Source organism: Mesorhizobium sp. AD1-1, assembly GCF_020164655.1.
Taxonomy (GTDB): Bacteria; Pseudomonadota; Alphaproteobacteria; order Rhizobiales; family Rhizobiaceae; genus Mesorhizobium; species Mesorhizobium ciceri.
In genome coordinates this window covers 226,957-284,151 of record NZ_JAIUGP010000003.1, presented here as the reverse complement: position 1 = coordinate 284,151, position 57,195 = coordinate 226,957, and the positions used below count along the sequence as shown (strand labels likewise).

Below are 57,195 nucleotides of genomic sequence, written 5' to 3'. Positions count from 1 at the left end.
AACAATCTCGGCACCACCGGGATTGCGCTGTTCGATGAGAAAAAGCAGCTTGTCGGCACCGTCGACATCGAGGTGACGCTCGACACCGACCAACTGGCCAGCACCATTCGCGCCAGCGTGCCGGATGCCAGGATCAAGGTCGGATCGGCCAATGGCCGTGTCGTGCTGTCGGGCGAGGCCGACGATGCCGTCGCCGCCGAAAAGGCAAACAAGATCGCGACGCGCTTTTCCGGTGCCGAGGAGGTGATCAACTCGGTCAACATCTCATCTTCGCAGCAGGTCCAGCTCAACGTCCGCTTTGTCGAGATCAACCGCCAGGCGGGCCAGGATCTGGGTGCCAAATACGCCGCCAATTTCGCCTATGGCCTTGGCGGCCGCGACGTCTCGATCGATCCGGGCACAGTGCCGACGGCCGGTACTGGCGAGATCATCGGTCGTCTCCTATCGAACGGCGTATCGATCGATATTGCCATCAAGGCGCTGGAGGAGCGCGGCTTGGCGCGGCGACTGGCCGAGCCGAACCTGATCGCCCGGTCCGGTCAGACGGCGAGCTTCCTCGCCGGCGGCGAGTTCCCGATCCCGGTCTCGGAGGACAACGGCAAGATCTCGGTCAGCTACAAGAAATACGGCGTCAGCCTGGATTTCACGCCGACGGTTCTGAAAGACGGGCTGGTCAGCCTTGATATCGCGCCGGAAGTCTCCTCGATCGATGCGTCGGCCTCCTACAATATCGGGACGATCTCGGTTCCTGGCTTCATCGTGCGGCGTGCCAGGACGTCAGTCGACCTGAAGAACGGCCAGAGCTTCATGATCGCTGGACTGCTGCAGTCGCAAAACGACATCACCACGTCGCGCATTCCGGGCCTCGGCAAGATGCCGGTGCTTGGGGCGCTGTTCTCGTCGAAATCCTATCAGCGGCGCGAGACCGACCTCGTCATCATCGTAACGCCCTATCTGGTCAAGCCGGTCGATCCGTCGAAGAAGCTCGTCGAGCCGACAGATGGCACGCAGCCGGCCAGCAATGCCGACTATTTTCTCAACAACACCGAGGAAGTGAAGGATTCCGATGCCGGTCGCACCGTGGCGCTGGCAGACGGCCGCGTCACTCAACCTGCAGCGGCCGCTTCGGCTGGGCATTTCCTCGACCTGCCGAAGGATTGAAGCCATGCGTCTGGTCTTTGGATCGAGCGTCGCCTTGCTGCTGGCCGGCTTTGCCGCTGGCTGCACCAGCGACGACTATGTGCGCAGCGAAGGGCCAACGGCCGGCGCCGGCAATGCGCAGGCCGCCAACACCGTCATGCAGATGGTCGATCCCTGGAAATACGGGGTCCAGAACACCAGGCTCCTGGTGCCGGCCCAACGAGGCAGTGCCGCGGCTGTCACACCCGATCAGGCGGCCGGTGCCAAGGCGTCGCAGTCGACCACAGGCAACTGATTCAACGGGCAACTGGTCAACGGGCGACCTGACAGGCTGACAGAATGGCAAACGGCATCAAGACCAGGAACATCCTGCTCGTATCGACCGACAGGACGTTTGCGCAGGACACGCGCACCGCATTTTCCGCCTCCGAGATCATACAGCTCTCGACGGTGGAGAAGAACGTTACCGAGTTGCGCGGCGAGATCCAGGAAGCCGACTTCGGCGCCATCATCGTCGACATGGATGCGGCAAGGCTGGAGGAGGTCGAGTCGCTGCAGCGCATCATGCGTCGGCTGGAGGACAAGGTTCCGGTCGTCGTCGTCACCCAGGAGTTCAATGCGGCCGCGGTGCGTATTCTCGTGCAGCTCAAGGTCGCGGATTTCCTGGTCAAGCCGATCACCACGGCCGATCTGGTGCGCTCCGTGGTACGGGCGCTGCAAGGGCCCGGGCGCGAGGAAAACACCGAGTCGCAAATCTATACCTTCATGCCTGCGGCGGGCGGCGTCGGCACCACGACGCTGGCGCTGCAGACCGCCTTCCAGCTGCATCACTCGGTGACGCGCGGAGCCTCGACCTGCGTCGTCGATCTCAACTTCCAGCAGGGCGCCTGTGCCGAATATCTCGACCTCGAACCGCGTTTCGACATCACCGAGATCGAGAACCAGCCCGAGCGTCTCGACCGCCAACTGCTCGACGTGATGCTGTCCAAGCATGCCAGCGGGCTTTGCGTGCTGGCGGCGCCGGCGCATCCAGCCGAGATGCGCTCGTTCAAGACCGATGTCGTGGTGCGCATGCTGGATCTCGTTTCGGCCTATTTCGACAATGTCGTCATCGACATGCCCCGCACCTGGTTTCCATGGACGGAGACCGTGTTGCTCGGTTCCAACAAGCTCTACATCGTCGCGGAAATGACGGTGCCGTGCCTGCGCCACACCCAGCGGCTGATCCAGGCGGTCTACGAGACGGCCGGCAAGGAAGTGAAGCCGAACGTCATCGTCAACCGTTTCGAACAGAAGATGTTCGATAACGGCATCAAGCAGGCGGACGTCCAGGAAATCCTTGGCGAGCATTTCGTCGGCGGCATCGCCAACAACTACCGGCTGGTGCGCGAAGCAGTCGATCGCGGCGTACCGCTGCACGAGATCGATCCGAACGCCAATGTCGTCAACGATCTGAAGAAGATCATCCTGCCGGAAGAAGCGGTCCCGACCCGGGCGAAATCGCGCTCGCTGTTTGGCATGGGCCGTGGATTGCTGAAGAGGAAAGCCGGATGACCAGCCGCTTCTCCACCCTGCAGAACCGCGATGCGCGTCCGCAGCGCGCGCCTGAGACGACGCCGGTCGCCCATCATGCCGTCGTCATACCAACCAGCCGAAAGGCTTTGCCGGCAAAGCCGGAAGCAGCGCTGGCAAAGAATGCCAACAAGGTGCTCGATGCGCGCGTGCGTATCCACCGGCTGCTGCTCGAAGAGATCAATCTTGTCGCGCTGGAGCGTTTGCCGAAGGATGAGATGCGCCGGCAAGTGCATGACTTCGTTTCGGAAAAGACCAAGCAGGAGCGGATGGCGATCAACACCGTCGAGCTTGACGCTCTGGTCGACGACATCGTCGACGAGATGGTCGGCCTCGGTCCGCTCGAGCCGCTGCTCAAGGACCCCGACATCAACGATATCCTGATCAACGGCCACATGAACTGCTTTGTCGAAAAGAAGGGAAAGCTGCAGCCGGTCCACATTCCGTTCAAGGACGAGGCGCATCTCCTGCGCATCGTCAACAAGATCGTCGCCGCGGTCGGTCGCCGCGTCGACGAATCGCAGCCGATGGTCGATGCCCGCATGCTGGACGGCTCGCGTTTCAACGCGGCCATCCGTCCGGTTGCGGTCGACGGCCCGCTGGTGTCGATCCGCAAATTCTCCAAGAACAAGCTCGGCCTGCATAAACTGGTCGAATTCGGCGCCATCACCCAGAACATGGCCGAAGTGCTGGCGGCGGCCGTGCATGCCCGCAAGACGACGATCATTTCGGGCGGCACCGGCACCGGCAAGACGACCATGCTCAATGCACTGTCGGCCTTCATTCCGGAAGACGAGCGGCTGATCACCATCGAGGACGCGGCCGAGCTCCAGCTGCAGCAGCCGCATGTCGCGCGCATGGAAACGCGGCCGGCCAACATCGAAGGCCATGGCGAGCTGAAGCAGCGCGACCTGGTCAAGAACGCACTGCGCATGCGCCCCGACCGCGTCATCCTCGGCGAGTGCCGCGGCGAGGAGGCTTTCGACATGCTGCAGGCAATGAACACCGGCCACGAAGGGTCGATGGCGACCATCCATGCCAACACGCCGCGCGACGCCATTTCGCGGCTCGAGCAGATGCTTGGCATGACCGGCATGCCGATGACGGTGCAGTCGATCCGCAGCCAGATCGCCAGCGCGCTCGACCTGATCGTCCAACTGACGCGCCTGTCCGACGGCAAGCGCAAGGTGACCAGTGTCGCCGAAGTGACCGGCATGGAAGGCGATGTCATCCAGATGCAGGAGATCTTCCGCTTCGTGCGCACCGGCATGGAGGCCGACGGCAAGATTCTGGGCCACTACGAGGCGACCGGCATCCGGCCGCGCTTCCTCGAGGACCTGCGCGCCATGGGCATCGAGTTTCCCGGACGATATTTCGAACCCGGCCGGCCGCAGGAGTAGCCAAGTGTTCGATGGAATGAGCGCGATCTATGTCGTCTATGCCGCGGCCGCGCTGACCGGCATCCTGATCGCCGAGGCCTGTTACCTGCTTTATGCCGGCCGCAGCGACAAGCGCACCGCCATCAACCGGCGCATGAGGCTGCAGGAAAACAAGATCAGCCAGGAGCAGGTGCTCGTCCAACTGCGCAAGGAGCGCGGCCTTGACGCGGGCACGCCGCTGTTTTCGGCGGACCGGTTTCGCGCTCTGCGAACCCAGTCGGGCATGATCATGCCGCTGTCGAAATTCCTCATGATCACCTGCGGCGTGGCGATGGCGATGGCCTTGGTCGCCATCTGGTACGGCTTGCCGCCGCTGATGGGGTTCGTCCTGTTCGTGGTGCTCATGCCGCTGTTGCCGGTGCTGGCGCTGCGTTTCAAGCGCAAGCGCCGGCTGAAGCGGTTCGGCATGCAGTTGCCGGAGGCGCTGGAACTGATCACGCGTGGCCTGAAGGCCGGCCATCCGGTGCCGGTGGCGATCGCCATGGTGGCGCGCGAGATGCCCGACCCGATCGGCAGCGAGTTCGGCGTCATCGCCGACGAAGTGACCTACGGATCCGATCTGGTTTCGGCGTTGAACTCGCTGTTCGACCGGGTCGGCCAGGAGGATCTGCCGTTGTTCGTCACCGCCGTCTCGATCCAGACCAGTTCGGGCGGCAATCTGCGCGAGATCCTCGACGGCCTGGCGACGACGATTCGCGAGCGCGGCAAGCTGCGCCGCAAGGTGCGCGCCATTGCGACAGAAGGCCGGATGTCGGCCTACATTCTGACGGCCGTGCCGGCGTTGCTGTTTGCCGCCATCATGGCACTGATGCCGGGCTTCTACAGCGACGTCTGGGGCGAGCCGAAGACCTGGTATCTGCTTGGCGCGTCGATCACCTGGCTGATGCTGGGCAATCTGATGATGTTCAAGATGTCGAATTTCAAGTTCTGACATGCAGGGTTTCATCGGATTCCTCGCCTCGCTTGCGCCGACCTCATTGATGCCGGTGGCCATCCTGCTGCTGGCGGTGGGTGCTGCCGCTGTTGCCTGGCCTGTTGTCATGGCGAAGGGCGATCGCAACGAGGTCATGCGCCGGCTCAGGGTCGACAACGGTCCCGTGGCCGCCAAACCGGAGCCGGTGCAAAAGAAGAATACCGGCATCGTGCGCGAGAAGGCGGTGAAGCGGGCGCAGGAATTCTACGCCAGGAGCGATCCGGAAAATGTCGCCCGGCTGCGCATGAAGCTTATCCAGGCGGGCTACATGGAGCCGCGCGCTGTCGGTACGTTCTTCCTGATCCGGTTCACCGCGATGATCGGCACGGCAATCGGTGTGTTTGTGCTCAACCGCTGGATGGCCAGTCCGGACGCAACGATGGCCAGCCGCTGGACATTCGTCATCCTGTCGGGTGCGGCCGGTTATTTCCTGCCCGGCCTGGTGCTGAGCCAGAAAGTGCGGGAACGCAGGCGTGAGTACCGCAACGGGTTTCCCGATTTCATGGACCTGATGATTGTCTGCTCGGATGCCGGCATGAGCATGGAGGCAGGCATAGAGCGCGTCTCCAAGGAACTCGCCAAGACTTATCCCGCGCTCAGCCAGAACCTGCAGCTGGTGTCGCTGGAGCTGAGGGCCGGGCGCAGCCTCGACGATGCGCTGAAGGCGCTCGCCGATCGCCTCAGCCTGGACGAGGTGCGTTCCTTCGCCACGCTGCTGCAGCAGTCCAAGGAACTCGGCACCAGCCTGTCGGGGGCGCTGCGCGTCTTCTCCGACGACATGCGCCATAAGCGTATGTCGTTGGCCGAGGAAAAGGCGCACGCTCTGCCTGCCAAGATGTCGGTGCCCGTGGTTGTGTGCATCCTGCCGGTGGTGCTGATGATCGCGGCCATTCCAGTCATCGTCAAAATGACGGCGCACTAGCGAGCGCTCCACAAAAGCCCTAGCAAGGGGCTGACAAACCATTGTTCTCGACCGAACCCGGCTTTGCAGGTGAGAAAGTCCATGCTGCTGCGCACCCTCTTCTTTGGCCTTGCCGCGGCCAGCCTGTCGCCCGCCTGGGCCGTGGCCGGCGATTGCGGCGATGCCGCCGCCTTGGTGCAGCAGGCCTATCCCAAAGCTCGAAAGAGCGCCGACGGCACCTCGTTCACGCTCGAACCCCACACCAGCATTGCCCTGACATTCGCGTATGGCGATCCGCCAGGGCTGGTTTGCAAGATCTGGCCCGCCCATGACGACCTGCTGTTGGTCGCAGTGCCGCTGATGGACGGGTCCCAACCCAGCGACTACGCGCATGCCGGCGATATCGAGCTTTTGATTGTCGACAGGAAGAGCCGGCAGGTGCGCCAGCGCCTGCTCCAGCCCGGGCTGATGAATGATGATGCCATCGCCATCCGCCAGGTGGAACTTGATACCGGCCGCTATGCGCTGGCGCCCGATGTTACTGCCTTTGGCCTGCGCATCGAAATGGCAAACAATTCGCTGCCTAATCCGTTCAGTGAAACCGACCTGCGGCTCTATGCCGTCGATGGCGATTCCCTGAGGATGGTGCTCGATGGTCTGGTCGTGGCCGGCAATGGCGGCGAGGGTGATACCAATTGCGCCGGATCCTTCCATACCAGTCGGGTTAGCCTGGCGATGAGCCCGGCCAAACATCATGGCTACCACGACATAACGGTGGTCGAGCGAATGGATACCGACAATCCGTTGCCCGACAAGGATGGCGAGTGCCAGTCCCATCCCGGCAAGTCCGTGAGCCAAACCTACCGGCTGCGCTATGACGGCAGCCGGTATACGGCTCCTGCGGGGCTCAAAGCCCTGGAGCCGTGAGGACGCCGCTGGCTGCGACTGAAGCACCGCGGCCTGGTGGTTAATGGCTGGTGTGCCCGAAGCCGAATTTTGGCGGCGTTTCGGCACCGAAGTTTAATCGCCGCTGATATATTGTGTTTCCTGAAGAACGACCCGGCAAATCGGGCGATGAGGCAGGGGCATGCGTCACAATAATTTCCCGGCAATGGCCACGATGGCGGCCGTCTTGATGATGTCTGGCTGTTCGACGAGTGGCGTCGACACCACCAAGACCACCGCCATCCAACCGGCGGCTAAAGACACCGAAACCTCCGATCTGGCGCAAGGCAAGGCGCAGTTTCGCGACGCCAATTACGGCCTCGCCGAAAAGCACTTCCGCAAGGCCGTCGAGTTGAAGGCCGACAATGCGGAGGCCTGGATGGGGCTCGCGGCTTCCTATGATGAACTCGGCCGCTTCGACTTCGCCGACCGTGCCTACGGCCAGCTTCTGAAAGTCGCCGGTCGCAGGCCGCAGATCGTCAACAATATGGGTTATTCGCAACTGCTGCGCGGCAATCGCAAGAAGGCCAAGGCGCTGCTGCTCGAAGCGAAGGCCGGCATGGCCGATCCCACCGTCGTCAACGCCAACCTCGCTCTCCTGAACAAGGGTTGATCTCGCGTCCAATGGTCCGGTTTCGGGACGCGTGCCATCGACGCTTTGTAAACCCTATCTGCAGGTTGCATCGATGGATCGCCTGAAAATCCGTATCTGGGGGCAACCGCTGACCTAGAATGCAGCGCAACCGCCGACGCTCGAGAGGCCCTTGCCCGATATGCTGGACTTCAGTTCGCTCCTGCTCGCAGCCGCGCTGTCGGGCATATGCCTCAGCGTCACCATGTTTGCGATCTGGTTCACCGCACCCAAGGCAGGTTTCGTGTTGACGGTGGCGTGCGGAATTCTGGTGCTCGTCGCGCATGTGATCCTGTTCTGGCGGTACACCAAGGATCCCGATCCGCTGCTTTGCCAGATCGTGCTTGCGCTGCTCAGCCTGGGGTTCCTGATCCTCTGCTTGTCGGCCATGCAATATCTCGGCGTGCCCGGCTACAGGCGCGCCGTTGCACCGGCGCTTGCTGCCATGACTATCTGTGCCGCTGTCACTTTCCTTGGCTTTGACGGCGTTGGTTTCATCATCACCTACACCACGGTGACGGCGCTGCTGTCGGCGATCGGCGCCATGTTCTGGATCAACGGCAGTCACGATCGCCGCATCCTTCTGGTGGTTTCGTTTCTGAGCGGCACCTGCGCGATGTCGTTTGCGCTTTGCGGCGTGGTTCTGCTGACCAAGGGGCAATGGACGCTCGCGATTGCGCCCGACAATTGGGCCGAACGATTGAATTCCGTCGTGGCGGTGGCCTGCATGACCGGGCTCGGAGCATTGACGCTCTCCCTCCATCATCTGCAGGCGCAGATCGAGCTCAAGGCCGAGACCATGACCGACCCGCTGACAGGGTTGCTGAACCGCCGGGCATTGACGTCGCTTTACGGCGAGCGGAGTTTCGGTCCATTCATGTCTATCGTCATGTTCGACCTCGACCACTTCAAGCGGACGAACGATGTCTACGGTCACCCGGTTGGGGATCAGGTCTTGTGCCGTTTTGCCGCCGTCATCAAGAAATATGCCCGGCCCGGCGTCGACGCTTTTCGCCTTGGCGGCGAGGAGTTCGCAGTCGTCATGTCGCGGATGACGGACGAAAAGGCCTACGATCTCGCCAGCAAGATCGGCGTGGCTTTCGGCGCCGAAATCGTCCCCACCCAGCTCGGCAAATTGCGCAGCACGGTCAGCGGCGGCATCGGCTTTGGCGAGGCAAGCGGCAGCAGCCTCGACAACGTGCTCACCGAGGCAGACGCGGCGCTCTATGCCGCCAAACGCGCCGGACGAAATTGCGTCATCAGCCGCAAGAGGATGGGCAAGGCCGAGCCGATCAAGCCGGCCTTGCGCTCAGCGTAAATTACTCCGCGGCCCCCAGATAGTCGGACAGCGGCGGGCACGAGCAGACCAGGTTGCGGTCGCCGGCGACATTGTCGATGCGTGACACCGGAGGCCAGTACTTGGCTGCCGTGTCGGCGTCGCCGGCCGGATAGGCCGCTTCCAGGCGCGAGTAGGGATGGTTCCACTGGCCGGCCAGCGCCTCGGCGGCGGTGTGCGGCGCGTTGACCAGCGGATTGTCGGCCAAAGGCCATTCGCCCCTGGCGACTTTTGCTGCCTCTGCCGATATCGCGATCATGGCCTCGCAGAAGCGGTCGATTTCCCGCTTGGGCTCGGACTCGGTCGGCTCCACCATCAGCGTGCCGGCGACCGGGAAGGACATGGTCGGCGCGTGAAAACCATAATCGATCAGCCGCTTGGCGACATCGTCGACACTGATGCCTGCACTCTCCTTGAGCACACGGGTGTCGAGGATGCATTCATGCGCGACGCGTCCCTGCCTGCCCTTGTAGAGCACCGGGAAATGCGCACCGAGCCGCGTTGCGATGTAGTTGGCGGAAAGGATCGCTGTTTCGGTCGCCTGCTTCAGGCCCGAGGCGCCCATCATGCGGATATACATCCAGGTGATCGGCAGGATCGAGGCGCTGCCGAAGGGGGCGGCGGAGACGGCGTGCGCCGAGCCTTCGGTGACATGGCCGGGCAAATACGGCTTCAAATGCGCCTTGACGCCGATCGGCCCGATGCCGGGTCCGCCGCCGCCATGCGGAATGCAGAAGGTCTTGTGCAGGTTCATGTGGCAGACATCGGCGCCGATGTCGCCGGGACGGGCAAGCCCGACCAGCGCGTTGAGGTTGGCACCGTCGAAATAGACCTGGCCGCCATGCTCATGGATCAGCGCGCAGAGATCGCGTGCGCCTTCCTCGAACACGCCATGCGTCGAGGGATAGGTGAACATCAGCGCTGCGAGATTTTGCGCATGCTCAGTCGCCTTGGCCTTCATGTCGTCCATGTCGATGTTGCCGTCTTCGGTGCAGCGCACGACGACGACGTTCATGCCAGCCATCGCCGCGCTCGCGGGATTGGTGCCATGCGCCGAGGAGGGGATCAGGCAGACGGTGCGGTGGTTGTCGCCGCGAGAGCGGTGATAGCCGCGGATGGCGAGCAGTCCGGCATATTCGCCCTGGCTGCCGGCATTGGGCTGCAATGTGACGGCGTCGAAGCCGGTGATCTCCGACAGCCAGCCCTCCAGCTCGCCGATCATGGCGCGGTAGCCTACCGAGTGCGCGGCCGGGGCGAAAGGGTGCAGATTGGCAATGCTCGGCCAGCTCACCGGCATCATCTCGGCGGCGGCGTTGAGCTTCATGGTGCAGGATCCCAGCGGGATCATGGCGCGGTCGAGCGCCAGGTCCTTGTCGGCCAGCCGGCGCAGGAAGCGCATCATCTCGGTTTCCGACTTGTTTTCGTGGAAAACAGGCTGGGTCAGGAACTCCTTGCCGCGCGGCTTGCCGGGCACCGTGCTGTCGGCGGAGGCGCCAGCCTTGGCGCCGAACAGGGCCGCGATTGCGTCGAGATCGGCCTCGGTGGAGGTTTCGTCGAAGGCGATGCCGATGTGGTCGGCATCGACGGCACGCAGCAATCTGCCGCCCTTTTCAGCGGCGGCGGCGATCGAAGCTGCCTTGCCCTTCACCTCGGCCGTCACCGTGTCGAAGCGGCTTGAACCGAGCACGGAGATGTTTGCTGCTTTGAGCCCGGCGGCAAGACGATTGGCCAGCGCATGGATGCGCCCGGCAATCGCCTGCAGCCCGGCGGGGCCGTGCCAGATGGCATAGGCGGTCGCCATATTGGCGAGCAGCGCCTGCGCGGTGCAGATGTTGGAGGTCGCCTTGTCGCGGCGGATATGCTGCTCACGCGTCTGCAAGGCAAGCCGGTATCCGGGCCGGCCCTTGCTGTCGGTGGACTGGCCGACCAGGCGGCCAGGCATCAGCCGCGTCAGCCTGTCGGAGACGGCGCAATAGGCCGCGTGCGGGCCGCCAAAGCCCATCGGCACGCCAAAGCGCTGCATCGGGCCGACGGCGATGTCGGCGCCAAGCTTGGCCGGCGCGTCGGTCAGCGTCAGGCCGAGCGGGTCGGCGATGAAGACGACGAGGGCGCCGGTCGCGTGTGCCTTGTCGATCGCTGCCTTGTGGTCGCCATAGACACCAAAAGTATCCGGCCAGGAGACAAGCAGGGCGGCGGTGTTGTCGTCGATCGTCTCGCCATCGATCTCGATGCCGAGCGGCTCGGCGCGGGTGCGCACCACGTCCAGCGTCTGCGGGTGCGGCGTGCCGGCAAGTGCTACTTTGGTGCGCTTGTCGCGGTGATGGCGCAGTGCAATGCCGACCGCCTCGGCCACGGCGGTTGCTTCATCCAGCAGCGACGCCGATGCCACCGGCAGGCCGGTCAGTTCGGTGACCAGGGTCTGGAAGTTGAACAGCATTTCCAGCCGGCCCTGGCTGATCTCGGCCTGATAGGGCGTGTAGGCCGTATACCAGGCCGGGTTCTCGAACAGATTGCGCTGGATAACCGGCGGCACATGGACGCCGTGATAACCGGCGCCGATGAAGCTCTTCAGCACCGTATTCCCGGCCATGACAGCCGAAAGCTCAGCCAGCGCTTCCGCCTCGCTCGCTGGTGCCGGCAGGGCAAGCGGCCGATCGAGCCGGATCGACTTCGGGACGGACTGGCTGATCAGCGTCTCGATCGAGGGCACGCCGATGGCGGCCAGCATGGCTCTGGTATCGTTGAGGCCGGGACCGATATGGCGGGCCGAGAAGGGGTAGGGTGCTGCGGTCATCTCAATAAGTCCTGATATCAACCGATATGGGCTTTGTAGGCGGCCTCATCCATGAGACCGGCGAGCTGGCTTTCGTTGGCAAGCTTCATCTTCCACAGCCAGCCGGCCCCTGTTGCGGCCGAATTGACCAGTGACGGATCCGACGACAGCGTGCCGTTGGCCTCGGTGATCTCGCCGTCGACTGGTGCATAGACATCGGATGCCGCCTTGACGGATTCGACCACGACGGCGGTGTCGCCCTTGGTCAATTTCTTTCCCGTCTCCGGCAGTTCGACGAAGACGAGGTCGCCGAGCTGCTCCTGCGCGTAATCAGTGATGCCGACCGTGGCGATGCCGCCCTCGACGCGGAGCCACTCGTGATCTGATGTGAAATAGGTCGTTGCCATTGAGATCATCCTTTTCGGTAGCGATGCGGTGTGAAGGGCAGGGAGCTGATATCGACTGGGATTCTCGTGCCGCGCACATCGGCGAAAACCCGTATTCCGGGCTTTGCCAGAGGTGTCGAGACATAGCCCATGGCGACCGGATGGCCGGCCGAGGGGCCGAAGCCGCCCGATGTGACATGGCCGGCCGAATTGCCGTCGGCGTCGAAGAGCGCGGCACCGCCACGCACGGGCTGGCGGCCTTCCGGCTTCAAACCGACGCGCTTTTGCGCGGGTCCTCGTTCCACCGCGGCGCGGAGCGCATCGGCGCCGATGAAAGTGCCGGAAGCGCGGATGTCCTTTGGAATTGCCCACATCAAGGCGGCGCTGGCCGGGTCGGTTTCCGGTGTGATGTCCTGGCCATGCAGGCAGAGACCGGCCTCCAGGCGCAGGCTGTCGCGCGCGGCCAGGCCGATCCACAGCGCGCGCTCGTCTCCGAGCAGCTTCGCGACGAGGTCGCGTGCATCGGCCTCCGGCAAGCCGATCTCGAACCCGTCCTCGCCGGTATAGCCCGACCGGCTCATGAACCAGTTCTTGCGCGGTTCGACCCCATGCATGAACAGCAGCGAGCCGGTCTCGATGCCGGCGCGGGAAAGGGCGGCCCAGGCTTCAGGACCCTGGATGGCCAGGAAGACGCGGTCGAGCGGCTCGATCCTGGCGTCGAAATCCGCGGCAAGTGCACGCAAATGCTTTTCGTCGGCTACGGCGTTGCCGGCATTGGCGACCACCATGAACCTGGCATCGCCAAGCCTGGTGACGATCAGGTCGTCGAGGATGCCGCCTGCTTCGTTGAGGAAAAAGGACAGTTTGGATTGCGAGATTTCGAGCGCGCCGGCATCCAGTGGGCAGGCACGGTTGAGCAGTGCCGCCGCTTCCGGTCCGCTGACCTCGAACAGCTTCATGTGCGAGATGTCGAACAGGCCGGCCTGCTCGCGGGTGTGAAGGTGTTCCTTCATGACGCCGGCCGGATAGGTCAGCGGCATCGACCAGCCGGCAAAGGCGCCGAAGCGCGCACCGGCGGCCATATGGATATCTTCAAGGGGAAGGTGTTTTGTGTCGTCGCCCGTCATGTCGTCTCCAGAGTCGCACGCAATCGGTCGCGAATGGCGACCAGTCCGTGCCCCTCTGTCTGAAGCCTGAGAGACTCGCGCAGCCGGAACTCTGTCAGCGGCGCTTACACCTTCGGCGCGGGGGCAAGCCCCGACTTTCCAGAGTGTCTTTCCCGTCTACGGTTCTTTTGCCTGAGAGATTTCGGGCGATTTCCCCTTCGGCGACAGCTCTCGCTGTTCTCTCCCGCAAACAGGTAGGACTCAAGACCCTGAGTCCTCGACGCGCCATCCATAGCTTGCGCGCGACGGCTTGTCACCTGTCAGCAACATCTAAAGCGCGTGCATGTCGTTCTTCAAACCGCGGCACGCTGTCAGGCGACATGCGTTGGCGACAAGTCTTCACTAACCACGCCGTTTGCCGGTTTTTCAAGACACTGCTGATATGTTGGCTTGTGTGACGCTATGGGGCCGGCGCTTGGCGACGGCGGACGGGGACGACAAATGGGCGAATTGATCATGAGCGCGCCGGTGGCCGGGCTGACCTCGAAAAGCCGCATCGCCGCGGAGGACGTGGCGATGTTGCGCCATGAAGTGTTCGGCGACGGCGTCGTGACGCGTGGCGAGGCCGAGGCGCTGTTCGCGCTCGATGCCACGGCGAAGGACAAATGCCAGGAATGGCCGCCCTTCTTCATTGAGGCGGTCACCGACTATATCGTCCACCAGGAAAAGCCGTCGGGCTATATCTCGCAGGACAATGCCGACTGGCTGATCCGCACGATCTCGCGCGACGGCATGGTCGACAGCCGGACCGAACTCGAATTGCTGGTGCATGTGCTGGAACAGGCGAAATCGTCGCCGGCCCAGCTTTGTGTGTACGCGCTGGAGCAGGTGGCGCATGCCGTCATTGACGGCAAGGGGCCGCTGATGCTCGGCGGCGCGCTGGCTCCGGGCCTCGTCGCGCAGGCGGAGGTCGAGCTTTTGCGCCGGATCCTCCATGCCCATGGCGGCGACGGCAACATCGCCATCACGCGCGCCGAGGCCGAGGTGCTGCTCAAGATCAACGAGCGGACTGCTCAAGGACAAAACGATCCGTCCTGGAACGAGCTGTTCGTCAAGGCGATCGCCAATTTCGTCATGTGCTCGGCCGGCTACGAAGCACCGACGCGCGACGTGGCGCTGCGCCATGACGCCTTCCTCGAACATGCCGATCCGGAAATCGGCGGCTTCTTCAGCCGCATGATCTCCGGCGGGCTTGCCGGCATCATGGAGGCCTACCGATCTCCTGGCGACATCGAAGCCGAATGGGAAGCCAAGAACAGGGCGGCCGAGGCCCTGGCCCGCCGTGCCGAGACGATCGATGCCGGCGAAGCCGGCTGGCTGATCGAACATATCGGCGTCGACAGGCCTCTTTACGAGAACGAACGCGCGCTGCTGACCCTGATCAAGCACGCCTCGCCGGAAATTCACCCGGCGCTCAGGCCGCTGCTCGACAAGGTTGCCTGACCGGCCAGGGATTGCTTAATCGGATCCGGGATGCTGGTCAGATCTGATCGACGTCGACGTATATCCGGGCCAGGCCTTCCCGGACGGTCGACATGGCATCGGCGACACTGATGTCGATGTGGTCATGCATGAGCCTTGCGGCCGTGTCGGCATCGCGGGCTACCATGGCTCGGGCGATTTCGCTGTGTTCGGTGTAGGTCGTCGACAGTCGCCGGTGCTTCTCCACTTCGATCTTGCGAACGAAATGGATGCGCGTGTTGATGCCTTCGAGCATGCGCGCCAGTTCGGGATTGCCTGACAGCCTGGCGATGCGGATGTGAAACTCCTCGTCCCTGGCGGTCAGCTCGGCGCTGGAAAACGAGTCGGCGCGCGCCATGGTGAGCGTCCACCAGTCGACGAGCGCGGCGAGCTCTTCATTGGTCGCGCGCTGGATCGCCAGCCTGACGGAGCGCTCCTCGAGAACCGCCCGCACGTCGGAAAGATTGACGACCTCGTCGACATCGAAGCCGCGGCAAAAGAAGCCGCGATTGGTCTGGAAGGTGATGAGTTCCTCCGTGACCAGCCGCTGGAGGGCCTCCCTGATCGGGCTGCGGCTGACATTCAGCCTCGCGGCAAGCGCCACTTCGTTGATGCGCTCGTTCGGCTTGAAGCGATAGTCCATCGCCATGCGACGGATCTCTTCATAGACGCGCGGGCCGGTCTTGATCGGCTTGGATGCCAACGCCGCGCAGTCGTCCTGGTTGCTGTGCCTGGCGGGTCGGAGCATGGCGTCGGTCAAGCCTTTGCGGCGCTTGGTTCGGCGAACCGCGCATGTGTGGGAAGGATACCGTCGAGGGCGATCGGCGCAGCCCGGCCGGCGATCAGTTCGGCGACGATGCGGGCCGATCCATGCGCCATCGTCCAGCCGATATGGCCGTGGCCGGTGTTCAGCCAGAGGTTCTTGATGTTGCGCAGGCCGAGGATCGGCAGATTGTCGGGCGTCATGGGTCTCAGGCAGGCCCGCATTTCGGCGCGATCATAGGCGATACCGCGCGGGAACAGGTCCTGCGTGACGCGCTTCATGAAGGCGAAATCCGAAGGCTTGTGGCTGCGATCATAGCCCGCGAATTCCGCGGTGGCGGTGACGCGGATGCGATCGCCCATCGGCGTGATGGCAACGAGATTGTGCTCATCGATGACGGGGAGTTTTGGAGCCAGCGCCGGGTCGACGATGGGAATGGTCAAGGAATATCCTTTGACCGGATAGATCGGCAAACCAAGGCCGATCTTGCGGGCGAGGATCGGGCTTTCGGCGCCGAGACACAGAACGTAGGTGTCGGCCAGAAATTCTCCCTTGTCGGTGACGACCCGGATGATCGCGTCATTCCTGCGTTCGATCCCGACGATCCTCGTGCTTGTCAGGATCTTGCCGCCCCTCGTTTCGACGATGGCCGCCAGCGCGCGCGTGAACTTGGCGGCGTCGCCGGTTTCATCGGTTGGACACATTATGCCGCCGGCAATGCTGCCGCGCGACGAAGCCAGCGCCGGCTCGCGGTCAATGATTTCCTGTGCGTCGACAATGCGGATCTCCTGGCCGTCGGCCTCCAGCAGGCGCATGTTGGCGACGCCCTTGTCGAGCGCCTGACGGCTGCGGTGGAAGTAAAGGATGCCGGCCGAGGTCCTGTCGTATTGGATCGATTCTTCCCTGACGACCGCCTGCAGGACCGATTGGGAATGGACCGCAAGCCGATGTTTGAGGAGGGTGTTGCGACGCGCTTTGGCGGCCGTGCATTCCCTGAGGAAGCGCAGCGACCAGCTGTAGAGATGCGGGTCGGCGGAAAGTTTGAAGCGAAGCGCCTGGTCTTTCAGGAACAGCGACTTCAGCAGGATTTTTGGCGCGGCTGGCGATGACCAGACGAAGGAGTGACCGGGCGCGATCATGCCTGCATTTGCCCAGCTCGCGCCCTCGGCCACCTGCGGTGCCTGCTCGAGAACAGTGACCGCGTGGCCGTCCTTTTGCAACTGATAGGCGGTGGTGATCCCGACCACGCCGCCGCCCAAGATCAATACGCGCATTGCTGTCCCGAAGGGCTGTGTTCCTATTGTCGACAATTCAATAGGAAGACGCCGATCCCTGTCAACGGTGAATGGGTCGGCGACGGACAAGCGGTCCGCGCAAGCGCAAAATTCAGGCGTTTACCGGTTCCCAGGATCTGCACAGAGCCCTTGACAGTTTCGGCAATATCGCCGTTTCTATTGTCGACAATTCTGATTGGCATCAGGAAGGGGACTGCGCCATGGACGCCCCGGTTAGCCGCGCCGACGACACGCTCGTCCTCGATAAGGAACACATTCCCTTCAAGACCGATGACGGTATCGGCACGCGCGCCAATCTCGGCCTGCTCGTGCTGCGGACCGACCAGACCATCGAGGATGAATTCCGCTATGCGCTGCCCGCGCGCGACATCGCGCTGTACGAGGCGCGGCTCTACAGCGATGTCGAGATCACACCGGAAAACCTGATGAAAATGTCGGCGGTAATCCCGGCAACGGTGGGACTCTTGCCCGACGTCAAGTTCGATGTGATCGGCTTTGCCTGCACGTCGGGAGCGCTGGTCATCGGCGAGGATAAGGTTGCCGAGCGCGTTCACGAGGTGCTGCCTGGTGTGCAGGTGACCAATCCGGTGACCGCGGCATGCGCCGCGCTGAAGGCCCTGGGGGTCTCGAGGATCGCGCTGCTCACCCCTTACTTGGCGAAAATCAATCATTCGCTGCGGGCATCGCTGATGGCGCGGGGGATGGATATTCCGGTCATGGGCTCCTTCAACGAGGCGGACGACAATGTCGTTGCACGCATCACGCCGGCATCGGTCAAGCAGGCCATCTTGGAAATCGGTGCGTCGAGCGACTGTGATGCGGTGTTCGTTTCCTGCACCAGCATGCGCGTTGCCCGCATCATCGAGGAGGTCGAGAAGGAGTTGGGGAAACCGGTCACCTCCAGCAACCATGCACTTGCCTGGCATATGCTGCGGCTTGGCGGCATTGGCGAGCAGATTGCCGGAAAAGGCGAGCTGTTTCGCCGCTCGCTAGGCTAGCATCTTCAGCGCCGGATTTGCGGTGTGCAGCTCAGATCCCGCCGTACCAGTCATAGCCATTGTCTTCCCAATAGCCGCCCCTGCCACCGCCGACATCGGCAAAGCCGTCGACCAGTTCGATCTTGTAGAGATATTTCGGCATCTTGTAGCCGAGCTGGCGCTCGACGCGAACCCGCAGCGGCGCGCCGTTCTCGACCGGCAGCGGCTTGCCGTTCAGGCCGTAGGCGAGGATCGTCTGCGGGTGACGGGCATCGATGAGGTCGATGGTGCCGTAATATTTGATGTCGCCCGACAGGCTGCGGTCGATCGTGTCGAGGCAATGGAACATGACATAGCGCGCCTGCGGTTTGACCACCGCCTGGTCCAGCACCAGCGACAGCGGCGTGCCGGTCCATTTGGCTATGCAGCTCCAGCCTTCGACGCAGTCATGGCGGGTGATCTGGGTGCGGCTTGGCATGTTCTGGAGCTGCTCGCGGCTGAGCGACAGCGGCTTTTCGACAAGACCCGTCACTTCCAGACGCCAGTCGGCGAAATTGTTGGCGAGCAGGCCCTTGTAGACGTCGTCATCGGGAGCGGTGACACCATTCGGCCGCTGCGGCTGGCGGATATCGGCCTCGGTGAATTCCGGCGCCAGCGCGTCGCGTCCGGCCAGCAGGCGCTGTGCGCGGTAGGTCAGGCCATTGGCGTTTTCGAGGAAACTGCGCAGGCCGCTGCCGACGCTTAGCTGGCTGTCGAAGGCGTCGCAGCCCGACAGCATGATACCGGAAGCGCCAAGGCCGGCAGCGGTCAGGAATTTGCGGCGGCTGATCTCAAACTTCGCCATGTCAGGCACTCCTCTCGGCTGTATTGTCGTCCTGTGCGGGAGGATCGGTGCGGTACCAGCCGGTGATGATCGAGCGCAGCTCGTTGATCGGGCCGGCGGCCAGGATCATCAGGATATGGACGACGAAGAAGGCGACCAGCAGCACCATGACGGTGAAATGGATGGTGCGTGCCGTCTGCCGGCCACCGAGCAGATCGTTGAGGAAAGGCAGCACCGAGTTCATGCTTGGCGACATCGCCAGGCCGGTGACGATCATCAGCGGCAGCAGCACGAACAGAACGCCGCCATAGGCCATCTTCTGCAGCGTGTTGTATTCGCGCGTGTGGTGGAATTTGAGCTTGGCGTGGTCGACGATGTCTTGCGGCAACCGCTTCAAATCGTCGAGGCGTGGCGCGAGATCGCGGCGGATGTGACCGTTGACGATGCTGGCGACCAGCCAGACGATCAACGTCGTGGTGAGTATCCAGGCAAAGAAGAAATGGATGACGCGCGCAGTGCCGAGATCATAGTAGGACGGGATGGTCGCCCAGGACGGGAAGGCGCGGGACGTCTCCTGGCCGGCCGGACCCGACCAGCCGAGCACCCCAGTGGTGTTGAAGCGTTTGCCGAAGATCTCCGTGTAGCCGCGCGGACCCGCATCGGAGTTCTCGGCGCCGATGGCGAAGATGGTGTTGTTGTAATCGAAGCCCGATTGCTTGCCGATATAGAGCTGCGGACGGGCATTGAAGATCTGCAGGCCTGAGAGCAGCATGAAGAACAGCGAGATGGCCCACAGCCAATGCGTCAGCCGCGTCCAGCGCGACTGCCGGTAAATCAGCGTTTTGTCGTTCGACGCCGAAGCGCCTGGATCGGCGGCGGATTGGCTTCTGGCAACGGATTCCATCGTGTTTCGTCTCCCGGCCTCGCGGCATGGCCTGCGCGCTCATTGTCCTCCTGATACGTCGCGATCCAAACCGATGTTTCATCCGATCACGGATTTATTACGGACCGCCCAGGCTGACGGCGAGATTGACGGCAGCGGCGACGATGACCGTGTTGAAGAAAAACGACAGGATCGAGTGGACAAGCACGACACGACGCATATGCGTCGTCGAGATGTTGGTGTCGGCGGTCTGCGCCGTCATGCCGATCACCGTCGAGAAATAGAGGAAGTCCCAACCCTCCGGCCGTTTGTCGCCCGGAAACAGCAGTCCGCCGACCGGGATTTTCTTCCTGGTCTCGGCATCCATCGCATCGCCATCCATCCAGTAGACATGGGCATAATGGAGCGCTGCCATGGCATGGATGGTGAACCAGCCGAGCGGGATCGACAGCAGCGCGAAGAAGAGCTCGATGGGATGGCTTCTGTCCTTCTGATTGATCAGCAGGAACAATGCGACAACGGCAACGCCAACGACGACAAGCGTCACGGCGAAGATGACCAGCACCGGCTGGTCGGTGGCGCGCGCATTCTTGCTCAGATACCTGCCGGTGAACTTCGGCATCTGGGCGACGACGAGAATGACATAGGCGGCAAAGAACGCGTTGGCGCCGATCGAATAGGCAAGCGGAGCGTGCAGCAGCAACGCCACCAGAAGCGCAAAGACGCCGAAGCAGGCAGACACAGCAAACAGCATGTGGCGCTGCATGGGTTTGTCTATCGGAGCTTCGGCGGCCATGGTGGTTCCAGCCCTGGATAGCGCTAATCCGGTGTGGCCGATTTCATGGCGCGCCGCAAGATGCGGTCGAGTTCGCCGAGAAACCGCGACCGGTCCTGCGGCGCAAAGCTGGCATTGTAGCCCTTGCTTTCGCCGGTCTCGCGCAGATGCTGCTTCAGGTCGCGCATCGCCACCGCCATGCCGATCGTTTCCGGCGTGAAGGGACGTCCGGTTGGCCCAAGCACATGGGCGCCGAGTGCAACCGCGCGGGCGGCCAGCGGAATGTCGGCGGTGATCACAATGTCGTTGGTGCGTGCATTGTCGACGATCCAGTCGTCGGCGGCATCAGCGCCCTTGGAGACCACGACATTGCGGACCATCGGATCGCGCGACGGCCGCAGGCCGCCATTGGAGACGTAGGTGACAAGGACGCCATGCCGGTCGGCCACTTTTTCGACCTCGGCCTTGACCGGGCAGGCATCTGCATCGACGAGAATGGCGGGGAGTTCGCTCATGTTTCTTTTCTCCTCCCATTGTGAACCACGGAGGCCGCGCGCCGGTTGGACCGCGGCCTGTGAGCTTCCTCAGTAAACCACGACGCTTCTGATCGATTTGCCCTCATGCATGAGATCGAAACCCTTGTTGATGTCCTCGAGCTTGAGCGTGTGGGTGATCATCGGGTCGATCTGGATCTTGCCGTCCATGTACCAGTCGACGATCTTCGGCACATCGGTGCGGCCGCGCGCGCCGCCGAAGGCGGTGCCCATCCAGGTGCGGCCGGTGACCAGCTGGAACGGCCTGGTCGAGATCTCCTGGCCGGCGCCGGCAACGCCGATGACCACCGACTTGCCCCAGCCGCGATGCGAGGCTTCCAGCGCCTGACGCATGACCTTGGTGCTGCCCGTGCAGTCGAATGTGTAGTCGGCGCCGCCGATCTGGTCGGCGCCACGCTTGGTCATGTTGACGAGGTAGGGCACGACATCGCCGTCGATCTCCTTCGGATTGACGAAATGCGTCATGCCGAAGCGCTCGCCCCACTCCTTCTTGTCGTTGTTCAAATCGACGCCGATGATCATGTCGGCGCCGGCAAGTTTCAGGCCCTGGATGACATTGAGGCCGATGCCGCCGAGGCCGAAGACGACCGCGGTGGCGCCGATCTCGACCTTGGCGGTGTTGATCACGGCACCGATGCCGGTGGTGACGCCGCAGCCGATGTAGCAGATCTTGTCAAAGGGCGCGTCCGGATTGACCTTGGCCAGTGCGATCTCGGGCAGCACGGTGAAGTTCGAGAAGGTCGAGCAGCCCATATAGTGAAAGATCTTGTCGTTGCCGATCGAGAAGCGCGACGAACCATCGGGCATCAGGCCCTGGCCCTGCGTGGCGCGGATCGCCGTGCAGAGGTTCGTCTTTCTCGACAGGCAGGACGGGCACTGCCGGCATTCGGGCGTATAGAGCGGGATGACGTGGTCGCCCTTCTTGAGCGAGGTGACACCCTTGCCGACATCGACCACCACGCCGGCGCCCTCATGGCCGAGGATGGCCGGAAACAGACCTTCCGGGTCGGCGCCCGACAATGTGAATTCGTCGGTGTGGCAAATGCCTGTCGCCTTGATCTCGACCAGCACTTCGCCCTCGCGCGGGCCCTCGAGGTCGACCTCCATGATCTCCAGCGGCTTTCCGGCGGCAACAGCGACAGCGGCGCGGGTTTTCATCAGGCGTCCTCCAATGCGAATTTTTTTCCAAGGTTTCAGGTTTTGCCGACACGATCAACTGGCAGCTGGCTCCCCGACTGGGCCACAGCGATGAATTGGAATCGCAAGTCGATTGAAAGGCAGTGAATTGCATGGTCGGCTTGACCCTGCAAGCACAGGCCATAAAAGGAACGGCCGACCCGAGGGATGACATTTCGCATGTTCACCAAGATCCTGATCGCCAATCGCGGCGAAATTGCCTGCCGCGTCATCAAGACGGCGCGCAAGATGGGCATTGCCACGGTCGCGGTCTATTCCGATGCCGATCGCGATGCCGTGCATGTCGAGATGGCCGACGAGGCGGTGCATATCGGGCCTTCGCCAGCCGCGCTGAGCTATCTCGTCCCTGAAAAGATCATCGCCGCGTGCAAGGAGACGGGAGCCCAGGCCGTGCACCCCGGCTACGGATTCCTGTCCGAGCGGGCGGCCTTCTGTGAGGCGCTGGAAGCGGAAGGCATCATTTTCATCGGCCCGAAGCCCAAGGCGATCAAGGCGATGGGCGACAAGATCGAATCGAAGAAGTTCGCCAACGCCGCCAAGGTTTCCACCGTGCCCGGCTGGCTCGGCGTCATCGAGAATGCCGATCATGCCGAAAAGATCGCCGGCGAAATCGGTTATCCCGTGATGATCAAGGCTTCGGCCGGCGGCGGCGGCAAGGGCATGCGCATCGCCTGGAGCGAAGCCGAAGTGCGCGATGGCTTCGACCGCGCGCGCTCGGAAGCCAAGAGTTCGTTCGGCGACGATCGTCTCTTCATCGAGAAATTCGTCGTCGATCCGCGCCACATCGAAATCCAGGTGCTGGCCGACGCGCATGGCAACGCGCTCTATCTCGGCGAGCGCGAATGCTCGATCCAGCGACGCAACCAGAAGGTCGCCGAAGAGGCGCCGTCGCCATTCCTGGACGCAGCGACACGCAAGGCCATGGGCGAGCAGTCTGTGGCGCTGGCCAAGGCCGTCGACTACCAGAGCGCCGGCACGGTCGAATTCATCGTCGACAAGGACAAGAACTTCTATTTCCTTGAAATGAATACACGATTGCAGGTCGAGCACCCGGTGACGGAGCTCATCACCGGCATCGATCTGGTCGAGCAGATGATCCGCGTCGCCGCCGGCGAAAAGCTTGGCCTGAAGCAAAGCGACATCGAGCTGAACGGCTGGGCGGTGGAAAGCCGGCTCTATGCCGAAGACCCTTACCGCAATTTCCTGCCTTCGATCGGCCGGCTGACCCGCTACCGGCCGCCGGAGGAAGGACAATTCGGCGATGTCGTCATCCGCAACGACACCGGCGTCACCGAAGGCTCCGAAATCTCGATGTTCTACGATCCGATGCTGGCCAAGCTGTGCACCTGGGCGCCGACGCGTCTGGAAGCCATCGATGCCATGTCGGAAGCGCTCGACAGCTTCGTCGTCGACGGAATCGAGCACAACATTCCGTTCCTGGCTGCCTTGATGCAGCATCAGCGTTGGCGGGAAGGGCGGATATCGACCGCTTTCATATCGGAGGAATATCCCGACGGTTTCGCGCCGGTCGTGCCGAACGACGACGAGAAAGCGGTGCTGGCGTCGATCGCGACCGCAGTGGAACTGCTGCGACGTGATCGGCTTGACCGGCTGGGCGGGCGCCTGGCGCCGCATTCGGGAGCGCTGAAGCGCGACTGGGTCGTGAAGATCGATGATGACTATCTGTCGACGTCCATCATCGAGGGCATGATTTCCATTCCGATGGAAGTCGATCTGTCGATCGCGGGCGGCAAGGCGCTGACCGTTGCATCCGACTGGCGGCCGGGCGATCTGGTCTGGCGCGGTACGGTCGGCAAGCGCAAGGTTACGGCTCAGGTCAGGCCGGTCGCCAATGGCTTTCGCATCGCCTGGAAAGGCATGTCGGTGACCGCGCGCGCCATGCTGCCGCGCACCGCCGAACTGGAAAGGCTGATGCCCGAAAAGGTGGCGCCGGACACGTCGAAGCTGCTGCTTTGCCCGATGCCTGGCCTTGTCGTGTCGATTGCCGTTGCCGAAGGCCAGGAGGTCAAGGCAGGCGAGACATTGGCGGTGGTCGAAGCGATGAAGATGGAAAACGTGCTGCGTGCCGAACGCGACCTTGTCGTCTCCAAACTCAACGCCAAGCCTGGCGACAGCCTGGCTGTCGACGCTGTGATCATGGAGTTTGCTTAGGGCTAGCCGGGCAGGCAGCCTGTGATCAGCAGTGGTTTGTGCTGGACTGGCATCGCGCGGTCCCGGACAATACATCTCCATCGACTCAAGGACCTTCACGCAGCACCATGGCCGACGAAAAACTCCCCCGCGATCCCTTGAAGCGCGAAGCGGCGATTGCTGCGGCGCGGCCGGAGGCCCCGGCGCGGCCCTTCGTCCATTTGCGCGTGCATTCGGCCTATTCGCTGCTGGAAGGCGCCTTGCAGATCGGCAAGGTGGTGGCTCATGCGGTCAAGGACGAAGCCCCGGCCATCGCCGTTACCGACACCAACAACCTGTTTGGCGCGCTCGAATTCGCGCAGAAGGCGGTGAAGGACGGCATCCAGCCGATCATCGGCTGCCAGACGGCGCTCGCCTTTTCCGGCGAAAACAGCGATGGCCAGCGCGACCGCCGACGGCAAGGTCCCGATATGCGGCCGGTCGTCCTGCTTGCCGCGACCGAGGCGGGCTATTCCAATCTGGTCAGGCTGGTCAGCCGCGTCTACCTCGAAACGCCGCCGGGCGAAGCCGTGCACCTGACCACCGAAATGATGGAAGGCTATTGTGACGGGTTGATCTGCCTCAGCGGCGGACCGCGCGGACCGATCGGCACCGCGCTCAAGGAAGATCGCCGCGATCTGGCCGAAGCCCGGCTTTTGACCCTCAAGGATATGTTCGGCGACCGGCTCTATGTCGAGCTTGACCGGGTTTCCGGTTATGATCGCCTGATCGAAAAATCCTCGATCGATCTGGCCTATGCCCATGAACTGCCGCTGGTCGCCACCAACGAGGCGTTCTTTTCCTCTCGCGACGACTATGACGCACATGACGCGCTGATTGCCATTGCCGAGGGATCGGTCGTCGCCGCCGACAACCGTCGCCGGCTGTCGCCCGACAATTTCCTGCGCAGCCAGGCCGATATGGCAAGGCTCTTTGCCGACCTGCCGGAGGCGATCGACAACACTGTCGAGATCGCGCTGCGCTGCTCCTATTACCCGAAGAACCGCAATCCGATCCTGCCGCGCTTCACCGGCGGCGATGTCGCCGACAATGACGCCGCCGTGCAGGCGGAAGCCGACGAACTGGCCCGCCAGGCCCATGAGGGGCTCGACGCGCGCCTTGCCATGCATGGCCCGACCGCGGGCTATACGGTCGAGCAATACCGCGAGCGGTTGAACTTCGAGCTTGGCATTATCACCAAGATGAAGTTTCCCGGCTACTTCCTGATCGTTGCCGACTTCATCAAATGGGCCAAGGCGCAAGGCATTCCGGTCGGGCCTGGCCGCGGTTCGGGCGCAGGCTCGCTGGTCGCCTATTCGACCACCATCACCGACATTGATCCGCTGCGCTTCTCGCTGCTGTTCGAGCGCTTTCTCAATCCCGACCGCGTGTCGATGCCCGACTTCGACATCGACTTCTGTCAGGATCGGCGCGAGGAGGTCATCCGCTACGTCCAGCAGAAATACGGCCGCGACCAGGTCGGCCAGATCATCACCTTCGGTACGCTGCAGGCGCGCGCCGTGCTGCGCGACGTCGGCCGCGTCCTGCAAATGCCCTATGGCCAGGTCGACAAGCTGTCCAAGATGGTGCCGCAGAATCCGGCCAATCCGGTCAAGCTCGCCGACGCCATCGCCAACGAGCCACGTTTTGCCGAAGAGGCCGAGAGGGAGCCGATCGTCCAGACGCTGCTCGACATGGCGCAGAAGCTGGAAGGCCTCTACCGCCATGCCTCGACGCACGCCGCCGGCATCGTCATCGGCGACCGGCCGCTGTCGGAGCTGGTGCCGATGTACCGCGATCCGCGCTCGGACATGCCCGTCACCCAGTTCAACATGAAATATGTCGAGCAGGCCGGACTGGTGAAGTTCGACTTCCTCGGCCTGAAGACGCTGACCGTGCTGGAGACGGCGGTGAAGCTGATCCGCCGGCGCGGCATCGAGATCGACCTGGCAACCATCCCGCTCGACGATCCCGAGACCTACGCCATGCTGTCGCGCGGCGAAGTGGTCGGCGTGTTCCAGGTGGAAAGTGCCGGCATGCGCAAGGCGCTGATCGGCATGCGGCCCGACTGCATCGAGGACATCATCGCGCTGGTCGCACTGTATCGACCCGGCCCGATGGAAAACATCCCGACTTATAACGCCCGCAAGCATGGCGAGGAGGAGATGGCCTCGATCCATCCCAAGATCGACCATCTGGTGAAGGAGACGCAAGGCGTCATCGTCTACCAGGAACAGGTGATGCAGATCGCGCAGGAGCTGTCGGGCTACTCGCTCGGCGAAGCCGATCTGCTGCGCCGCGCCATGGGCAAGAAGATTCGCGCCGAGATGGACAAGCAGCGTGAGCGCTTCGTCTCCGGCGCGGTCGAGCGTGGCGTCGGCAAGCCGCAAGCCGACTTCATTTTCGACCTGCTGGCCAAGTTCGCCGACTATGGTTTCAACAAATCGCACGCCGCCGCCTATGCGGTGGTTTCATACCAGACCGCCTATCTCAAGGCGCATTATCCGGTCGAGTTCCTGGCGGCGTCGATGACGCTCGACATGGGCAACACCGACAAGCTCGCCGATTTCCGCCAGGACGCGCTGCGCCTCGGCATCGAGGTGCTGGCGCCGTCGGTGACATCGAGCTTTCGCCCCTTCGAGGTCGGTGAGAACCGCATCTATTATTCGCTGGCAGCGCTCAAGGGCGTCGGCGACGCGGCGGTCGAGCACATCGTTGCCCAGCGTGGCGAAAAGCCGTTCAAGAGCCTCGCCGATTTCTGCGAGCGGGTCGATCCCAAGATCGTCGGCAAGCGCGTCTTCGAAAGCCTGATCATGGCCGGCGCGCTCGACTGCTTCGGCCACGACCGCGCGTCGATGATGGCGGGCGTGGAACGCATGATGGGGCTGGCGTCGCTGGCGCAGCAGAACGCGGTTTCCGGACAGCACGACATCTTCGGCGCCTCGCTCGGCGCCCAGTCGCAGGCACTCAATCTGCCGGCGACAGAGCCGTGGCTCGCCGCCGACCGGCTGCACCGTGAATTCCAGGTGGTCGGCTTCTACCTCTCGGCCCACCCGCTCGACGAGTACAAGGCGGCCCTGCAGAAGATGCGGGTGCAAACGTGGGCCGAGTTCTCGGCGGCCGTCAAACGCGGTGCCGCCGCCGGCCGCCTGGCCGGCACGGTGACATCCAAGCAGGAACGCAAGACGCGCACCGGCAACAAGATGGGCGTCATCGCCTTTTCGGATACGTCAGGCCAGTACGAAGCCGTGCTGTTTTCGGAAGGACTGGCACAGTATCGCGACCTGCTCGAGGCCGGCCGCTCCGTCGTCATCACCGTTGCGGCCGAGGACAGGCCGGAAGGCGTCAATCTGCGCATCAACTCGGTGCAGTCGCTGGAGGATGAGGCAAGTCGCATCCAGAAGGCGCTGCGTATCTTCGTGCGCAACGCCACGCCGATCAACACGCTGGCCGGCCAACTGACCGTCAGGGGCGAAGGCCAGGTCAGTTTCGTGCTGATCAAGGAAGAAGGCGAGGGTGAAATCGAGATAGAGCTGCCGAACCGCTACCGTATCTCGCCGCAGATCGCCTCGGCGATGCGCGCGGTGCCGGGCGTGGTCGAAGTGGAATTGGTGTGACCCCCGCTCTTTTCGGCGCGCGGCAATCAGCCGGGCGGTCGCTGCCGCCAACGCCGGCGCAGTCAGCATGAAGCCGGCGCAGAGGAATGGGTCGCAGGCGGTTTCAGCCTTGGCGCGGCTGCGTGACCGGCTGCGCAGGCTTTATCATGGGCGCACGCCGGCCGCTTTCCGGTTCCAACTGGTGGCCGTCGTCATCGACCTCGCCATCATCGCCTTCTTCATCGCGACGCCGGTTCTCCAGGACAAGCCGTCCTTCCTCTGGCTCGACTATTCGGCGGCCGCGCTGGTTGCCGCGGACCTCGCTGCCCGCCTGCTTGCCTCCAAGAACATGCTGCGGCTGATGAAGCAGCCGACGTCGTGGGTCGATGTCTTCATCCTCTTGACGCTGCTGATGCCAACGGCGTTCGCCAATCTCGCCTTCCTGCGCATCCTGCGGCTGTGGTCGCTGTCACGCAGCGGTTCGCTCTGGCGGCATTTCGAGATGCGAGGCCTGCGGCCGTGGCGAGAGGCCAGCCACGCGGTCATCAACCTTTTGACCTTCCTGTTCGTCATCACCGGCTTCGTCTACACGTTCTTCTTTCGCACTGGCGCCGGCCTGGAAAACTATATCGACGCGCTTTATTTCACTGTCGCCACGGTGACGACGACCGGCTTCGGCGACATCGTGCTGCCGGGCATGGCCGGCAAGCTGACGGCAATCGTCACCATGATCATCGGCATATCGCTGTTTGTCAGACTGGCTCAGGCGATCTTCCGGCCAGCCAAGGTGTTGTTTCCCTGTCCGCAGTGCGGCTTGCGGCGGCACGAGCCGGACGCCGTCCATTGCAAGGCCTGCGGCCATCTTCTCAACATACCCGACGAAGGGAACTGACGGCCTGCGGGACTACGACGCCGCCACTTCGGCCGGCTTTATCTGCCTGCGCTGCAGATTGAGCAGATTGCCCATCAGGATCAGCAGCGCGCCGCCGGCGGTGAAGGCGTCGATCTGCTCGCTATAGAGCAGCCAGCCGATCAGTGCCGATAGCGGCACGCGTAGAAAATCCATCGGCGAGACGATGGTCGCGTCGGCATAGCCAAGCGCGCGGGCCATACAGAAATGCGACGACATGCCGGTGAAGGCGATCAGCACGATCCATGGCCATAGCTCCAGTGGCGGGTTGCGCCACATATAGAGCGCCGGGATGAGACCGACCACCGACTGGACAATCAGCATCCAGCAGATGATGCGTACGACGCTGTCCGTCCGGGTCAGCGACTTGACGGTGACCACCGAGATGCCGAAGCAGGCCGCGGCGCCCAGCACGACGAGATGTCCAGGATCGACCGAGCCGACACCGGGGCGCACGATGATCACCACGCCGATCAGCCCCAGCCCGATCGCTGCCAACTTCGGCCGGTTCAGCCTTTCGCCCAGAAAGATCACCGCCAGGATAGCTGTCCAGATCGGAGTGGTGAATTCGATCGAGATCAACACGGCCAGCGGAATCAAGGTGAGGGCGTAGAGCCATGCCGCCTGGCCCGTGTAATGGATGACGTTGCGGGCGATATGGGCAACCGGGCGCTGCGTGCGCATGGCTTGAAAGCCGCCACTCATCATCACCAGCGGCAGCAGGATGAAGAAGCCGATCACGGAGCGCAACTCCAGCACTTGGAAGACGTTGAGCTCCGCTGTCGTGGCTCGGCCGGCGACCGTCATGCCAAGGAACGAGGCGATAGACAGCGCCATCCAGAACGCGGCCTTGGGGATCGAGGGGGTGGGTGCCATTCGCGCTATGTCGCAGGCCAGCACCTCTGCCGCAACCGCTAGCCAAGGCATTCTTCTGGGCCAGTCGCGACTGGCTCGATGTTGTAAAACAGTCATGTGGCGGACGGAACCTGAAACGGTAGGTGGCGTTGAGTCCCGATGGTCAGCCGTGCTCGTGGATCGCCCCGCCTTTTTTCGAAAACGACAAGGAGAGCTTCGATGAGATCCTTCGCGCAATTCGCGCTTACCGGCGGTCTATTGGTTGCGGCAGGCGCAGCACATGCCGACGAGACCCAATTTCTTCAGTCGTTCAAGGGCAATTTCGCCGGCAAGGGCACTGTCCAGGTAACCACGGATGCCCCGAACGTCAGCGTATCGTGCAGCTTCAAGTCGAATGCGACCTCAACCTCGCTATCGCTGGATGGAAATTGCCGCGGTCTCATTGTGGTGTCGCGGGCCATCAGCGCCAATCTGAAAGTTACAGGTGCCAAATACAGCGGCACCTATGTCGGCTCTCGCACGGGACCGGCGCAACTCAACGGCAGCCGTTCGGGCAATGCGATCAACCTGGGCATTCGCTGGGCCAAGGAGGTCAATGGCGACCGAAGGGCGCAGATGAAGGTCGAGAAACGCGGCGAGAACGGCATGCGGCTGACCGTCATCGACACCGACCCGAAAACCGGTAAGAGCGTGGTGACGAGCAGGATAGACTTGCAGCGCACCTAATCCTCGAGCGGCTCCGGCGGATGGGCATCGCGGCCCTTGCCGAATGTGTAGCCGGTTTCCACCGCTTTGCGGCCGAACTTGTCGCGCAAGGCATCGATGGCGCCTTCAGCCATGGCGCGCTTGCGCGACTGGATGTCGACCAGATCGGGCGGGTCGGCCTTGTCGTCGTCCGAGAGGTCGCTGACGCCGATGCCGAGCAGCCGATACTTCGTGCCGTCGGTTTCCTTGCGCAGAAGCTCCACCCCAGTCTGAAAGATGCGGTCGGCGAGCCGGGTCGGGTCGCCGAGCTGGCGATTGCGCGTGCGCAGCTTGAAATCCTGGCTCTTCAGTTTCAGCACCACGGTGCGCCCGGCAATGCCTGACTTTTTCAGCCGTGCCGAAACCTTTTCCGAAAGCCCCCTCAGCACCGCCACCAGCTGTTCCAGCGACGCGATGTCGGTATCGAAGGTGGTTTCGGCCGATACGCTCTTGGCATCCTGATCGGGATCGACGCGGCGGACATCCTCGCCGCGCGAAAGGTGGTAGAGCCGGTCGCCCATCGTGCCATAGCGGCGCATGAGGTCGCCGCGATCCATCTGCTGCAGCTGGCCGATGGTGCGGATGCCGTCACGCTCCAGCGTTGCGTTGAACGCCTTGCCGACACCCCAGATCATGGTCACCGGCTGCGCCGCCAGGAAGCCGACCGCCTCGGCTTCGCCGATGACCGAGAAGCCGCGCGGTTTACGGAAGTCCGACGCTATCTTGGCGAGGAACTTGCAGTAGGACAGGCCGGCCGAAACGGTGATGCCGATCTCCTTCTCGACCGCCAGCGCAAAGCGCGCCAGCACCACAGCGGGTGGCAGGCCGTGCAGCCGTTCGGTGCCGGCGAGGTCGAGAAACGCCTCGTCGATCGACAGCGGCTCGACCAGCGGCGTCAGCGCCTGCATCATGGCGCGCACCTCGCGGCCGACGCGGACGTATTTTTCCATGTTGGGGCTGATGACCACCGCCTCCGGGCAGGCTTCGAGCGCCTTGAACATCGGCATGGCCGAGCGCACCCCCTGGATGCGGGCGATGTAGCATGCGGTGGAGACGACGCCGCGCTTGCCGCCGCCGATGATCAGCGGCTTGTCCTTGAGCGCCGGATTGTCGCGCTTTTCGATTGCCGCATAGAAGGCGTCGCAATCGATATGGGCCAGATGCAGCCGGTAAAGCTCGGGATGACGCGCAAGCCGGGGGCTGCCGCAGCGCTCGCAGCGGCGCGTCTGGCTGCGCTGAAGCATCAGGCAGTCGCGGCAAAAACCGTGATCGGGATTGTTGACAGGGGCCGCCATCGCTGCGAACATAAAGAGAACAGAGGCAATGGTACGACAGTGCAAGGCCAGCGACAAGGCTGGCCTGGGGAGAACGCATGAGCACGACCATAGCGCCGCTTGCGCCCGAGCTTTGGGCTGAATTCGAGGACCTCTTCGGCAAGCAAGGTGCCTGCTACGGTTGCTGGTGCACGCATTTCCGGCTGGCGCCGGCGATGCGCCGCGAGAGCAGCCGGGAACGCAACAAGGACCACATCAAGGCGCGCATCGAGGCCGGCCCGCCGCCGGGCCTGCTGGCATTCGAGGACGGTCAGGCGGTTGGCTGGATGCAGATCGGACCGCGCGCCGACGTGCCCGAATGGAACAACCAGGGCAGGGGGTCGGCACCGGTCGATCCTGCCGACGCCACGGATCCGGCCGTCTGGGCGATCTCCTGCTTTTTCATCCGCGGCAAGGCGCGCGGCAGGGGCATCACGCATCGCCTCGTCGAAGGCGGCATCGATTTTGCCCGCCAGAACGGTGCACGGCTGCTCGAGGCTTGTCCGATAGATCTGTCTCGCGATTCGCGTTCGATCGGCCTGTTCGTCGGCTCGTCGCGGGTCTTCGAGAAGGCTGGTTTCGAGAGGCTGTTGGAACGCAAGGCCGGTCGGCCGCTGATGCGGCTGGTGCTTTGATCGAGATTGCCTGCCCGGATGCCGTTGTCGATCTCACCTTGCGGTTGCAGCGGTAATTTCATACCAGACGGACAAAGCCTTTCTTCTCGGTCAAACGGAGAATTCGCGTGAACCGTGCCCTGCCATTCGTGTTCCTTCTTGCGTTGAGTGCCCCTGCTCTCAGTCAGACCGTCGACAGTCAGGGTGCGAAGCAATTGTCCGACGACTTGTCCCGCTATGTCGGCAAGCAGGCGATCGACAAAGGCATTTTGAAGGTTTCGCTGGAAGGTGGTGCTTACAAGATCCTGTTCGATTTCAAGGCACTTGCCGCATCATTTCCGGACCAGAAACTGCTGAAGTTCGACTTCGCGCCCTATGCCCTGATGGTCAAGCCGCGCAGCGACGGATCCTGGGATGTCTCGATGGATTTCTCCCAGAGCGCCTCCTTCGAGTTCAACGGACCCGAAGGCCTGCAAAGCACTCAGTTTTCGATCAAGGACGGCAAGGGCTCGGGCGTCTACGATCCAAATCTGGCGGCCTTCACCAGCGGCACCAGTTCGATGGCCGGCATGACGATGGCGTCGAAGGATGCCAAGCAGCACATGGAGGCCAGCACCGGCGCTGGCATCGCGACCGTTGCCGCGACCAAGTCGGCGACCGGGGGCGTCGATTTCACAACCTCGCAGAAGGTGTCGAGTTTTGTCGAAGCGATCAATTTCGATGACCCCGAGAGCGGGCTGAAATTCCCGGTCACCGTCAGGTCGCCGGAACTGTCGGTCGAAGCCAGCGGCAAGGGCGTGCGGACCAAGCCATTGCTCGATCTCCTGGCATTTGCAGTGGCCAACGAGGACGAGGCGACGCTGAAGGCCAACCAGGCGCAGCTCAAATCGCTTTTGTTCGCCGCCTTACCGCTTTGGCAGCGTATCGACGGGACCTATGGTTTCAAGGATTTCGCGGTGGAAAGCCCGGTCGGCAATTTCGGCGCCACCCAGCTCAGCACAGTGTTCGGCTCCGACGGCGTCGCCCAAAATGGCACGATCACCTACGGCATCAAGGCATCGGGACTGACCGTGCCGACCCAGCTTCTCCCGAGCTGGAGCGTGGGGTTGTTGCCCACCGATGTCGATTTGAACTTTGGCGGCGCCAATATCGATCTCGACAGCATGGCGAAGAAGGCGATCGAAGCCTTTGATCTCAATAAGAATCCGCCGCTGTCTGCCGAATTCGGCGAGCAGCTTAAGGCCGACTTCATGGCCAAGACGCCGAAGGTCGTGCTTGGCCACAGCACCGTGAAGAACAAGGATACGGAGATCGCCCTGGAAGGCGAGATGACATTCCCAGGCGAAAAGCCCGAAGGTAGCGTGACCGTCGATGTCGCCGGCTTCGACAAGCTTGTCGAAGGCCTGCAGGAAGCGGCAAAGTCGGAACCGGAGGTGGCCCAATACGTGCCAGTCGCTCTCATGGCGAAGGGCTTTGGCAAGACGCTGCCCGATGGCCGGCTGGAATGGATCGTCAACGCCAAGGCCGACGGTTCGGTCACCGTCAATGGCGTCATGCTGAAGCCTGCCGATCCGGCCGTGGACGACAGCGTGGACGATGGTGACGGCGACGATGACAGCGGGGACGACAGCGGCGGCGCAGGTGCGAAACTGAACCCCTGAAGGCTGGAGTTTAGAGCCCCAGCGCGCTTGCGATCTTCGGCGCGGCTTCGTGCCAGTCCTGGACGACGACCACATCGTCCGTCACCGGGGGCAGGAATGCGCGCAGCGAATTGTCGGCCATCAGGTGGAACAGTTCGGCGTCGGCGACCGATTCCCGCACCGACGCCAGATTGTGCGGCTGATCGTCGACGAAGACCACCGGTCGGCCGGCCTTGCCGCGAAGCTTGGCCACTGCCGGTCCTTTGGCCATTTCAGTGGTCAGAAGCGGGTAGCTCAGTCCAAGCGCGTCGAGATGGACACGACGCACGGCACGGTGTTTGTGCGGCATGGCCGTCAGCAAGATGATTTCCGCGCGGTCGCCAAGCCCTGCCAGGGCCTCTGCCGCGCCGTCCGTAATGTTTTGCCAATCGGCTTGCGTGTCAAAGAAATCGCCCAGCAGTGCCGTGACTTCGGGCTGTTCGATCAGGCGGCCGCTGGCCGTCTCTGCGATGTTGCCGGTCAGCCGGAACGAGGCCAGCGTCAGGCCATAGCCACGCGTCTTGAGGAAATTCGGAAACGGGCGGATGAATTCGAGCACGACATCGTCGACATCGAGCACCAGCAACGGCCGGTTGTCGGCTGCCAGTTCTTCGATCTGGCGCGCTGTTTCTGGATCATCGCTCATATGGAATGCTCGTGGTTGTCATCGCCCAGCGGCAGCGACCGCAGGGCCTTGCCGACAGCAGCCGGCGGGGTGCCGGTTTCCTCGGCAAAGCGCATCAGCGTCGGCTCGTGGGCGAGGATGAATTGCAGGACACCAGCCAGGAAACCTGGCTCACTGGCGGCTTTGCGGATCGAATGGACCTCTATGCCGGTGATAGCCAGAAAGCGCGGCAAAAGCTCCGGATCGGAGGCGACAAAGCCCAGGGCCTTCACGGCAATCGATTCCGCTTCTTCGCGCATTGACGCTGCGTTTGCCATCACTACCTTCGGTGTGTGGAATGAGTCTCTACCGCAGTAATGGCAAGAGTTGCTTGCGGCAAGCCATTAGAGCGTGGCGCGCCCTTTGGACGCGCAGGCGACGAGGTAGAATTCGCGCTGTTTTCCAGCCGCGGATTTCCGTTTCGTCAATCATATTGCCGTAAAGTGAAGCAGGGTTTGGTGCGTTCAGACATGGGCGCATGACGGTCGCCTTCGAAGCGGAAGGGCGGCCGGGACGGGATATCGATGCCGAAGAAGGTTATGATCGTCGAGGACAATGAGCTCAACATGAAGCTCTTTCGGGACCTCATCGAGGCAAGCGGTTACGAGACCGTGCGCACCCGCAACGGTCTGGAAGCGCTCGATCTGGCACGCCAGCACCGGCCGGATCTCATCTTGATGGATATCCAGTTGCCTGAGGTGTCGGGGCTTGAAGTGACCAAATGGCTGAAGGAGGACGACGAACTGCACGTCATCCCCGTCATTGCCGTGACCGCCTTCGCCATGAAAGGCGACGAGGAACGTATCCGCCAGGGTGGCTGCGAGGCTTATATTTCGAAGCCGATCTCGGTGCCGCGTTTCATCGAAACCATCAAATCCTATCTGGGCGATGCGTGATGTGCCCCTTCAGCCGAGTCGGAGCGTTATGAAATGACTGCGCGGATCCTCGTCGTCGACGATATCCCTGCCAATGTGCGGCTGCTGGAAGTGCGGCTGCTGGCCGAATATTTCGAAGTGTTGACCGCCACCAACGGGCCGGATGCGATCGAGACCTGCGAGAACGGCAAGGTCGATGTCGTGCTGCTCGATGTGATGATGCCTGATATGGACGGCTTCGAGGTCTGTCGGCGGCTGAAGAGCGATCCGGCGACATCGCACATTCCGGTGGTGATGATCACCGCGCTGGACCAGGTTTCCGACCGCGTCCGCGGGCTTGAGGCTGGCGCCGACGACTTCCTGACCAAGCCGGTCAACGACCTGCAGCTGATGACGCGCGTCAAGAGCCTGGTTCGGCTGAAGTCGCTGACCGACGAGTTGCGGCTGCGCGCCTCGACGACGCGCAACATCGGCATCGAGGAGTTGCTCAGCCGCAATTTCGCATCCGAGGACACGACGCCGAAAGTGCTTTTGATCGACGAGCGCAAAACATCCGTCGAGCGCATCCAGAAGATGCTGCGTGATCGGGCCGACCTCGACGTCACACATGATCCGCATGCCGGTTTCTTCCAGGCCGCCGAGACATCCTATGAATGCGTGATGATCTCGACCGCGTTCGCCGATTTCGATCCGCTGAGGCTCTGTTCGCAGTTGCGCTCGCTCGATCGCACCCGCTTCGTGCCGATTATCCTGCTGGCGGAGGAGGGCGAGGAGGAACGCATCATTCGCGGCCTGGAACTCGGCATCAACGACTATCTCATGCGGCCGATCGACCAGCAGGAACTGACGGCACGGCTGCGCACGCAGGTGCGCCGTAAGCGCTACAACGACCAGCTACGGGCCAGCGTCACCCAGACAATCGAAATGGCGGTGACCGACGGTCTGACCGGGCTGCACAATCGCCGCTATCTGGACAGCCATCTGCAGACGCTGTTCGATCGCGCCGTGGCACGGCGCCGGCCGCTGTCGGTGATGATCACCGACCTCGATCGCTTCAAGGCGATCAACGACGCGCACGGTCATGATGGCGGCGACGAGGTGCTGCGGGAATTCGCACGGCGGCTGCGCAAGAATGTCAGGGGTATCGACCTTGCCTGCCGCTTTGGCGGCGAGGAGTTCGTCGTGGTGATGCCGGATACCGAGGGCGCGGTGGCCGAGAAGGTGGCCGAGCGCATTCGCGCCGAAATCGCCCAGGCGGCTTTCGCCATTGGCCAGGACGGCAAGGCGATCGAAGTCACGGTCAGCGTCGGCGTGTCGTCGGTGCTGAAGGGCGTGGACACGGTGGCGGCGCTCATGAAGCGTGCCGATCTCGCGCTCTACGAAGCCAAAAGCGGCGGCCGCAATCGGGTCGTCGCCAAGGCGGCGTAGTGATCCAGCCCCGATTATCCAGTCAACCCGACAGGGTTACCCGTTTACCTTAATCCAAGCGATTCGCGAGCCTTGGTTAAGAAACTGTTGATTTTTATAAGCTCTTGCGCGACTGTGCAGGCCAAGACGAAGCCGGCACGAGGATAGACCGCCGGCTCCGGTCCCTGGGAATACCCCATGATGCTCAGGTCCGCCGCATCTCCTGGGTCCGTGGGGTCGGCCGGCCGGCGCTGGCACATAGTGGCCTCCTCGTACCGCTGCCAAACGCCGACCGGCCCCCTTCTTTCCAATGAACATCAGAGCTCCGTGCCAAAGCACGGAAGACTCTGGGTTTTTGCGCCTGAAAATCTGGATATCGTTAGGGGAAATTGCCCCGAGCGCTTGTTCCGCGGCAACCAACAGGGGAAACAATACCGTTCCCTTCCATTTCATACATATGGCGCACAAGGGGCTTGCGGCAAGACCCGGCTCCTCCCGTAAAACCGACCCGAACCAAGGTGCGGAAAACGGGAGTGATGACAATGGTTTCAGATCATGCGGTGGTGATCGCCGGGGGTGGTCCGACGGGATTGATGCTGGCGGGCGAACTGGCGCTAGCAGGCGTCGACGTTGCCATTGTCGAAAGGCGGCCGGATCAGAAACTTGCCGGCCTGCGCGCAGGCGGCCTCCATGCTCGCACCATCGAGGTGCTCGACCAGCGCGGAATTGCCGATCGGTTCCTCTCGCAGGGCCAAGTGAGCCCGGCCGTAGGTTTTCACATGATCCGCCTGGACATCAGCGACTTCCCAACCCGGCACAATTACCTGTTGGCGCTGCGGCAGAACCACATCGAGCGCATCCTGGCCGACTGGGTCGGCGAGTTGAAGGTGCCGATCTATCGTGAACACGAGGTTGCGGGGTTTATCCAGGACGACAGCGGCGTCAACGTCGAACTGTCCACCGGTCACCGCCTGAGGGCCGCATATCTGGTCGGCTGCGACGGAGGCCGCAGCACCATTCGCAAGGCGGCCGGTATCGAGTTCGCCGGATGGGATCCGACGATGAGCTGGATGATTGCCGAGGTCGAAATGTCGGAAGAACCGCCATGGGGCTTCCGCAGCAACGCCTCCGGAATTCATGCCCTGGGTAAGATCGAGGACGGCAAGAAGGTTGGCGTCGTGCTGACGGAGCCCCGCCTGGAGGCGCGCGGCGAACCGACGCTACGCGAGCTCAGCGAGGCGCTGGCTGCCATCTATGGCGCCGATTTCGGGGTCCACAGCCCGACCTGGCTCTCCCGCTTCACCGACATGACGCGCCAGGCTGCCGCATATCGCGACAGACGCGTGCTCCTGGCCGGCGATGCCGCCCACGTCCATCCGCCGATGGGTGGACAGGGCCTCAACATCGGCGTGCAGGATGCGGTGAACCTTGGATGGAAGCTGGCCCAGGTCATCAAGGGGATATCGCCGGAAAGCCTTCTCGACAGCTATCATGCCGAGCGCCATCCGGTTGCCGCCCGCGTGTTGCGTAACACGATGGCGCAGGTCGCGCTTCGCCGCACGGATGACCGCAGCAAGGCCTTGGCCGACACCGTTGCCGAGTTGCTCGGCATGGATGAACCCCGCAAAAAGATCGCAGCCGAGATGTCCGGCCTGTGTGTCCACTACGACCTCGGCGAGGGGCACCCGCTGCTTGGGCGGCGAATGCCCGATCTCGATCTGACCACCGCCGGCGGACCGTTGCGGGTCTTCACCTTGCTGCACGACGCGCGGCCCGTGCTGCTCAACTTCGGTGAGCCCGGCAGACTGGACATCGCGCCCTGGGCAGAACGGGTTCGGCAGATCGATGCCGGTTACGCCGGTATCTGGGACCTGCCGGCTCTCGGGAGTGTCGTTGCGCCCGACGCGGTCTTGATCCGGCCCGATGGTTATGTGGCTTGGGCCGGGGCGGGAACCCAACGGGGCCTTGTGGACGCGCTGACCACCTGGTTCGGGCGGCCTGCTGCCGCAGGTTAGCAGACGCGATCGCGCGACCGCCTTGAGAATATTGCGTCGCTTCCTCCGACAGTGCTCCTGACAGTTGGTTGACAGGAGTTTTCAACTGTGCAGAATTGGTTGGACCATTGGACCACTCGGAGGAAATGTGGACCAGAACAGCCTGCCACCCATTCAAATCACGGCGCGCGACGACGCCGTGTTGAAGGCGTTGGTGGGATTTGTTCGCGCCGAAGCCCTGCAGCTGGGCGACAGACTCCCAACCGAACGCATTCTCGCCGAGCGGCTGAAGGTCAGCCGCAACACCGTGCGCGAGGCTCTGACACGCTGGGAAGGGCTCGGCCTCGTCGAACGCCGGCAAGGCAGCGGCACCTATCTCAAGGCGGCTGTTTCGCCTGATATGCTGCACATGCCGCTGACACTGGCCGGCGGCAATGATTTCACCAGCCTGATGCAGACGCTGGAGATCCGCCGCGCGCTGGAGGCGGAGGCAGCAGCCCTTTGCGCCGAACGCGCCAGCCAAGCCGATATTGCCGAGATCGCACGCAAGCTCGACATCATGGAACAGGCGTTCCGCACGCGCGAGGGCATGTCGTCGGAAGAGGATTGGGAGTTCCACCAGGCGATCTACCGGGTCTCGGGCAATCCGCTGTTCGAGCAGATCATCGCCGCCATGCATGAGCTGTTTCACCGCTTCTGGGAGCATCCGCTCGGCGTGCGTGACTTCGGCCACGCCAGCTTTCCCTATCACCGGACCATCTACGAACGCATTGCTGCCCGCGATCCGCAGGGCGCTCGCGCCGAGGCGCTCAAGCTGATCGCCACCGTCGAGGACGACCTCAAGCGCGGCGCGGCCAAACTCAAACTCTCGAGCCAGACATGAACGAGCATCCATCAGGTTTCGATTACGACTATCTCGCCGAAGCGGCGACGCTTTTGGCGCATGACGAACCGTTCCCCGGCGGTGCGGTGGTGCCGCCGATCTACCAGACCTCGCTGTTCACCTTCGCCAACTATGCCGAGATGGCCGATACCTTTGCCGGCAAACGAAGGCAGCCGATCTACTCGCGCGGCGACAATCCCACGGTGATGGAGTTCGAGGCGCGCGTGGCAGCGCTCGAGGGCGCAGAAGCCGCGCGCGGCTTTTCCAGTGGCATGGCGGCGATCAGCGCCACGGTGCTTGCGTTCGTCGGTGCGGGCGAGCGCATCGTGGCGGTGCGCAATTGCTATGGCGATGCCTACCGTTTGTTCGAGCGGCTGTTGCCGCGCCTCAACATCAAGGTCGACTATGTCGACGGCTCCGACCCGGATGCGGTCGCGGCGGCACTTCCCGGCGCCAAGCTGCTTTATCTGGAAAGCCCGACCTCGATGATGTTCGAGCTGCAGGACATCGCGCATCTGACACGGTTGGCCAAGGAACAGGGCATCGTCACCACGATCGACAATTCCTGGGCGACGCCGGTGTTCCAGAAGCCGATCACGCATGGCGTCGACCTGGTGCTGCATTCGGCCTCGAAATACCTTGGCGGCCACAGCGATACGGTCGCGGGCGTCGTGGCGGGTTCGGCTGCCCACATCAAGCACATCAACGAGCAGACCTATTCCTATCTCGGCGGCAAGCTGTCACCGTTCGAGGCGTGGCTTTTGCTGCGCGGCCTGCGCACGCTGCCGCTGCGCCTGCCGCACCACATGAAGAGCGGCCTGACCATCGCCGAACGGCTGAAGGCGCATGCCGCTGTCGAGCGGGTCAACCATCCCGTCTATTCGAACCACCCGGGCAAGGCGACGCTGGCCGGCTATGCCGGGCTGTTCTCCTTCGAGGTTACGGACGAGATCGACATCCCCGTCTTCGTCGACGCGCTGAAATATTTCCGCATCGGCGTCAGTTGGGGCGGGCATGAAAGCCTGGTCGTGCCGGCCAAGGCGTCGCTGGAGCAGACGCCGGGCCTGAATTCGATGGCGCGCTTCGGCGTCAGCCCCCGAACCATCCGCTTCAATGTCGGATTGGAGAGTGTCGAAGACCTGTGGGCGGATGTCGCCCAAGCCTTCGAAAAAGCCAGAAAATAACAAGCGGGTTCAAAATGGGAGTCTTGAACATGAAAAAAATGACCGTCATGCTTGCCACCGTTGCGGGACTGGCGATTTCCGCCGGAAATGCTGTGGCCGATTCGACCCTGAAAATGGTCGAAGTCATCACCAGCCCGCCACGCACCGAATTCCTGAAGAAGCAGATCGCCGAGTTCGAAACGGCCAATCCAGGCATCAAGGTCGAGCTGATCTCGCTGCCCTGGGGGCAGGCGTTCGAGAAATTCCTGACCATGGTGCAGGCCGGCGATACGCCCGACGTGGTCGAGATGCCGGAGCGCTGGATGGGCCTCTATGCCAACAATGCCCAGCTCGAGGATCTCGGCCCGTATATGGCCAAATGGGATGACGCCAAGACGCTTGGCGACCGCGCCAAACAGTTCGGCTCGACCGTCAACAACACCCAGTTCATGATCCCCTACGGCTACTATGTGAACGCGCTGTTCTGGAACAAGAAACTGTTCAAGGAGGCCGGCCTCGATGGCCCGCCGGCGACGCTTGAAGATTTCGTCGCCGATTCCAAGAAGATTTCCGCGCTCCCGGGCAAGTACGGCTACTGCCTGCGCGGCGGGCCGGGCGCCTTCAATGGCATGCACATGTTCATGAACATCGCCGCCGGCAAGGGCGGTTACTTCAACGAGGACGGCACTTCGACGATCAACGAGGAGGGCTCGGTCAAGGGCCTGCAGATGCTGGCCGACATGTACAAGGACGGACTGGCGCCGAAGGATGCGGTGAGCTGGGGTTTCAACGAAACGGTCACCGGCTTCTATTCCGGCACCTGCGCCATGCTCAACCAGGATCCGGACGCGCTGCTCGGCATCGCCGACAAGATGAGCGCCGACGATTTCGCGGTAGCGCCATTGCCGGTCGGGCCGAGCGGCAAATCCTATCCGACACTCGGCTATGCCGGTTGGGCCATGTTCGCCAATTCCCAGCACAAGGACGACGCCTGGAAGCTGATGGCGACCCTTTTGTCGCCGAAGGACAATCTGGAATGGGCCAAGGAAGTCGGCGTCGTCCCGATCCACAACGGTGCCGACCAGGATCCCCATTTCAAGACCGAGCAGTTCAAGGGCTGGTTCACGGAGCTCAGCGACAGCTCCAAATATGAAATGGTCACCCCGCCGACGCATCTGGAGAACCTCGGCAATTTCGTCGACCAGGTGGCGATCAAGAATTTTCAGGAAGTGCTGCTTGGCCAGAAGACCGCCAAGGACGTCGCCGACCAGTGGGCTGCCTTCCTGACCAAGGAACAGCAGGACTGGCTGGCGAAGAACAAGAAGTAGTTTTTCTTCCCTTCTCCCCGTTTGCGGGGAGAAGGTGTCACGAAGTGACGGATAAGGGGCGGCGCTATGCCTCGATAGGTTCGCGCTGCCCCTCATCTGCCTGCCCGTCTTCCGCAGCAGCTGCGGAGGGTGGACCGGCATCTTCTCCGCGTGAAACGGGGAGAAGGACGCTTGTCATCAGCCCCGACGCCGTTCCAGGAGCGCCCCCGAGCCAATGACCTACGCCGTGTCCGAAATACGATCCGTCGGCAAGCCGCGTCGCAAGCGGCTATCCCATGCCGCTATCGAGCCATGGCTCTATCTCAGCCCGGCGATCATCCTGCTGGTCGTGGTGCTTCTGGTGCCGCTGGTCATCGGCATCAGCTACTCCTTCCGCAAGTTCTCGGCGTTCAAGTCCGAATATGTCGGACTCGGCCAGTATCAGGCGATGCTGTCGGATCAGGTGCTGGGCCAGGCGCTGGTCAACACGTTGTGGTGGACGGTCGCCAGCCTTTTCTTCCAGTTCTTCCTCGGCCTTGGCCTGGCGCTTCTGCTCGACAAGCCGTTTCGCGGCCGCAAGGCTGTACAAGCCCTGGTGTTCCTGCCTTGGGCGGTGCCGTCCTTCCTGTCGGGCCTGACTTGGGCGTGGCTGTTCAATCCGATCATCGGCCCGCTGCCGCACTGGCTGTTTGCATTGGGGCTGAAGGCCGAGCCGACCAATGTGCTGTCCGATCCGTCAACCGCCATGTGGGGGCCGATCGTCGCCAATATCTGGTTCGGCATTCCTTTCTTTGCCATCACGCTCTTGGCGGCGCTGAAGTCGATCCCGTCGGAACTGCATGAGGCGGCGGCGATCGACGGCGCTTCGCCCTGGCAGCGCTTCACCAAGGTGACGCTGCCGTTTCTGGCGCCGACCATCGCCATCACCGTGATGTTGCGCACCATCTGGATCGCCACCTTCGCCGACCTGATCTTCGTCATGACCGAAGGCGGACCGGCCGGCTCGACCAACACTGTGCCGGTCTACATCTATGTCAGCGCCTTCAAATCGCTGGACAAGGGCTATGCCTCGGCGGTGGCCGTGCTGCTATTGGTCCTGCTCATTGCCTATGCGATTGCGCTGATCGGTATCCGCCGCACCCTGGTGAGGCACGTCTGATGATCGCAGGACGCACAGCCTCGCAGCGCTTCTTCGGCGGCATCGGCCTCTACGCGGCAATCGCGGCTTACGTGCTCTTTGCCTTGTTCCCGATCTACTGGACGCTGAAGATCTCGGTCACGCCGGAGCGGCTGCTTTATTCCGAAGGCATCACCTTCTGGCCGTCGCACATGACGCTGCAGAACTTCGTCACCGTGCTCGAGGCCACCGATTTCCCCCGCTATTTCCTCAACAGCGTCATCGTCTCGGTATCGACGGCGGCACTGGTGACAATCATCGCCACGCTTGCCGGTTATGCCATGTCGCGCTTCACCTTTCGCGGCAAGGCAGCACTGGCGCTGATGTTGCTTTTGACCCAGACCTTTCCGCTGGTGATGGTCATTCCGCCGATCTACCGCGTGATGGGTCAGATCGGACTGATCAACAGCCTGACCGGGCTGATCATCATCTACACCGCCTTCAACACGGCTTTTGCCACCTTCCTCATGCAGTCCTTTTTCGACGGCATCCCCAAGGATCTGGAGGAAGCGGCGATGATCGACGGCTGCACGCGTGCGCAGGCGATGCGCAAGGTGATTGTACCGCTGACGCTGCCGGGCATGGGCGCCACGCTCGGCTTCGTCTTCACCGCCGCCTGGAGCGAGCTTCTGTTCGCGCTGATGCTGATTTCCAGCGACGACCAGAAGACCTTCGCCGTCGGCTTGCTCACCTTCATCGGCAAGTTCGCCGTCGACTGGGGACAAATGATGGCGGCATCGATCCTGGCGCTGATCCCGGTCTGCATCTTCTTCGCCTTCCTGCAACGCTATCTCGTCACCGGCCTGACCGCCGGCGCCGTCAAAGGATAGATCGATGGCCTCTGTTACGCTCGAGAAGGTCCGCAAGGACTATGGCGCCGTCCGCGTCCTGCACGCGGTCGACCTTGAAATCGCCGATGGCGAGTTCGTCGTCTTGGTCGGCCCGTCAGGCTGCGGCAAGTCCACGCTTTTGCGCATGATCGCCGGGCTGGAGGAGGCTTCCGGCGGCGAGATCCGCATTGGCGAGCGGCTGGTCAATGACGTAGCACCCAAGGACCGCGACATCGCCATGGTGTTCCAGTCCTACGCGCTTTATCCGCATATGGACGTGTCGAAGAACATGGGCTTCAGCCTGCTCCTGAAGAAGGCGGAGAAGGCGACGATCGACTCCAGGGTGGACGGCGCCGCCAAGCGGCTCGGGCTCGACACCTTCCTGCAGCGCCTGCCGCGGCAATTGTCCGGCGGCCAGCGCCAGCGCGTCGCCATGGGCCGGGCGATCGTACGCGACCCCAAGGTCTTCCTGTTCGACGAGCCGCTGTCGAACCTCGACGCCAAGCTGCGCGTCCATATGCGCGCCGAGATCAAGGCGCTGCACCAGCAACTGAAGACGACATCGGTCTATGTCACGCACGACCAGATCGAGGCGATGACCATGGCCGACCGGATCGTCGTCATGCATGACGGGCTGATCCAGCAGGTCGGCGCGCCGCTCGATCTCTACGACCGGCCGGCCAACATGTTCGTTGCGGGTTTCATCGGTTCGCCCGGCATGAATTTTCTGCCGGCGACGGTTCGCAAGGGCGCTACGTTGGAGGCCGTACTGGCCGACGGCCAGGCGCTGCGGCTGCCGGAAGGCTTGCCACTGACCCACGGTGACGCCATCACCGTCGGTTTGCGGCCCGAGCATATCAAGCTGGCGGACGAGGGGGCGTTGAAGGGCGAGGTGGGTGTGGTCGAGCCGCTCGGCCTTTCGACGCAGTTCTACGTCAAGCTAGCCAGCCAGCAGCTGTGCGTCTTTGCCATGGGCCGTGCCGGCGTCAAGTCCGGCGACGTGGTGCGGTTGGCGGCCGAACCGGACCAGCTGCATCTGTTCGATGCGAAAAGCGGCGAGCGCATCGGCTGAGGGGACGCAGCCGGGTCGGATGCGGGCAGCCGGATCAGGCGCCGCTATCGGGCGGGACATACACGGTAACGCTACATTTCAATTGGATAAAATAGCGGAACGTCCAAGAGACATTTCCGGAACCTAACAGGATCGCTCGGACCTTTGCGTCTAGGGCGCAAGACCTTAGTCCCGCCGTCTTCTCAAAAGAACGGAGGTCATTTTGCCGCGAACTAGGCCACCGTCGGAGTTAGTCAACACCGACGGTGGCCCTGCAATATGGGCGAGTGGGTTGTGTGCGGATATGGTGTGATCGCGGAAGGCGATTGTAGACCGCTAACCGCGAGGGCTTCTTTTGGACAGCGGCGAGCTGTCCAACGGGTTTTCAGCCGATTTGGCCGATCGCCGCTCCTTCAGCCACAGGGACTTCTTTCTCCTTGCCAGGTTCTCGTCTCGAACGCTGTCTTCGGCGGTCACTCCGCCATGCATCGCGGCAATCACGTAGTCGGCTCTGTTGGTTCGAAAGTCGCCTTTTTGTACGGACATCGTTTTCTCCCAGTGCGAGGCATTTCCCCCCCTTTTTGCCTGACGCTGAAACTAACTACCTATCCGTGGTGCAAGTCTACCAATTGGCGATTGTATTAAAACGATACACTCAGATGGCGCGATCGCACGAGAGGAGCCCATCCTGGCAAGGCTTCTTCATTGACCCTGTTGTGATCCTTGCGGGGGTGCCGCGGCGGGAGGTGTCGGAGCCTGCGGTGCGGGTTCCGTGGAAGGCGTGGCGGGGCTGTCAGGCTGAGGTGCAGGCGGTGCGGCCTCTTCCTCAGTCAGAACCTGGTCAGTCCTGGCCTTGATCTCATCGGCCGTCTGCTGGCTTATCAGCCCGTTGCTGACGGCGAAGCCAGCAGCCAGAGCGACAAGGGCTGCAATGATTGCAGCTTTCAACTTCTTCGACATCCATAGGCGCCTTATTCGTGACACCCAACCCACGGCCAAGGGTGCCGCAACCATGGCTAAGGGTCAATCCTTTGGCTGGAGTCTCTGCTCGGATGCAACGAAATCAACTGTTACAAACGAAAAACGCCGCCCATTGGGCGGCGTTTCGGCATTGCGGCGGGAAACCCGGATTACTTGATCTTGGTTTCCTTGAACTCGACGTGCTTCTTGGCGACCGGGTCGTACTTGCGGAACGACAGCTTGTCGGTCTTGGTGCGGCTGTTCTTGCTGGTCACGTAGAAGAAACCGGTGTCGGCGGTCGACAGAAGCTTGATCTTGATGTTTGCGGCTTTGGCCATGATATCAGTCCGTTTGTTCGTGGGGTTTTGGCCGCTGGAGCACGGGGAAACACCCGGACGCGGGAAACTTGGCGCGACACATAAAGAACGCGCCCGGAAAGTCAAGCCCGGTAGGTGTTGTGCGACCCACCAGAGCCGGCTCGGGAGCGGAAATCATGCGGTTTCCGTCGCCGATGCCGCAACCTTCTTCCAGTCTCCGGTCGTGTTCCACCAGCGATTCGGATTGGCGCGGTCGTCCAGCCCCTTGGAACGGCTGGCGAGAATCGGCTGAATGCGGATCACCGGTTCCTGGTAGGAGTGCGCCTGGAAAATCGCCTCGACGACGCGGGCGGCCAGCGCCTGGTCGTCCGGCAGTTCGAAGGAAACCTCGACCGTGCCGGGGCGCCGCCGCAATTCGGTTTCGGCGCCGGCGGCCGCACCGTCAAGCGGCCTGTAGCGTTCGATGCCGTGCGCCGACTGATAGGCGTTGCGGTCATATTTGCCCATGGCCAGCGGCGCGATCGCCACCACGGCATCCATGATGCGGTCGACGTCGGCGGCCGGAGCCTGGAAGGTCACGAGCAGAAGCAGTGTCATTCGTAGCGATGTGGTTTCAAAGCCGCTGTCGATCATGAAAGTGTCCTCAAGTGTTTTGGGACACCTTTTTAGCCCTGTGCTCCTGACACGGTTCTGTCAGCAGCCTGTCACCGTGCCGTGCCAAATGCATGGCTGGCCGCAGTCGCGCTACAGCAGGATCTTGCGAACCAACCTGACGGCGACCAAAGCGATATAGGCGGCGAAGAACAGGCCGAGCGACCAGCCGAAGCCGGACGGGCCGAACGCATCCATGCCGATGCCGATCGCCTGCGGCCCGAGCACCATGCCGACGCCGTAGCACAGCACGAAGGCGGCATTGGCCGACGCCAGTTCATGGCCGGAAAGCTGCGAGCCGAGATGGGCAAGGCCGATCGTGTACATGGCAGCGACGACGCCGCCCCAGACGAACAGAAGCGCGGCCATCAAATGCCAATTCTGGGCGAAGAAGGGCATGAACACGGTGCCGATAAGACCGACCGTCGCGCAGGCAATCAGCAGGTAGCGGCGATCGCTGACGCGGTCGCTGATCATGCCGATCGGGATCTGCAACAACACATTGCCGAGGCCGATCATGGTCAGCAGAAGGGCCGCATCGGCCTCGGAATAGCCGATTCGGCTGCCGTAGATCGGGAACAGCGCAAAGCCGCCGGTTTCCACCGCGCCGAACACCAGCACGGCAGCGGTCGCCGACGGCACCAGCCAGATGTAGCGCAGGAAATTGCTGGTTTCGCCATCCGAGGCGATCGACGGGCTCTCGTTGCGTGCTGCCAGCACGGGTATGGCCGCCAGCGTCACCAACGCGATGATGACGCCGAACGGCCTGAAGCCGGAACTGCCGAGATGAGCGAACAGCCACGGTCCGGCGGCAAAGCCGAGCGACAGGACAGTGGCGTAGATGCCAAGGACAAGGCCGCGCCGGTGCGGCGGCGCCGAGGTGCTGATCCAGAATTCAGACAGGATGAACAGCACCGTCAGCGCAATGTGCAGCACGATGCGCAGTGGAAACCACATCCAGAAATCGGGTGCGAAATGGAAGCCGACAAAGGCCAGCGCGCCGGCGGCGATCATGGCGATCATGGTCCAGGCAACGCCGAAGCGCATGGCGAGCGGGGTCGCCAGCGGCGCACCGGCGATCGAGGCGAGGCCGGCGACGGCGGTGTTGAGGCCGATCATCGAAGCCGAGTGGCCGCGTGTTTCGAGGATGACGCTGAGCAGCGGCATGCCGAGGCCGATGGCGATGCCGACGACGCTGATCGACGAGATCGCCGCCACCATCGGCAGCCAGTGTACGCGCTCGTCGCCCTTTGGTTGGGTATCGACCGTCATGGATGCTGAATACTCTGTCTGTTTGATCTTACGCAATTCGGACGGAAAACCGCGTCACACTTTTCTTGGAATTGCTCTAGAGAAGTTCGCGGATGAAGCGGCTGCGGACCAGCCGGTAGAAGGGCACGGGACCGCCTGGACGCAACAGCGGATCATGGGCGAGGCGCTTTTCCAACTCGTCCAGGATCATTCGGGTGATGTCGGGTATGTCGGCTTCCCTGGCCTTGGCAAGCGGCAGCCAGACCAGCTCTTCCAGTTCGTTGGTCGGACCGCCACCGGGCAGCTCGACCGCGACGTCGTCACGCCACGCGCTGAAGAAACGGGTGTCGAAGCGGCGCACCCGGTTGGGCGGCGTGATGGCGCGCGCGACAAAGCGCAGCATGTCGAGAGAGGGTTGCACGCCGTGTTCGGCAAAGCCTTGCCAGTCGGATCTGGGGGTTGCGAAAGCACCCTTGCGGCCGATCAGCAGCCCGGCTTCCTCATAGGTCTCTCGGATGGCCGACAGGGCGATGGCGCGGGCTCGTGCGGCGCTTGTGCGCCCCGGCCCGGCGATCAGCTTGGCTTCCTGCTCCGGGTGCAGGGCGGCGACGACCGGTATGCGGCTATCGGCCGGATCGGTGCGGCCGCCGGGAAAGACGAACTTGCCCGGCATGAAGGCGTGGCCGGCATGGCGGCGACCCATCAGAACCAGTACGTCGTCGTCCTTGCGGTCGAGCAGGATGAGGGTTGCCGCGTCGCGCGGGCGAATTGGCCGGTCGCTATGAGCGATCATGCTCCGCTCGATCCTGTCGACTTCCGCCTTGGTCATACCGTCCATGCGCAGGACCTAGCGGAAACTTCTGGCAAGCGAAAGTGGCCTTTCACGGTCGGTATGTTGCGCCAGGCAGCATTCTTGGCTGCGGCCTAGGCTCCGGGATGCGGCTCGATCACGTCGTGCTCGCCGCCGAAGCCGTGCATATAGAAGGCCCATTGCAGTCCGATGACGGCACCCTTGACCGGCTGCAGCAGCGCAACCGACAAAAGGATGGTCAGCGGCACCCAGATGGCGATGTGCTGCCATATGGACAAAGTCGACGTCGCCTCCACGCCCATGAAAGCGCCGAGCACGATGTGGCCGACGATGACAATGACGAGATAGGCGGGCAGGTCGTCGGCCCGGTGGTGATGCAATTCCTCGCCGCAGACGCCGCATGTGTCGACGGTCTTGGTAAAAGCGCGAAACAGCTTGCCTTCGCCGCAATGCGGGCAGCGGCCGAGCAGGCCGCGCTTCATCGCCGTCCACAGCGGGCGTGCGGCCCGGCCCGAGTGATGTTCTCCGCCGAAAACCTGTTCTTCCATGGCTGTTGTCATCATCGTCTCCTGCCGCGCGAACCCGGTCGCGATTGCGACGCGCGGGCGCGGCCCTTGGCCTTGTGAAACGACCGCTTGGAGCCCGGCAGAGGCTTTGGGTCGGTCAACATCTCAAAGCGCATCGCGCCGGCCATCGGCGCCACCTCGATAAGCCGGACCTCGACGCGGTCCGCGAGTTGGTAGCCTTTGCCAGAGCGTTCTCCGAACAGGGAGCGAGCCGTTTCATCGTATATATAGTAATCGCCGCCCAGAGTTGACACCGGGATGAAACCATCCGCGCCGTACTGCGGCAATTGGACAAATAGTCCTGATTTGGTGACGCCGGAGATGCGGGCATCGAACCGGTCATCGACGCGTTCGGCGAGATAGGCGGCGATCAGACGGTCGACCGTGTCCCGCTCGGCCGCCATTGCGCGGCGTTCCGTGCCGGAGATCTGCACCGCGACATCTTCGAGCCGTGCCGCTTCGTCCTGCGTCAGCCCGCCCGGACCCAGTCCGAGTGCGGCAATAAGTCCGCGATGCACGATCAAATCGGCATAGCGGCGGATCGGCGAGGTGAAATGGGCGTAGCGGCGGAGGTTGAGACCGAAATGGCCGATGTTCTTTGGCGAGTATTCGGCCTGGCTCTGCGAGCGCAGCACCACTTCGTTGACAAGGCCTTCATTGTCGGCGCCGCGCACGCGCTCCAAAATGCCGTTGAACTGGCTTGGCTGCATCTGCGCGCCGCGCGCCAGTGACAGGCCCAATGTCTGCAGGAACTCGCGCAGCGATTCCTGCTTGGCGAGCGACGGCGCGTCGTGGACGCGATAGACCAGCTCCTGCTTCTTCGCCTCCAGCGTCTCGGCCGCGGCGACATTGGCCTGGATCATGAATTCTTCGATGAGCTTGTGGGCATCGAGCCGCTCCGGCACGATGACGCGGTCGACGGTGCCGTCCGGCTTGAGTACGATCTTGCGCTCCGGCAGATCGAGTTCGAGCGGCTGGCGGCCATCGCGGCCGCGCTTCAGGATCGCATAGGCGTCCCACAGTGGCTTCAGCACGGTTTCGAGGATCGGGCCTGTCTTGTCGTCCGGCGCGCCGTCGATCGCCGCCTGAGCCTGTTGGTAGGCGAGCTTTGCCGCCGACTTCATCATGACGCGATGGAAGGTGTGCCTGAGCTTGCGGCCCTCGGCCGAAAAGATCATGCGCACTGCCAATGCCGGCCGGTCCTGGCCCTCGCGCAGCGAGCAGAGATCGTTGGAGATGCGCTCGGGCAGCATCGGCACGACACGATCCGGGAAATAGACCGAGTTGCCGCGCTTCAGCGCTTCGCGGTCGAGTGCAGTGCCATAGCGCACATAGGCGGCGACGTCGGCGATCGCCACGGTGGCAACCACGCCGCCGGGGTTCTTCTCGTCGAGATCCGGCGTGGCGAAGACGGCGTCGTCATGGTCCTTGGCGTCGGCCGGATCGATGGTGATCAGCGGCAGGTCGCGCCAATCCTCGCGGTGATCCAGCGTCGCCGGCTTGACCGCTTCGGATTCTGCGATGACGTCGGCCGGGAAAATATGCGGAATGTCGTGCGCATGGATGGCGATCATAGAGACCGCCTTTTCGCTGGTTAGAGAGCCCAGCACGTTGAGCACCTTGGCTCTCGGCAAGCCGAAACGGGAGGCTCGCGCCGGCTCGACCTCGACCAGGTCGCCATTCTTGGCGCCGTTCTGGAATTCCTTGTCGACGATCAGTTCGGGCTGGCGCCGTTCCACCGGTTCGATGCGGAAGGTGCCGTCCTGCAGGATGCGAAAGATACCGAGCACGGCATCGGTACGTTTTTCGAAAATCTTCACCACCCGCCCGGTGTAGGCGGGGCCGCCCAGGGCGACGTTCGTGTCGTCGGCCGGAAAGGTCTTGGCCAGCACGCGGTCGCCAATGCCGGGCGCCGGTCCACTGCCACTGCGCGACAGGCGGATGGAAACGATGGGCGGCGGCCCATTGGCTGTGTGTTCGGTTGGGCGCGCCAAAAGCACGCCATCGGCATCGCGGTCGAAAATATCGAGGACCGTGACATGGGGCAGGGCGCCGACGCGGGCCAGCCCCTTGCGCTCCTTGGTGAGGACGCCTTCGTCCTGCAGGTCGCGCAAAATGTCCTTCAGCCAGATGCGGTCATCGCCGCGCAGCGCGAACGCCTTGGCGATGTCGCGCTTGCCGGCGCGATCCGGATTTTCGGCAATGTAGCGCAGGATTTCGTCACGCGACGGCCGATAGTCGTCCTTGACCTTGGCCCTGGTGTCGGCGGTGCGCGGATCGCCGTGGGTTCTGCCGGTGATCTTGCGCGCCACGCTGTCCTACCCTTTTTTCTTCGCGGCCGGCTTCTTCGCAGCCGGCTTCTTGGCGGCAACTTTCTTGGTTGCCGGAGCTTTGGCCGCGGCCGCCTTGCGGAACGGCTTTTTGCCGCCGCCGCCCTTGGCTTCCTTCTCGGCAATCAGCGCCAGCGCATCCTCCATCGTCACCGACTGGGGATCCTTGCCCTTGGGCAGCGTAGCATTGACCTTGCCGAAATTCACGTAAGGCCCGTATTTGCCGTCGCGCACGACGATCTTGCCGCCGCCATCGGGGTGGTCGCCGAGCTCCTTGAGCGCAGCGGCCGTGCCGCCATTGCGGCCACCCTTGCCCTTCAGCTGCTTCTCGGCGATCACCGACACGGCGCGGTTGAGGCCGATCGAGAACACGTCCTCGATGCTTTCAAGATTGGCATAGGTGCCGTCATGCAGCACGAACGGGCCGTAACGGCCGAGCCCGGCCGAGATCATCTTGGCCGTTTCCGGATGCTGGCCGACATCGCGCGGCAATGACAGCAGCGCCAGCGCCTTTTCATGGTCGATCGACTCTGCCGTCCAGCCCTTGGGCAGGCTGGAGCGCTTGGCTTCCTTGCCGTCGCCGCGTTGCAGATAGGGGCCGAAGCGGCCGCTGCGCAGCGTGATTTCCTCTGACGTATAGGGGTCCTTGCCGATGACCTTGGTGCCGTCTTCGCCGCCGCCATTCTCGCCATTGGGGTTGGCGGCATCGCCGAGCTGGCGGGTGAAGGAGCATTCGGGATAGTTGGAGCAGCCGACAAAGGCGCCGAACTTGCCGAGCTTCAGCGACAGATTGCCGGTGCCGCATTTCGGGCAGATGCGTGGATTCGAACCGTCTTCGCGCGCGGGGAACACCAGCGGCGCCAGCTCTTCATTGAGCGCATCCAGCACGTCGGTGACGCGCAGTTCCTTGATGTCGGCGACGGCGCCGGAAAAATCCTTCCAGAAATCGCGCAGCACGTCCTTCCAGGCGAGCTTGCCGTCCGAAATCTCGTCGAGCTTTTCCTCGAGGGACGCGGTGAAGTCGTACTCGACATAGCGCTTGAAGAAGCTTTCGAGGAAAGCCGACAGCAGCCGGCCCTTGGCCTGCGGCACCAGCCGGCGCTTGTCGATGGTGACATAGTCGCGGTCCTCGAGCGTCTTCAGGATCGCCGTATAGGTAGAAGGCCGGCCGATGCCGAGCTCTTCCAGCTTCTTGATCAGCGACGCTTCGGAGTAACGCGGCGGCGGCTCGGTGGTGTGCTGGGTGGCGTTGATCGCCTGGCGGGCAAGCTGCTCGCCGGCACGGATCTCGGGCAGGCGACGATTTTCCTCGTCTTCCGCATCGTCGTCCTTCTGGTCGGTGTATGCGGCGATGAAACCGTCGAACCGAACGACCGAACCGATGGCACGCAGCTCCGCGGTGCGCGATCCATTGACCGCCTCGATCTCGGCGGTGGTGCGCTCGATTTCGGCCGGCTGCATCTGGCTGGCGATGGCGCGCTTCCAGATCAGCTCATAGAGCCGCATCTGGTCGGAATCGAGATATTGCCTGACCGATGCCGGGGTGCGCATGAAATCCGTCGGGCGGATCGCTTCGTGCGCTTCCTGGGCGTTCTTGGCTTTGGCCGTATATTGGCGCGGCTTTTCCGGCAGGTATTTTGGACCGAATTCCTTGGCAATGGCATCGCGTGCGGCGTCGATCGCCTCGGGTGCCATCTGCACGCCGTCGGTTCGCATATAGGTGATCAGACCGGTGGTCTCGCCGCCGATCTCCATGCCTTCATAGAGGCGTTGCGCCACCTGCATGGTGCGGCTGGCCGAGAAGCCGAGGCCCGACGAGGCGGCCTGCTGCAGCGTCGAGGTGGTGAAGGGCGGGCCGGGATTGCGCTTGGTCGGCTTGGCTTCCACCGACACCGCCTTGAAGGTCGCGCCTTCGAGCATCGACTTGATGTCGTCGGCCTGCGCCTTGTTGGAAATGTCGAGCTTTTGCAGCTTCTTGCGATCGAAGGCGGTCAGCCGCGCTTCGAAATTCTCGTTGCGCGGCGTGCCCAGCAGTGCAGCGATCTGCCAGTATTCCTCGCGGATGAAGCGCTCGATCTCGGATTCGCGGTCGCAGACGAGACGCAGCGCAACCGACTGGACGCGTCCGGCCGAACGGGCGCCCGGCAGCTTGCGCCACAGCACCGGCGACAGCGTGAAGCCGACGAGATAATCCAGCGCCCGGCGGGCGAGATAGGCATCGACCAGCGGCGCATCGATCTGGCGCGGATTGGCCATCGCTTCCAGCACCGACGATTTGGTGATGGCGTTGAAGACGACGCGGCTGACCGGCTTGTCCTTCAGCGCGCGCTTCTGCTTCAGAACTTCCAGCACATGCCAGGAAATCGCTTCGCCTTCGCGATCCGGATCGGTGGCGAGGATCAGGCCGTCGGCGTCCTTGACCGCCTTGGCGATGTCGGCGAGGCGCTTGCCGGAGGCGGTGTCGACCGCCCAGGACATGGCGAAATCCTCATCCGGACGCACCGAGCCATCCTTGGCCGGCAAGTCCCTGATATGGCCGAACGAGGCCAGAACCTTGTAGTTCTTGCCGAGGTATTTGTTGATTGTCTTCGCCTTGGCCGGCGATTCGACGACGACGACGTCCATGAGGTCTCATATCAGCTGTGGTGCGGCAGAAGAATTCCGCTGCGCGCGACGAAATCTCGTTCTATTTGTCGCTCACATGGCCGCGCTTTTGCATCCGGTCAAGGGGAAGCGCCCAAATTGCGGGCCGGTCCGCAGCAATACACTCTTAGAGTGTATGGAGAAAATCACAGAATTTGGGAAAGGCAGATGGTGGGTCTGAGTCAGCGGAAACGACCCGATTCATTTTTCCGCCGAGTCGTTGAAATGCTGCCCAAACCAGGACGGGCGACATTATAACGGGCTGTTCGATGCCGGCCGCCGGATGGCATGGAGATGCCCGGCGACCAGCCCTTGTCCCGCCAGCAGCGGGAATGGCGTGCTTAGTCGGCCTTGACGATATGCCAGACTTCGCCGACGCCGTCGCCGGTCACATCGCCGGGCTTCTTGTCCTTTATGAAGGTGTAGACCGGCTTGCCGTCATAGGCCCACATCTTGGTGCCGTCGGTGCGGTCGACGACGCTCCACTCGTCATCCGCCTTGGCGCCGGCTTCGGCTTTCAGCGGCGGCCAGTTGGTGGCGCATTTGTCGTAGCAGTTGCTCTTGCCCTTCTCGTCCTTGTCATAGGTGTAAAGCGTCATGCCGTTGGCGTCGGTGTAGATCTTGGCGCCATTGACCTCGGCTTCCTTCCACGCGTCGGCAGCGAAGGATGCGGCGGTGCTGAGCAGAAGCGCTGCCAGTCCTGCGGTTATGGTTTTCATGGAAATCTCCTGACTGATATCTGGAGACGCGCGGGAAATCGCGGCCTCACAGCGTCAACGCCTGAGGGCTGTCGTTTCTTCCTGGCAAGTGCGTCGGGCAATGGATGATCTTGCCAACACAATGGTGATTGGTGGACAAGGCTGCGCGTCGCTATATCGGCGTCACGACATTGGAGTTATTGGAAATGGCATTGGACATCGGCTATGTCAGCGCGGTCGGGGCTGGGGCGATTTCGTTCCTGTCGCCTTGCGTGCTGCCGCTGGTGCCGCCTTATCTCTGTTATATGGCCGGCGTCTCGGTCGACGATTTCCGTGGCAATGCGGGTGCGACAGCGCGTGAAGGCGCACGCGGCGCGCTGATCTATTCTTCGATCGCCTTCGTGCTCGGCTTCTCGACCGTCTTTGTCGCGCTCGGCGCCGGCGCCTCGACCATCGGCCGGCTGCTGCGCGTCTGGCAGGAGCCGCTGGCCATGGGCGCAGGCGTGCTGATCATCCTGATGGGCCTGAATTTCCTCGGCGTTCTGCGCATTCCGCTGCTGTCACGCGAGGCACGCTTCCAGTCGCAAGGGAAGCCGGCAAGTGCAATCGCGGCCTATGTCATGGGGCTGGCTTTCGCCTTCGGCTGGACGCCCTGCATCGGCCCGGTGCTGGGACCGATCCTGACGCTGGCCGGCGGCCGCGAGACGGTGGGCGAGGGCGCGCTGCTGCTCGCCGCCTATTCGCTCGGGCTGGGCATCCCGTTCCTGATCGCCGCGCTGTTTTCCGGCGCCTTCATGCGCTTCCTCGGCAAATTCCGCGTCCATCTCGGCCGCGTCGAAAAGGCCATCGGCGCGCTGCTGGTGATCGCCGGTGTGTTTTTTCTGACTGGTGGCGTGCAGACCGTGTCGTATTGGCTGCTGGAGAATTTTCCAGTGCTGGGGCGGCTGGGGTAGTCTCCCCCCGCACGGGAACGATGCACACCAGCTCGCATTTGCAGTGCCGTTGACCAACACTTTTTCGAGCCGGGAGGCGAGAATGGTAGCCAAGGCGGATGTGCGAAAATTCTTCAAGGCCTATGAGAAAATCTACAATGACGCGATCGCCGACACCGTCGATCTCAACGACGTCGCGGACATGTATTCGGCGGGTTTTGTCTCGGTGACGCCGGCGGCGGTCATGGTTGGCGAGAATGGCGAGCAGTTGAAGGCCATTATGACAAAGGGTTTTGAGGCCTATCGTGCCCTCGGCAGCAAGAGAATGACCTGCGTCGATGTCTCGGTGATGCCAATCGATCAGGACCATTGCGTGGCTGAGGTAAACTGGTCCGGTGACTATGAACGCAAGGATGGGAGTCTCGTGACCATCGACTTTGCGATCAACTATCTCGTCGAAAAGCGCGATGGCAAGCTGAAGGTGTTTGGCTGGATATCGGGTGACGAGCAGGCGGAATTCAGGAAACACGGCCTGTTGTAGGGGTGCTGACTGCCGAATTCTGTCCTAAGACCCGCTGATTAAGAGTCAGCTGCTCCGCCATCTCACCGGAATTTAACCGCATTGGTGAAGCATGGGCCCACTGCTATCCTGTCTTGATTCCCAACCCTTTCATATGGTTGTCCATCCATGAGCCAGAGATCCTGCCTGTCCGTCATCCTCGCCGCCGGCGAAGGCACGCGCATGAAGAGCGTGCTGCCGAAGGTGCTGCACCAGATTGCCGGGCTGCCGATGG

The 57,195-nt window shown here is 62.7% G+C and carries 51 protein-coding genes and 1 riboswitch (2 of these 52 cut by a window edge); of the genes, 29 read left to right on the top strand and 22 right to left on the bottom strand.

Annotated elements, in window-relative coordinates:
* From LB519_RS07990 to LB519_RS07950, 9 genes are all read left to right on the top strand, one after another.
* Window positions 1–1,161: the 3' portion of a type II and III secretion system protein family protein gene (locus LB519_RS07990; protein ID WP_013531963.1), read on the top strand. The gene continues 288 nt to the left of window position 1, outside the view; only the last 1,161 of its 1,449 coding nucleotides appear in the window; the start codon falls outside the window, past its left edge; it ends in the stop codon at window positions 1,159–1,161.
* Between the two features lie 4 nt (window positions 1,162–1,165).
* Window positions 1,166–1,435 carry a hypothetical protein gene (locus LB519_RS07985; RefSeq protein ID WP_013531962.1) on the top strand — a complete coding sequence of 90 codons (270 nt, stop codon included), beginning with the start codon at window positions 1,166–1,168 and terminating at the stop codon, window positions 1,433–1,435.
* Between the two features lie 44 nt (window positions 1,436–1,479).
* Window positions 1,480–2,694 (top strand): CpaE family protein, encoded by a 1,215-nt coding sequence (locus LB519_RS07980; protein WP_224619384.1) that lies wholly within the window; start codon window positions 1,480–1,482, stop codon window positions 2,692–2,694.
* On the top strand, window positions 2,691–4,112 hold the full coding sequence (locus tag LB519_RS07975; protein ID WP_013531960.1) for a CpaF family protein: 1,422 nt from the start codon (window positions 2,691–2,693) through the stop codon (window positions 4,110–4,112). The genes LB519_RS07980 and LB519_RS07975 overlap by 4 nt, the downstream gene beginning before the upstream one ends.
* A gap of 4 nt (window positions 4,113–4,116) precedes the next feature.
* Window positions 4,117–5,082: a type II secretion system F family protein gene (locus LB519_RS07970; protein ID WP_224619383.1), complete on the top strand. Its 966-nt coding sequence runs from the start codon at window positions 4,117–4,119 to the stop codon at window positions 5,080–5,082.
* Between the two features lies 1 nt (window position 5,083).
* Window positions 5,084–6,046 (top strand): type II secretion system F family protein, encoded by a 963-nt coding sequence (locus tag LB519_RS07965; protein ID WP_224619381.1) that lies wholly within the window; start codon window positions 5,084–5,086, stop codon window positions 6,044–6,046.
* Window positions 6,047–6,127: 81 nt separating this feature from the next.
* On the top strand, window positions 6,128–6,952 hold the full coding sequence (locus tag LB519_RS07960) for a hypothetical protein (protein WP_224619380.1): 825 nt from the start codon (window positions 6,128–6,130) through the stop codon (window positions 6,950–6,952).
* A 160-nt stretch (window positions 6,953–7,112) separates the two neighbouring features.
* On the top strand, window positions 7,113–7,583 hold the full coding sequence (locus LB519_RS07955; RefSeq protein ID WP_013531956.1) for a hypothetical protein: 471 nt from the start codon (window positions 7,113–7,115) through the stop codon (window positions 7,581–7,583).
* 160 nt (window positions 7,584–7,743) lie between these two features.
* Window positions 7,744–8,919, top strand: a complete 1,176-nt coding sequence (locus tag LB519_RS07950; protein ID WP_063167886.1) for a GGDEF domain-containing protein — start codon at window positions 7,744–7,746, stop codon at window positions 8,917–8,919.
* Between the two features lies 1 nt (window position 8,920).
* Here LB519_RS07950 and gcvP read toward each other — a convergent pair whose 3' ends face one another.
* The 3 genes from gcvP to gcvT are packed head-to-tail and all read right to left on the bottom strand — an operon-like array spanning window position 8,921 to window position 13,223.
* Window positions 8,921–11,731, bottom strand: coding sequence for an aminomethyl-transferring glycine dehydrogenase (gene gcvP / locus LB519_RS07945; protein WP_224619378.1), 2,811 nt, complete (start codon window positions 11,729–11,731; stop codon window positions 8,921–8,923).
* Between the two features lie 17 nt (window positions 11,732–11,748).
* Window positions 11,749–12,117: a glycine cleavage system protein GcvH gene (gcvH, locus tag LB519_RS07940; RefSeq protein WP_027162564.1), complete on the bottom strand. Its 369-nt coding sequence runs from the start codon at window positions 12,115–12,117 to the stop codon at window positions 11,749–11,751.
* 5 nt (window positions 12,118–12,122) lie between these two features.
* Window positions 12,123–13,223 carry a glycine cleavage system aminomethyltransferase GcvT gene (gene gcvT, locus LB519_RS07935; RefSeq protein ID WP_224619376.1) on the bottom strand — a complete coding sequence of 367 codons (1,101 nt, stop codon included), beginning with the start codon at window positions 13,221–13,223 and terminating at the stop codon, window positions 12,123–12,125.
* A gap of 149 nt (window positions 13,224–13,372) precedes the next feature.
* Window positions 13,373–13,459: riboswitch (glycine riboswitch) on the bottom strand.
* 244 nt (window positions 13,460–13,703) lie between these two features.
* Here gcvT and LB519_RS07930 point away from each other — a divergent pair.
* A complete protein-coding gene (locus LB519_RS07930; RefSeq protein ID WP_063167889.1) occupies window positions 13,704–14,705 on the top strand; it encodes a hypothetical protein in 1,002 nt (333 codons plus the stop codon).
* Between the two features lie 37 nt (window positions 14,706–14,742).
* Here the strand turns inward: LB519_RS07930 and LB519_RS07925 are convergent, their stop codons facing one another.
* The gene (locus tag LB519_RS07925; RefSeq protein WP_224619373.1) at window positions 14,743–15,471 is read right to left on the bottom strand and encodes a GntR family transcriptional regulator; all 729 of its coding nucleotides are present in this window, start codon (window positions 15,469–15,471) and stop codon (window positions 14,743–14,745) included.
* Window positions 15,472–15,479: 8 nt separating this feature from the next.
* Window positions 15,480–16,760, bottom strand: a complete 1,281-nt coding sequence (locus tag LB519_RS07920) for a D-amino acid dehydrogenase (protein ID WP_224619372.1) — start codon at window positions 16,758–16,760, stop codon at window positions 15,480–15,482.
* A 221-nt stretch (window positions 16,761–16,981) separates the two neighbouring features.
* On the opposite strand from LB519_RS07920, the gene LB519_RS07915 reads away from it, so the two are divergent.
* Window positions 16,982–17,779, top strand: coding sequence for an aspartate/glutamate racemase family protein (locus LB519_RS07915; RefSeq protein ID WP_224619370.1), 798 nt, complete (start codon window positions 16,982–16,984; stop codon window positions 17,777–17,779).
* 31 nt (window positions 17,780–17,810) lie between these two features.
* Here LB519_RS07915 and LB519_RS07910 read toward each other — a convergent pair whose 3' ends face one another.
* The 5 genes from LB519_RS07910 to LB519_RS07890 form a co-directional block, all read right to left on the bottom strand.
* Window positions 17,811–18,602: a molybdopterin-binding protein gene (locus tag LB519_RS07910; protein WP_024505336.1), complete on the bottom strand. Its 792-nt coding sequence runs from the start codon at window positions 18,600–18,602 to the stop codon at window positions 17,811–17,813.
* A 1-nt stretch (window position 18,603) separates the two neighbouring features.
* On the bottom strand, window positions 18,604–19,485 hold the full coding sequence (locus LB519_RS07905) for a cytochrome b/b6 domain-containing protein (RefSeq protein ID WP_224619369.1): 882 nt from the start codon (window positions 19,483–19,485) through the stop codon (window positions 18,604–18,606).
* Between the two features lie 97 nt (window positions 19,486–19,582).
* Window positions 19,583–20,260, bottom strand: coding sequence for a DUF1345 domain-containing protein (locus tag LB519_RS07900; protein ID WP_013531945.1), 678 nt, complete (start codon window positions 20,258–20,260; stop codon window positions 19,583–19,585).
* A gap of 23 nt (window positions 20,261–20,283) precedes the next feature.
* Complete coding sequence (locus tag LB519_RS07895; RefSeq protein ID WP_024505334.1) at window positions 20,284–20,754, bottom strand: YaiI/YqxD family protein; 471 nt, start codon at window positions 20,752–20,754, stop codon at window positions 20,284–20,286.
* 69 nt (window positions 20,755–20,823) lie between these two features.
* Window positions 20,824–21,951, bottom strand: coding sequence for an S-(hydroxymethyl)glutathione dehydrogenase/class III alcohol dehydrogenase (locus LB519_RS07890; protein WP_224619367.1), 1,128 nt, complete (start codon window positions 21,949–21,951; stop codon window positions 20,824–20,826).
* Window positions 21,952–22,149: 198 nt separating this feature from the next.
* Between LB519_RS07890 and LB519_RS07885 the strand changes: the two genes are divergently transcribed.
* From LB519_RS07885 to LB519_RS07875, 3 genes are all read left to right on the top strand, one after another.
* Window positions 22,150–24,162 (top strand): acetyl/propionyl/methylcrotonyl-CoA carboxylase subunit alpha, encoded by a 2,013-nt coding sequence (locus LB519_RS07885; RefSeq protein WP_224619365.1) that lies wholly within the window; start codon window positions 22,150–22,152, stop codon window positions 24,160–24,162.
* Window positions 24,163–24,269: 107 nt separating this feature from the next.
* Window positions 24,270–27,797 (top strand): DNA polymerase III subunit alpha, encoded by a 3,528-nt coding sequence (gene dnaE, locus LB519_RS07880; RefSeq protein ID WP_224619363.1) that lies wholly within the window; start codon window positions 24,270–24,272, stop codon window positions 27,795–27,797.
* A 67-nt stretch (window positions 27,798–27,864) separates the two neighbouring features.
* Window positions 27,865–28,668, top strand: coding sequence for a potassium channel family protein (locus tag LB519_RS07875; protein WP_063167892.1), 804 nt, complete (start codon window positions 27,865–27,867; stop codon window positions 28,666–28,668).
* Between the two features lie 12 nt (window positions 28,669–28,680).
* Here the strand turns inward: LB519_RS07875 and LB519_RS07870 are convergent, their stop codons facing one another.
* Complete coding sequence (locus tag LB519_RS07870; protein WP_224619361.1) at window positions 28,681–29,562, bottom strand: DMT family transporter; 882 nt, start codon at window positions 29,560–29,562, stop codon at window positions 28,681–28,683.
* Window positions 29,563–29,760: 198 nt separating this feature from the next.
* Between LB519_RS07870 and LB519_RS07865 the strand changes: the two genes are divergently transcribed.
* A complete protein-coding gene (locus LB519_RS07865) occupies window positions 29,761–30,267 on the top strand; it encodes a hypothetical protein (RefSeq protein WP_024503586.1) in 507 nt (168 codons plus the stop codon).
* Here LB519_RS07865 and LB519_RS07860 read toward each other — a convergent pair.
* Window positions 30,264–31,592, bottom strand: coding sequence for a DNA polymerase IV (locus LB519_RS07860; protein WP_224619359.1), 1,329 nt, complete (start codon window positions 31,590–31,592; stop codon window positions 30,264–30,266). The two genes, LB519_RS07865 and LB519_RS07860, sit on opposite strands and share 4 nt — an antisense overlap.
* Window positions 31,593–31,657: 65 nt before the next feature.
* Here LB519_RS07860 and LB519_RS07855 point away from each other — a divergent pair, with 65 nt between their 5' ends.
* A complete protein-coding gene (locus LB519_RS07855) occupies window positions 31,658–32,233 on the top strand; it encodes a GNAT family N-acetyltransferase (protein ID WP_024503584.1) in 576 nt (191 codons plus the stop codon).
* 107 nt (window positions 32,234–32,340) lie between these two features.
* The gene (locus tag LB519_RS07850) at window positions 32,341–33,873 is read left to right on the top strand and encodes a hypothetical protein (RefSeq protein ID WP_224619357.1); all 1,533 of its coding nucleotides are present in this window, start codon (window positions 32,341–32,343) and stop codon (window positions 33,871–33,873) included.
* A gap of 10 nt (window positions 33,874–33,883) precedes the next feature.
* Here LB519_RS07850 and LB519_RS07845 read toward each other — a convergent pair whose 3' ends face one another.
* Window positions 33,884–34,537 (bottom strand): hypothetical protein, encoded by a 654-nt coding sequence (locus LB519_RS07845; protein ID WP_013531934.1) that lies wholly within the window; start codon window positions 34,535–34,537, stop codon window positions 33,884–33,886.
* Window positions 34,534–34,833: a DUF3572 domain-containing protein gene (locus LB519_RS07840; protein WP_024503583.1), complete on the bottom strand. Its 300-nt coding sequence runs from the start codon at window positions 34,831–34,833 to the stop codon at window positions 34,534–34,536. The genes LB519_RS07845 and LB519_RS07840 overlap by 4 nt, the downstream gene beginning before the upstream one ends.
* A 246-nt stretch (window positions 34,834–35,079) precedes the next feature.
* Here LB519_RS07840 and LB519_RS07835 point away from each other — a divergent pair, with 246 nt between their 5' ends.
* The 9 genes from LB519_RS07835 (at window position 35,080) to LB519_RS07795 (ending at window position 45,263) form a co-directional block, all read left to right on the top strand.
* Window positions 35,080–35,451: a response regulator gene (locus LB519_RS07835; protein WP_013531932.1), complete on the top strand. Its 372-nt coding sequence runs from the start codon at window positions 35,080–35,082 to the stop codon at window positions 35,449–35,451.
* 33 nt (window positions 35,452–35,484) lie between these two features.
* Complete coding sequence (locus LB519_RS07830; protein WP_024503582.1) at window positions 35,485–36,858, top strand: PleD family two-component system response regulator; 1,374 nt, start codon at window positions 35,485–35,487, stop codon at window positions 36,856–36,858.
* Window positions 36,859–37,379: 521 nt separating this feature from the next.
* Window positions 37,380–38,852 (top strand): FAD-dependent monooxygenase, encoded by a 1,473-nt coding sequence (locus LB519_RS07825; RefSeq protein WP_224619658.1) that lies wholly within the window; start codon window positions 37,380–37,382, stop codon window positions 38,850–38,852.
* Between the two features lie 127 nt (window positions 38,853–38,979).
* Entirely contained in the window at window positions 38,980–39,714 is a 735-nt protein-coding gene (locus LB519_RS07820; RefSeq protein ID WP_013531928.1) for a FadR/GntR family transcriptional regulator, read from the top strand.
* Window positions 39,711–40,898: a PLP-dependent transferase gene (locus LB519_RS07815; RefSeq protein WP_224619355.1), complete on the top strand. Its 1,188-nt coding sequence runs from the start codon at window positions 39,711–39,713 to the stop codon at window positions 40,896–40,898. Before LB519_RS07820 ends, LB519_RS07815 begins: the two co-directional genes overlap by 4 nt.
* A 29-nt stretch (window positions 40,899–40,927) precedes the next feature.
* On the top strand, window positions 40,928–42,205 hold the full coding sequence (locus LB519_RS07810) for an ABC transporter substrate-binding protein (protein ID WP_224619354.1): 1,278 nt from the start codon (window positions 40,928–40,930) through the stop codon (window positions 42,203–42,205).
* Window positions 42,206–42,419: 214 nt separating this feature from the next.
* The gene (locus LB519_RS07805; protein ID WP_013531925.1) at window positions 42,420–43,343 is read left to right on the top strand and encodes a carbohydrate ABC transporter permease; all 924 of its coding nucleotides are present in this window, start codon (window positions 42,420–42,422) and stop codon (window positions 43,341–43,343) included.
* On the top strand, window positions 43,343–44,191 hold the full coding sequence (locus tag LB519_RS07800; protein ID WP_013531924.1) for a carbohydrate ABC transporter permease: 849 nt from the start codon (window positions 43,343–43,345) through the stop codon (window positions 44,189–44,191). The genes LB519_RS07805 and LB519_RS07800 overlap by 1 nt, the downstream gene beginning before the upstream one ends.
* A gap of 4 nt (window positions 44,192–44,195) precedes the next feature.
* On the top strand, window positions 44,196–45,263 hold the full coding sequence (locus LB519_RS07795; RefSeq protein ID WP_013531923.1) for an ABC transporter ATP-binding protein: 1,068 nt from the start codon (window positions 44,196–44,198) through the stop codon (window positions 45,261–45,263).
* A 1,109-nt stretch (window positions 45,264–46,372) separates the two neighbouring features.
* Here LB519_RS07795 and rpmG read toward each other — a convergent pair.
* The 8 genes from rpmG to LB519_RS07755 form a co-directional block, all read right to left on the bottom strand.
* The gene (rpmG, locus tag LB519_RS07790; RefSeq protein ID WP_006201775.1) at window positions 46,373–46,540 is read right to left on the bottom strand and encodes a 50S ribosomal protein L33; all 168 of its coding nucleotides are present in this window, start codon (window positions 46,538–46,540) and stop codon (window positions 46,373–46,375) included.
* Between the two features lie 153 nt (window positions 46,541–46,693).
* Complete coding sequence (locus LB519_RS07785; RefSeq protein WP_024503577.1) at window positions 46,694–47,152, bottom strand: hypothetical protein; 459 nt, start codon at window positions 47,150–47,152, stop codon at window positions 46,694–46,696.
* Between the two features lie 111 nt (window positions 47,153–47,263).
* Entirely contained in the window at window positions 47,264–48,442 is a 1,179-nt protein-coding gene (locus LB519_RS07780) for an MFS transporter (protein WP_024503576.1), read from the bottom strand.
* Between the two features lie 76 nt (window positions 48,443–48,518).
* Window positions 48,519–49,259, bottom strand: a complete 741-nt coding sequence (locus LB519_RS07775) for an NUDIX hydrolase (protein ID WP_027161472.1) — start codon at window positions 49,257–49,259, stop codon at window positions 48,519–48,521.
* An 86-nt stretch (window positions 49,260–49,345) separates the two neighbouring features.
* Window positions 49,346–49,780 (bottom strand): DUF983 domain-containing protein, encoded by a 435-nt coding sequence (locus LB519_RS07770; protein ID WP_024503574.1) that lies wholly within the window; start codon window positions 49,778–49,780, stop codon window positions 49,346–49,348.
* Window positions 49,781–49,791: 11 nt separating this feature from the next.
* On the bottom strand, window positions 49,792–52,110 hold the full coding sequence (gene rnr / locus LB519_RS07765; RefSeq protein ID WP_224619352.1) for a ribonuclease R: 2,319 nt from the start codon (window positions 52,108–52,110) through the stop codon (window positions 49,792–49,794).
* A 6-nt stretch (window positions 52,111–52,116) separates the two neighbouring features.
* Entirely contained in the window at window positions 52,117–54,753 is a 2,637-nt protein-coding gene (gene topA / locus LB519_RS07760; RefSeq protein ID WP_013531916.1) for a type I DNA topoisomerase, read from the bottom strand.
* Window positions 54,754–55,112: 359 nt separating this feature from the next.
* Entirely contained in the window at window positions 55,113–55,490 is a 378-nt protein-coding gene (locus LB519_RS07755; protein WP_024503571.1) for a hypothetical protein, read from the bottom strand.
* Window positions 55,491–55,675: 185 nt separating this feature from the next.
* On the opposite strand from LB519_RS07755, the gene LB519_RS07750 reads away from it, so the two are divergent.
* From LB519_RS07750 to glmU, 3 genes are all read left to right on the top strand, one after another.
* Window positions 55,676–56,422, top strand: coding sequence for a cytochrome c biogenesis CcdA family protein (locus LB519_RS07750; protein WP_063173667.1), 747 nt, complete (start codon window positions 55,676–55,678; stop codon window positions 56,420–56,422).
* 82 nt (window positions 56,423–56,504) lie between these two features.
* Entirely contained in the window at window positions 56,505–56,942 is a 438-nt protein-coding gene (locus LB519_RS07745) for a hypothetical protein (protein ID WP_013531913.1), read from the top strand.
* A gap of 147 nt (window positions 56,943–57,089) precedes the next feature.
* Window positions 57,090–57,195, top strand: the start of a protein-coding gene (gene glmU, locus LB519_RS07740; protein WP_224619350.1) for a bifunctional UDP-N-acetylglucosamine diphosphorylase/glucosamine-1-phosphate N-acetyltransferase GlmU. The gene runs 1,253 nt beyond the window's last position; the window shows 106 of its 1,359 coding nt (coding positions 1–106); it begins with the start codon at window positions 57,090–57,092; its stop codon lies beyond the right edge, outside the window.

What these genes read in the sequence shown, in the direction of transcription:
- LB519_RS07795 (WP_013531923.1), top strand. Translation starts at nt 44,196, where the DNA reads ATGGCCTCTGTTACGCTCGAGAAGGTCCGCAAGGACTATGGCGCCGTC.
- LB519_RS07955 (WP_013531956.1), top strand. Translation starts at nt 7,113, where the DNA reads ATGCGTCACAATAATTTCCCGGCAATGGCCACGATGGCGGCCGTCTTG.
- LB519_RS07950 (WP_063167886.1), top strand. Translation starts at nt 7,744, where the DNA reads ATGCTGGACTTCAGTTCGCTCCTGCTCGCAGCCGCGCTGTCGGGCATA.
- LB519_RS07985 (WP_013531962.1), top strand. Translation starts at nt 1,166, where the DNA reads ATGCGTCTGGTCTTTGGATCGAGCGTCGCCTTGCTGCTGGCCGGCTTT.
- LB519_RS07840 (WP_024503583.1), bottom strand. Translation starts at nt 34,833, where the DNA reads ATGGCAAACGCAGCGTCAATGCGCGAAGAAGCGGAATCGATTGCCGTG.
- LB519_RS07875 (WP_063167892.1), top strand. Translation starts at nt 27,865, where the DNA reads ATGAAGCCGGCGCAGAGGAATGGGTCGCAGGCGGTTTCAGCCTTGGCG.
- LB519_RS07965 (WP_224619381.1), top strand. Translation starts at nt 5,084, where the DNA reads ATGCAGGGTTTCATCGGATTCCTCGCCTCGCTTGCGCCGACCTCATTG.
- gcvH (WP_027162564.1), bottom strand. Translation starts at nt 12,117, where the DNA reads ATGGCAACGACCTATTTCACATCAGATCACGAGTGGCTCCGCGTCGAG.
- LB519_RS07750 (WP_063173667.1), top strand. Translation starts at nt 55,676, where the DNA reads ATGGCATTGGACATCGGCTATGTCAGCGCGGTCGGGGCTGGGGCGATT.
- LB519_RS07755 (WP_024503571.1), bottom strand. Translation starts at nt 55,490, where the DNA reads ATGAAAACCATAACCGCAGGACTGGCAGCGCTTCTGCTCAGCACCGCC.
- rpmG (WP_006201775.1), bottom strand. Translation starts at nt 46,540, where the DNA reads ATGGCCAAAGCCGCAAACATCAAGATCAAGCTTCTGTCGACCGCCGAC.
- LB519_RS07870 (WP_224619361.1), bottom strand. Translation starts at nt 29,562, where the DNA reads ATGGCACCCACCCCCTCGATCCCCAAGGCCGCGTTCTGGATGGCGCTG.
- LB519_RS07860 (WP_224619359.1), bottom strand. Translation starts at nt 31,592, where the DNA reads ATGTTCGCAGCGATGGCGGCCCCTGTCAACAATCCCGATCACGGTTTT.
- LB519_RS07910 (WP_024505336.1), bottom strand. Translation starts at nt 18,602, where the DNA reads ATGGCGAAGTTTGAGATCAGCCGCCGCAAATTCCTGACCGCTGCCGGC.
- LB519_RS07745 (WP_013531913.1), top strand. Translation starts at nt 56,505, where the DNA reads ATGGTAGCCAAGGCGGATGTGCGAAAATTCTTCAAGGCCTATGAGAAA.
- LB519_RS07980 (WP_224619384.1), top strand. Translation starts at nt 1,480, where the DNA reads ATGGCAAACGGCATCAAGACCAGGAACATCCTGCTCGTATCGACCGAC.
- LB519_RS07770 (WP_024503574.1), bottom strand. Translation starts at nt 49,780, where the DNA reads ATGGAAGAACAGGTTTTCGGCGGAGAACATCACTCGGGCCGGGCCGCA.
- gcvP (WP_224619378.1), bottom strand. Translation starts at nt 11,731, where the DNA reads ATGACCGCAGCACCCTACCCCTTCTCGGCCCGCCATATCGGTCCCGGC.
- LB519_RS07785 (WP_024503577.1), bottom strand. Translation starts at nt 47,152, where the DNA reads ATGATCGACAGCGGCTTTGAAACCACATCGCTACGAATGACACTGCTT.
- LB519_RS07925 (WP_224619373.1), bottom strand. Translation starts at nt 15,471, where the DNA reads ATGCTCCGACCCGCCAGGCACAGCAACCAGGACGACTGCGCGGCGTTG.
- LB519_RS07915 (WP_224619370.1), top strand. Translation starts at nt 16,982, where the DNA reads ATGGACGCCCCGGTTAGCCGCGCCGACGACACGCTCGTCCTCGATAAG.
- dnaE (WP_224619363.1), top strand. Translation starts at nt 24,270, where the DNA reads ATGGCCGACGAAAAACTCCCCCGCGATCCCTTGAAGCGCGAAGCGGCG.
- LB519_RS07810 (WP_224619354.1), top strand. Translation starts at nt 40,928, where the DNA reads ATGAAAAAAATGACCGTCATGCTTGCCACCGTTGCGGGACTGGCGATT.
- LB519_RS07890 (WP_224619367.1), bottom strand. Translation starts at nt 21,951, where the DNA reads ATGAAAACCCGCGCCGCTGTCGCTGTTGCCGCCGGAAAGCCGCTGGAG.
- LB519_RS07920 (WP_224619372.1), bottom strand. Translation starts at nt 16,760, where the DNA reads ATGCGCGTATTGATCTTGGGCGGCGGCGTGGTCGGGATCACCACCGCC.
- gcvT (WP_224619376.1), bottom strand. Translation starts at nt 13,223, where the DNA reads ATGACGGGCGACGACACAAAACACCTTCCCCTTGAAGATATCCATATG.
- LB519_RS07815 (WP_224619355.1), top strand. Translation starts at nt 39,711, where the DNA reads ATGAACGAGCATCCATCAGGTTTCGATTACGACTATCTCGCCGAAGCG.
- LB519_RS07895 (WP_024505334.1), bottom strand. Translation starts at nt 20,754, where the DNA reads ATGAGCGAACTCCCCGCCATTCTCGTCGATGCAGATGCCTGCCCGGTC.
- LB519_RS07830 (WP_024503582.1), top strand. Translation starts at nt 35,485, where the DNA reads ATGACTGCGCGGATCCTCGTCGTCGACGATATCCCTGCCAATGTGCGG.
- LB519_RS07805 (WP_013531925.1), top strand. Translation starts at nt 42,420, where the DNA reads ATGACCTACGCCGTGTCCGAAATACGATCCGTCGGCAAGCCGCGTCGC.
- LB519_RS07845 (WP_013531934.1), bottom strand. Translation starts at nt 34,537, where the DNA reads ATGAGCGATGATCCAGAAACAGCGCGCCAGATCGAAGAACTGGCAGCC.
- LB519_RS07800 (WP_013531924.1), top strand. Translation starts at nt 43,343, where the DNA reads ATGATCGCAGGACGCACAGCCTCGCAGCGCTTCTTCGGCGGCATCGGC.
- LB519_RS07885 (WP_224619365.1), top strand. Translation starts at nt 22,150, where the DNA reads ATGTTCACCAAGATCCTGATCGCCAATCGCGGCGAAATTGCCTGCCGC.
- LB519_RS07900 (WP_013531945.1), bottom strand. Translation starts at nt 20,260, where the DNA reads ATGGCCGCCGAAGCTCCGATAGACAAACCCATGCAGCGCCACATGCTG.
- LB519_RS07865 (WP_024503586.1), top strand. Translation starts at nt 29,761, where the DNA reads ATGAGATCCTTCGCGCAATTCGCGCTTACCGGCGGTCTATTGGTTGCG.
- LB519_RS07855 (WP_024503584.1), top strand. Translation starts at nt 31,658, where the DNA reads ATGAGCACGACCATAGCGCCGCTTGCGCCCGAGCTTTGGGCTGAATTC.
- topA (WP_013531916.1), bottom strand. Translation starts at nt 54,753, where the DNA reads ATGGACGTCGTCGTCGTCGAATCGCCGGCCAAGGCGAAGACAATCAAC.
- LB519_RS07825 (WP_224619658.1), top strand. Translation starts at nt 37,380, where the DNA reads ATGGTTTCAGATCATGCGGTGGTGATCGCCGGGGGTGGTCCGACGGGA.
- LB519_RS07780 (WP_024503576.1), bottom strand. Translation starts at nt 48,442, where the DNA reads ATGACGGTCGATACCCAACCAAAGGGCGACGAGCGCGTACACTGGCTG.
- LB519_RS07930 (WP_063167889.1), top strand. Translation starts at nt 13,704, where the DNA reads ATGGGCGAATTGATCATGAGCGCGCCGGTGGCCGGGCTGACCTCGAAA.
- LB519_RS07975 (WP_013531960.1), top strand. Translation starts at nt 2,691, where the DNA reads ATGACCAGCCGCTTCTCCACCCTGCAGAACCGCGATGCGCGTCCGCAG.
- LB519_RS07960 (WP_224619380.1), top strand. Translation starts at nt 6,128, where the DNA reads ATGCTGCTGCGCACCCTCTTCTTTGGCCTTGCCGCGGCCAGCCTGTCG.
- LB519_RS07835 (WP_013531932.1), top strand. Translation starts at nt 35,080, where the DNA reads ATGCCGAAGAAGGTTATGATCGTCGAGGACAATGAGCTCAACATGAAG.
- LB519_RS07905 (WP_224619369.1), bottom strand. Translation starts at nt 19,485, where the DNA reads ATGGAATCCGTTGCCAGAAGCCAATCCGCCGCCGATCCAGGCGCTTCG.
- LB519_RS07775 (WP_027161472.1), bottom strand. Translation starts at nt 49,259, where the DNA reads ATGGACGGTATGACCAAGGCGGAAGTCGACAGGATCGAGCGGAGCATG.